At 57.5% G+C, this 57,146-nt stretch carries 54 protein-coding genes and 2 riboswitches (2 of these 56 cut by a window edge); of the genes, 35 read left to right on the top strand and 19 right to left on the bottom strand.

Annotated elements, in window-relative coordinates; all coding sequences use genetic code 11:
- From ACFWW4_RS14245 to ACFWW4_RS14225, 5 genes are all read left to right on the top strand, one after another.
- Positions 1-99, top strand: partial view of a TIGR01459 family HAD-type hydrolase gene (locus tag ACFWW4_RS14245; protein WP_411891473.1) — the final stretch only. It extends 777 nt beyond the left edge of the window; only the last 99 of its 876 coding nucleotides appear in the window; its start codon lies beyond the left edge, outside the window; it ends in the stop codon at positions 97-99.
- A 90-nt stretch (positions 100-189) separates the two neighbouring features.
- Positions 190-633 (top strand): MaoC family dehydratase, encoded by a 444-nt coding sequence (locus tag ACFWW4_RS14240; RefSeq protein ID WP_411891472.1) that lies wholly within the window; start codon positions 190-192, stop codon positions 631-633.
- A 36-nt stretch (positions 634-669) separates the two neighbouring features.
- Entirely contained in the window at positions 670-1,611 is a 942-nt protein-coding gene (locus ACFWW4_RS14235) for a bifunctional riboflavin kinase/FAD synthetase (RefSeq protein ID WP_411891471.1), read from the top strand.
- Positions 1,601-2,068, top strand: coding sequence for a YcgN family cysteine cluster protein (locus tag ACFWW4_RS14230; protein WP_411891470.1), 468 nt, complete (start codon positions 1,601-1,603; stop codon positions 2,066-2,068). Before ACFWW4_RS14235 ends, ACFWW4_RS14230 begins: the two co-directional genes overlap by 11 nt.
- Positions 2,069-3,115 (top strand): threonine aldolase family protein, encoded by a 1,047-nt coding sequence (locus ACFWW4_RS14225; protein ID WP_411891469.1) that lies wholly within the window; start codon positions 2,069-2,071, stop codon positions 3,113-3,115. It abuts the gene before it with no gap.
- Here ACFWW4_RS14225 and ACFWW4_RS14220 read toward each other — a convergent pair.
- Both ACFWW4_RS14220 and ACFWW4_RS14215 read right to left on the bottom strand, forming a co-directional pair.
- Complete coding sequence (locus ACFWW4_RS14220) at positions 3,084-3,869, bottom strand: alpha/beta fold hydrolase (protein WP_411891468.1); 786 nt, start codon at positions 3,867-3,869, stop codon at positions 3,084-3,086. The two genes, ACFWW4_RS14225 and ACFWW4_RS14220, sit on opposite strands and share 32 nt — an antisense overlap.
- Complete coding sequence (locus ACFWW4_RS14215; RefSeq protein WP_411891467.1) at positions 3,869-4,465, bottom strand: 2-hydroxychromene-2-carboxylate isomerase; 597 nt, start codon at positions 4,463-4,465, stop codon at positions 3,869-3,871. The genes ACFWW4_RS14220 and ACFWW4_RS14215 overlap by 1 nt, the downstream gene beginning before the upstream one ends.
- Before the next feature lie 113 nt (positions 4,466-4,578).
- Here ACFWW4_RS14215 and ACFWW4_RS14210 point away from each other — a divergent pair, with 113 nt between their 5' ends.
- Positions 4,579-5,598: a ribose-phosphate pyrophosphokinase gene (locus ACFWW4_RS14210; protein ID WP_411891466.1), complete on the top strand. Its 1,020-nt coding sequence runs from the start codon at positions 4,579-4,581 to the stop codon at positions 5,596-5,598.
- A gap of 25 nt (positions 5,599-5,623) precedes the next feature.
- On the opposite strand, the gene ACFWW4_RS14205 is transcribed toward ACFWW4_RS14210, so the two are convergent.
- Positions 5,624-5,974, bottom strand: coding sequence for an H-type lectin domain-containing protein (locus ACFWW4_RS14205; protein ID WP_393933737.1), 351 nt, complete (start codon positions 5,972-5,974; stop codon positions 5,624-5,626).
- A gap of 190 nt (positions 5,975-6,164) precedes the next feature.
- Between ACFWW4_RS14205 and ACFWW4_RS14200 the strand changes: the two genes are divergently transcribed.
- Complete coding sequence (locus ACFWW4_RS14200) at positions 6,165-6,872, top strand: hypothetical protein (protein WP_411891465.1); 708 nt, start codon at positions 6,165-6,167, stop codon at positions 6,870-6,872.
- 59 nt (positions 6,873-6,931) lie between these two features.
- Here ACFWW4_RS14200 and ACFWW4_RS14195 read toward each other — a convergent pair whose 3' ends face one another.
- From ACFWW4_RS14195 to ACFWW4_RS14170, 6 genes are all read right to left on the bottom strand, one after another.
- Positions 6,932-7,357, bottom strand: a complete 426-nt coding sequence (locus tag ACFWW4_RS14195) for a F0F1 ATP synthase subunit epsilon (RefSeq protein ID WP_393933731.1) — start codon at positions 7,355-7,357, stop codon at positions 6,932-6,934.
- A gap of 9 nt (positions 7,358-7,366) precedes the next feature.
- The gene (atpD, locus tag ACFWW4_RS14190) at positions 7,367-8,791 is read right to left on the bottom strand and encodes a F0F1 ATP synthase subunit beta (protein ID WP_411891464.1); all 1,425 of its coding nucleotides are present in this window, start codon (positions 8,789-8,791) and stop codon (positions 7,367-7,369) included.
- 20 nt (positions 8,792-8,811) lie between these two features.
- Positions 8,812-9,684 carry a F0F1 ATP synthase subunit gamma gene (locus ACFWW4_RS14185; RefSeq protein WP_411891463.1) on the bottom strand — a complete coding sequence of 291 codons (873 nt, stop codon included), beginning with the start codon at positions 9,682-9,684 and terminating at the stop codon, positions 8,812-8,814.
- 22 nt (positions 9,685-9,706) lie between these two features.
- A complete protein-coding gene (atpA, locus tag ACFWW4_RS14180) occupies positions 9,707-11,245 on the bottom strand; it encodes a F0F1 ATP synthase subunit alpha (RefSeq protein WP_411891462.1) in 1,539 nt (512 codons plus the stop codon).
- Entirely contained in the window at positions 11,245-11,805 is a 561-nt protein-coding gene (locus ACFWW4_RS14175) for a F0F1 ATP synthase subunit delta (protein WP_393933723.1), read from the bottom strand. Before ACFWW4_RS14175 ends, atpA begins: the two co-directional genes overlap by 1 nt.
- Positions 11,806-12,117: 312 nt before the next feature.
- Positions 12,118-12,882 (bottom strand): DUF2793 domain-containing protein, encoded by a 765-nt coding sequence (locus tag ACFWW4_RS14170; RefSeq protein ID WP_411891461.1) that lies wholly within the window; start codon positions 12,880-12,882, stop codon positions 12,118-12,120.
- Positions 12,883-13,049: 167 nt separating this feature from the next.
- On the opposite strand from ACFWW4_RS14170, the gene gmd reads away from it, so the two are divergent.
- The 4 genes from gmd to galE are packed head-to-tail and all read left to right on the top strand — an operon-like array spanning position 13,050 to position 17,636.
- Positions 13,050-14,168, top strand: coding sequence for a GDP-mannose 4,6-dehydratase (gmd, locus tag ACFWW4_RS14165; protein WP_411891460.1), 1,119 nt, complete (start codon positions 13,050-13,052; stop codon positions 14,166-14,168).
- Positions 14,134-15,141, top strand: coding sequence for a GDP-L-fucose synthase family protein (locus ACFWW4_RS14160; protein WP_411891459.1), 1,008 nt, complete (start codon positions 14,134-14,136; stop codon positions 15,139-15,141). The genes gmd and ACFWW4_RS14160 overlap by 35 nt, the downstream gene beginning before the upstream one ends.
- Before the next feature lie 13 nt (positions 15,142-15,154).
- Complete coding sequence (locus tag ACFWW4_RS14155) at positions 15,155-16,567, top strand: mannose-1-phosphate guanylyltransferase/mannose-6-phosphate isomerase (RefSeq protein WP_411891458.1); 1,413 nt, start codon at positions 15,155-15,157, stop codon at positions 16,565-16,567.
- Positions 16,568-16,622: 55 nt separating this feature from the next.
- Positions 16,623-17,636: a UDP-glucose 4-epimerase GalE gene (gene galE / locus ACFWW4_RS14150; RefSeq protein ID WP_411891457.1), complete on the top strand. Its 1,014-nt coding sequence runs from the start codon at positions 16,623-16,625 to the stop codon at positions 17,634-17,636.
- 1 nt (position 17,637) lies between these two features.
- Here galE and ACFWW4_RS14145 read toward each other — a convergent pair whose 3' ends face one another.
- Positions 17,638-19,020 carry a phosphomannomutase gene (locus tag ACFWW4_RS14145; RefSeq protein ID WP_411891456.1) on the bottom strand — a complete coding sequence of 461 codons (1,383 nt, stop codon included), beginning with the start codon at positions 19,018-19,020 and terminating at the stop codon, positions 17,638-17,640.
- 217 nt (positions 19,021-19,237) lie between these two features.
- On the opposite strand from ACFWW4_RS14145, the gene ACFWW4_RS14140 reads away from it, so the two are divergent.
- A complete protein-coding gene (locus ACFWW4_RS14140; protein ID WP_411891455.1) occupies positions 19,238-21,424 on the top strand; it encodes a M10 family metallopeptidase C-terminal domain-containing protein in 2,187 nt (728 codons plus the stop codon).
- Positions 21,425-21,428: 4 nt separating this feature from the next.
- Here ACFWW4_RS14140 and ACFWW4_RS14135 read toward each other — a convergent pair whose 3' ends face one another.
- Entirely contained in the window at positions 21,429-22,547 is a 1,119-nt protein-coding gene (locus tag ACFWW4_RS14135; protein WP_411891454.1) for a polysaccharide biosynthesis/export family protein, read from the bottom strand.
- A gap of 111 nt (positions 22,548-22,658) precedes the next feature.
- A complete protein-coding gene (gene aroC, locus ACFWW4_RS14130; RefSeq protein ID WP_411891453.1) occupies positions 22,659-23,765 on the bottom strand; it encodes a chorismate synthase in 1,107 nt (368 codons plus the stop codon).
- Positions 23,766-23,858: 93 nt separating this feature from the next.
- Positions 23,859-23,957, top strand: a riboswitch (TPP riboswitch).
- A gap of 37 nt (positions 23,958-23,994) precedes the next feature.
- Between aroC and thiB the strand changes: the two genes are divergently transcribed.
- From thiB to ACFWW4_RS14115, 3 genes are read left to right on the top strand one after another with little or no spacing between them, the layout of a single operon-like run.
- Positions 23,995-24,984: a thiamine ABC transporter substrate binding subunit gene (gene thiB / locus ACFWW4_RS14125; RefSeq protein WP_411891452.1), complete on the top strand. Its 990-nt coding sequence runs from the start codon at positions 23,995-23,997 to the stop codon at positions 24,982-24,984.
- Positions 24,960-26,489, top strand: coding sequence for a thiamine/thiamine pyrophosphate ABC transporter permease ThiP (locus ACFWW4_RS14120; RefSeq protein WP_411891451.1), 1,530 nt, complete (start codon positions 24,960-24,962; stop codon positions 26,487-26,489). Before thiB ends, ACFWW4_RS14120 begins: the two co-directional genes overlap by 25 nt.
- Entirely contained in the window at positions 26,476-27,177 is a 702-nt protein-coding gene (locus ACFWW4_RS14115) for an ATP-binding cassette domain-containing protein (RefSeq protein ID WP_411891450.1), read from the top strand. Before ACFWW4_RS14120 ends, ACFWW4_RS14115 begins: the two co-directional genes overlap by 14 nt.
- Before the next feature lie 59 nt (positions 27,178-27,236).
- On the opposite strand, the gene ACFWW4_RS14110 is transcribed toward ACFWW4_RS14115, so the two are convergent.
- The 3 genes from ACFWW4_RS14110 to petA are packed head-to-tail and all read right to left on the bottom strand — an operon-like array spanning position 27,237 to position 30,025.
- Positions 27,237-28,094 (bottom strand): cytochrome c1, encoded by an 858-nt coding sequence (locus ACFWW4_RS14110; protein WP_411891449.1) that lies wholly within the window; start codon positions 28,092-28,094, stop codon positions 27,237-27,239.
- A gap of 17 nt (positions 28,095-28,111) precedes the next feature.
- Complete coding sequence (locus ACFWW4_RS14105; RefSeq protein WP_411891448.1) at positions 28,112-29,455, bottom strand: cytochrome b; 1,344 nt, start codon at positions 29,453-29,455, stop codon at positions 28,112-28,114.
- A gap of 12 nt (positions 29,456-29,467) precedes the next feature.
- Positions 29,468-30,025, bottom strand: coding sequence for a ubiquinol-cytochrome c reductase iron-sulfur subunit (gene petA / locus ACFWW4_RS14100; RefSeq protein WP_393933693.1), 558 nt, complete (start codon positions 30,023-30,025; stop codon positions 29,468-29,470).
- A gap of 425 nt (positions 30,026-30,450) precedes the next feature.
- On the opposite strand from petA, the gene ACFWW4_RS14095 reads away from it, so the two are divergent.
- From ACFWW4_RS14095 to ACFWW4_RS14040, 12 genes are all read left to right on the top strand, one after another.
- On the top strand, positions 30,451-31,098 hold the full coding sequence (locus ACFWW4_RS14095; RefSeq protein ID WP_411891447.1) for an outer membrane protein: 648 nt from the start codon (positions 30,451-30,453) through the stop codon (positions 31,096-31,098).
- A 445-nt stretch (positions 31,099-31,543) separates the two neighbouring features.
- Positions 31,544-32,206 (top strand): CerR family C-terminal domain-containing protein, encoded by a 663-nt coding sequence (locus ACFWW4_RS14090; RefSeq protein ID WP_411891446.1) that lies wholly within the window; start codon positions 31,544-31,546, stop codon positions 32,204-32,206.
- A complete protein-coding gene (locus tag ACFWW4_RS14085) occupies positions 32,203-33,558 on the top strand; it encodes an efflux RND transporter periplasmic adaptor subunit (protein ID WP_411891445.1) in 1,356 nt (451 codons plus the stop codon). Before ACFWW4_RS14090 ends, ACFWW4_RS14085 begins: the two co-directional genes overlap by 4 nt.
- On the top strand, positions 33,555-36,668 hold the full coding sequence (locus ACFWW4_RS14080; protein WP_411891444.1) for an efflux RND transporter permease subunit: 3,114 nt from the start codon (positions 33,555-33,557) through the stop codon (positions 36,666-36,668). The genes ACFWW4_RS14085 and ACFWW4_RS14080 overlap by 4 nt, the downstream gene beginning before the upstream one ends.
- A 140-nt stretch (positions 36,669-36,808) precedes the next feature.
- Positions 36,809-37,624: an alpha/beta hydrolase gene (locus tag ACFWW4_RS14075; protein WP_411891443.1), complete on the top strand. Its 816-nt coding sequence runs from the start codon at positions 36,809-36,811 to the stop codon at positions 37,622-37,624.
- 12 nt (positions 37,625-37,636) lie between these two features.
- Positions 37,637-38,971 (top strand): dicarboxylate/amino acid:cation symporter, encoded by a 1,335-nt coding sequence (locus tag ACFWW4_RS14070; RefSeq protein ID WP_411891442.1) that lies wholly within the window; start codon positions 37,637-37,639, stop codon positions 38,969-38,971.
- A gap of 65 nt (positions 38,972-39,036) precedes the next feature.
- A riboswitch (TPP riboswitch) is annotated at positions 39,037-39,150 on the top strand.
- On the top strand, positions 39,144-39,752 hold the full coding sequence (locus ACFWW4_RS14065) for a YkoF family thiamine/hydroxymethylpyrimidine-binding protein (protein ID WP_411891441.1): 609 nt from the start codon (positions 39,144-39,146) through the stop codon (positions 39,750-39,752). Its footprint overlaps the riboswitch before it by 7 nt.
- A gap of 4 nt (positions 39,753-39,756) precedes the next feature.
- The gene (locus ACFWW4_RS14060; RefSeq protein WP_411891440.1) at positions 39,757-40,545 is read left to right on the top strand and encodes an ABC transporter permease; all 789 of its coding nucleotides are present in this window, start codon (positions 39,757-39,759) and stop codon (positions 40,543-40,545) included.
- Positions 40,542-41,294, top strand: a complete 753-nt coding sequence (locus ACFWW4_RS14055; protein ID WP_411891439.1) for an ABC transporter ATP-binding protein — start codon at positions 40,542-40,544, stop codon at positions 41,292-41,294. The genes ACFWW4_RS14060 and ACFWW4_RS14055 overlap by 4 nt, the downstream gene beginning before the upstream one ends.
- Complete coding sequence (locus ACFWW4_RS14050; protein WP_411891438.1) at positions 41,294-42,277, top strand: ABC transporter substrate-binding protein; 984 nt, start codon at positions 41,294-41,296, stop codon at positions 42,275-42,277. Before ACFWW4_RS14055 ends, ACFWW4_RS14050 begins: the two co-directional genes overlap by 1 nt.
- A 288-nt stretch (positions 42,278-42,565) precedes the next feature.
- Entirely contained in the window at positions 42,566-45,883 is a 3,318-nt protein-coding gene (locus tag ACFWW4_RS14045; RefSeq protein WP_411891437.1) for an adenylate/guanylate cyclase domain-containing protein, read from the top strand.
- Positions 45,876-46,991 (top strand): hypothetical protein, encoded by a 1,116-nt coding sequence (locus ACFWW4_RS14040; protein ID WP_411891436.1) that lies wholly within the window; start codon positions 45,876-45,878, stop codon positions 46,989-46,991. The genes ACFWW4_RS14045 and ACFWW4_RS14040 overlap by 8 nt, the downstream gene beginning before the upstream one ends.
- Before the next feature lie 47 nt (positions 46,992-47,038).
- Here the strand turns inward: ACFWW4_RS14040 and ACFWW4_RS14035 are convergent, their stop codons facing one another.
- Positions 47,039-47,338 (bottom strand): hypothetical protein, encoded by a 300-nt coding sequence (locus ACFWW4_RS14035; protein WP_393933094.1) that lies wholly within the window; start codon positions 47,336-47,338, stop codon positions 47,039-47,041.
- 159 nt (positions 47,339-47,497) lie between these two features.
- On the opposite strand from ACFWW4_RS14035, the gene ACFWW4_RS14030 reads away from it, so the two are divergent.
- From ACFWW4_RS14030 to ACFWW4_RS13995, 8 genes are all read left to right on the top strand, one after another.
- Positions 47,498-47,878, top strand: a complete 381-nt coding sequence (locus ACFWW4_RS14030; protein WP_411891435.1) for a YkgJ family cysteine cluster protein — start codon at positions 47,498-47,500, stop codon at positions 47,876-47,878.
- A 107-nt stretch (positions 47,879-47,985) separates the two neighbouring features.
- Positions 47,986-48,705 (top strand): DUF4129 domain-containing protein, encoded by a 720-nt coding sequence (locus tag ACFWW4_RS14025; RefSeq protein WP_411891434.1) that lies wholly within the window; start codon positions 47,986-47,988, stop codon positions 48,703-48,705.
- Positions 48,702-50,009 carry a hypothetical protein gene (locus ACFWW4_RS14020; RefSeq protein WP_411891433.1) on the top strand — a complete coding sequence of 436 codons (1,308 nt, stop codon included), beginning with the start codon at positions 48,702-48,704 and terminating at the stop codon, positions 50,007-50,009. The genes ACFWW4_RS14025 and ACFWW4_RS14020 overlap by 4 nt, the downstream gene beginning before the upstream one ends.
- The gene (locus ACFWW4_RS14015) at positions 49,999-50,955 is read left to right on the top strand and encodes an AAA family ATPase (protein ID WP_411891432.1); all 957 of its coding nucleotides are present in this window, start codon (positions 49,999-50,001) and stop codon (positions 50,953-50,955) included. Before ACFWW4_RS14020 ends, ACFWW4_RS14015 begins: the two co-directional genes overlap by 11 nt.
- A gap of 47 nt (positions 50,956-51,002) precedes the next feature.
- On the top strand, positions 51,003-52,250 hold the full coding sequence (locus ACFWW4_RS14010; RefSeq protein WP_411891431.1) for a DUF58 domain-containing protein: 1,248 nt from the start codon (positions 51,003-51,005) through the stop codon (positions 52,248-52,250).
- Positions 52,250-53,248 (top strand): stage II sporulation protein M, encoded by a 999-nt coding sequence (locus ACFWW4_RS14005; protein ID WP_411891430.1) that lies wholly within the window; start codon positions 52,250-52,252, stop codon positions 53,246-53,248. Before ACFWW4_RS14010 ends, ACFWW4_RS14005 begins: the two co-directional genes overlap by 1 nt.
- Positions 53,245-54,168: an RDD family protein gene (locus ACFWW4_RS14000; RefSeq protein WP_411891429.1), complete on the top strand. Its 924-nt coding sequence runs from the start codon at positions 53,245-53,247 to the stop codon at positions 54,166-54,168. Before ACFWW4_RS14005 ends, ACFWW4_RS14000 begins: the two co-directional genes overlap by 4 nt.
- A 143-nt stretch (positions 54,169-54,311) precedes the next feature.
- Entirely contained in the window at positions 54,312-55,121 is an 810-nt protein-coding gene (locus tag ACFWW4_RS13995) for a hypothetical protein (RefSeq protein WP_393933078.1), read from the top strand.
- A gap of 63 nt (positions 55,122-55,184) precedes the next feature.
- Here the strand turns inward: ACFWW4_RS13995 and ACFWW4_RS13990 are convergent, their stop codons facing one another.
- The 3 genes in view from ACFWW4_RS13990 to ACFWW4_RS13980 are tightly spaced (at most 16 nt apart) and all read right to left on the bottom strand, a layout consistent with a single transcriptional unit that may run on beyond the window.
- A complete protein-coding gene (locus ACFWW4_RS13990) occupies positions 55,185-55,715 on the bottom strand; it encodes an RNA 2'-phosphotransferase (RefSeq protein ID WP_411891428.1) in 531 nt (176 codons plus the stop codon).
- Between the two features lie 16 nt (positions 55,716-55,731).
- Positions 55,732-57,144, bottom strand: coding sequence for an RtcB family protein (locus ACFWW4_RS13985; protein WP_411891427.1), 1,413 nt, complete (start codon positions 57,142-57,144; stop codon positions 55,732-55,734).
- Positions 57,141-57,146: the end of a hypothetical protein gene (locus ACFWW4_RS13980; RefSeq protein WP_411891426.1), read on the bottom strand. Its footprint extends 501 nt past the window's final position; 6 of the gene's 507 nt are visible here — the last part of the coding sequence; the start codon falls outside the window, past its right edge; it ends in the stop codon at positions 57,141-57,143. Before ACFWW4_RS13980 ends, ACFWW4_RS13985 begins: the two co-directional genes overlap by 4 nt.

Below are 57,146 nucleotides of genomic sequence, written 5' to 3'. Positions count from 1 at the left end.
GAGACGAAAACAGACACGCAACCCGACCCTGATGCGCTGGCCGACTATCTGCAATCGCAGCAGATGAGCGCGACTTATTCAATTGGTCACCTTCGCTAACGGAATCGCTTGATTTTTCTGCGTTTGCAAAGTAATTAAATTTCAATATCGTTATGATACTTGGATTTTTGTTACCTTATGGAGCGTGACATGCTTGATAATGCCCCCCGCGGAACGATCTGCATCGAAGATATTGAGATCGGGATGGTGCGGTCGCTGCGCAAGGTCGTGACCGACCGCGATATCGAGCTGTTCGCCGAAGTATCCACCGACCGGAACCCGGTTCATCTGGACGAGGAATACGCACGAGACACGATATTCGCGGGCCGTATTGCCCACGGCATGCTGACTGCCGGGCTTGTCAGCGCGGTCATTGGTGAGCAACTGCCCGGTCACGGCACGGTCTATCTGGGGCAGAACCTGAAATTCCTCGCGCCCGTACGTCCAGGCGACATGGTGCTGGCCGAGGTTGAGGTGACCGAGATTGATCACTCAAGGCGCCGGGTCAAGATGGACACGCGTTGTCTGGTCAATGACAAGAAGGTGCTTGTCGGGGACGCCACTGTTCTGGCCCCATCGCGGAAATTCGACTGACCTTGCACGCCCGCGCGAGCCACGCTACGCAAGGCCATGCGCATTATCCGAGACACCGTTTACATTGACCCTGCCGACCGCGGTGCAGCAGCGGCCATCGGTAATTTCGACGGTGTTCATATCGGCCATCAGGCCGTGATTGATCTGACGCGGAAGGTCGCGCAGGACGCACAGGTGCCGCTTGGCATCATGACATTCGAACCCCACCCGCGCAGCTATTTTTCCAAGAATTCCAAACCGTTCCGCCTGATGAATGCTGAGGCCAAGGCAAACAGACTTGCCAAGCTGGGTGTCGAAAAGCTGTATGAGGTCCCGTTTAACGACGCACTGGCCGGCCTGACCCCGCGCGCGTTTGCACAAAACATCATCGCCGATCAGTTAGGTCTGACACATGTGGTCGTTGGTGCCGACTTCTGCTTTGGCAAGGGTCGCGCCGGGACAACAACCGACCTGCAAACCTTCGGCGCAGAGATGGGGTTTGGCGTGACCATCGCCCCAATCGTGACCAACGATGCAGGTGCGGTGTCATCGACCGCGATCCGAAAGGCCCTGACGGATGGTCGGCCCCGTGATGCGGCGGCAATGCTGGATCACTGGCACCGGATCGAAGGCGAGGTTATTCGTGGCCATCAGCGCGGTCGTGATCTGGGTTATCCCACGGCCAATATGTCGATCGCCGACCTGCATCCTCCAAAATTCGGTGTCTACGCCGTCAAGGTGGATGTGTTGGGCGGACCGCATGAAGGCACTTATGATGGTGCCGCATCCATCGGGGTGCGTCCGATGTTCGGGGAGAACCTGCCAAATTGCGAAACGTTCATTTTTGATTTCAAGGGCGATCTGTATGGGACCCACCTGTCAGTGGCGCTTGTCGATTTCCTGCGCCCGGAGCTGAAATTCGATGGGGTCGATGAGTTAATCAGCCAGATGGGCACCGATTGTGATCAGGCCCGTGGAATTCTGGCCAATGTCCAGTGAAATCCCCCGGAACGGGCTGGCGCCCCGGTTCTGGCAAACCAAACCAATGAACAAACTGAACCGGGAGGAATGGGAGGCGCTGTGCGATGGCTGCGGCAAATGCTGCCTGAACAAGCTGGAAGATGACGAAGGCACCGTCGCCCTGACCCGGATCGCCTGCCGCCTGCTGGATGACAGCACCTGTCTGTGCGGCAACTATGTCAACCGTCACGATTTTGTCCCTGAATGCATCGTGCTGACCCCCAAGACACTCAAGGACAACATGTACTGGCTGCCGCAGACCTGTGCTTACCGCTTGGTTTATGAAGGTCGGGATCTTTATGATTGGCATCCGCTGATCTCGGGCAATCCGATGTCGGTCCATGACGCGGGCGTGTCGGTGAAGGGTCTGACAATACCGGAATTCAAAGTCGATGAAGATGATTGGGACGACCACATCATCGAGGAGCCGAATTAGATGTATTTTGCCTCTGACAACGCGGGCCCGGCCCACCCCAAGGTGATGGAGGCGCTGGTCGCAGCCAATCAGGGCTATGCCATGGGCTATGGCGCAGACCCGATCATGGATGAGGTGCGCGTGCAGGTTCGCGACATCTTTGAAGCGCCAGAAGCAGCCGTTTATCTGATCATCAATGGCACAGCGGCCAATTCCGTATTGCTGGGCACCATGTCCCAGCCCTGGCAGACGATTTTCTGTTCTGAATGCGCGCATATCCACGAGGATGAATGCAACGCCCCGGAATTCTATACACAGGCCAAGCTGACACTGGTGCCAACAGCCGACGGCAAGATGTCCGCCGATGCGCTGCGCACAAAAATCCTGGCTGAAGAAAACCGTGGCGTGCATGGCCCGCAGCGCGGGCCGCTGTCGATCACGCAGGTGACCGAGAAAGGGACGCTGTATTCGCTGGATCAGATCGCGGCGCTGACAGACGTGGCCCGCGAATACGGCCTCAAAACCCATCTGGACGGCGCGCGCTTTGCCAATGCGCTGACCGCACTCGACTGCTCACCGGCCGAGATGACGTGGAAAGCGGGCATTGATACGGTCAGCTTTGGCGGTACGAAAAACGGGGCACTGGGCGTTGAGGCTTGTGTGATCTTCGACCCCGATCTGGCCTGGGAGTTTGAGTTGCGCCGCAAGCGTGGCGGGCATTTGTTGTCCAAGCATCGTTATCTGTCGGCCCAGATGCAGGCCTATCTGGCTGACGGGTTGTGGCTCGATATGGCCCGGTCGGCCAATGCGCGCTGCGCCCAACTGGCCGAGGGGCTGCGCGCCCATAACGCCGTGCAGATGCTGTATGAACCGCAGGCCAATATCATCTTTTTCCAGATGCGCCGGTCTGAACATAAGCGAATGCTGGACGGCGGCGCGGTCTACTATGTGATGAGCGGCGATCCGGAAATCGGCGACCCTGACGAGATGCTGATTGGTCGACTGGTGACCGACTGGTCGATGACCGAAGAGGGCGTCACGCAGTTTCTGGATCTGCTGCGCGGATAATCCGGGCGACCTCTTCCACATGGGTGAGCGGCACCATGTGACCGGCGCCCGCCACAACATGATCGGTGGCGTTAGGCATACGACTGACAAGGCTGTTATGGATTGCCGCGATTACCGGTACAGAGGCGGCACCCCGGATCAGCGCAACAGGGATCGAAAGCGTCGATAGCTTTTCGGCAGAGGTGATCGCGTCTGCATCTTCTTCGATCGCCGCTGCACCAGCCACGATCAGGTGAATCCGCTCTGTCAGGTAGGCCCGCCGACGCTCTGAAAGATCCGCCCAAGGCGTGTCGCCCCACAGGGCGTTGAATATCTCTGCCGCCTTTGCCTCTTCCCCGGTCAGCATGGCACCGACAAAAGGGCGAAACTTTTTCGCGTGCGCCTGATGGGCCTCGGTTCCCTTGGCGGCGGCAAAATAGACCGGTTCAATCAGCGTCAGGCGATTGACCAGATCGGGTCGTGTGACCGCGAGGCGCAAGGCGGCAGTCGCACCAAAAGAATGACCGATCAGGTGGGTTGGACCGTCGCAGAAGCTGGCGGCAGTGTCGGCCACGAGTGACTGATATTCGGTTGTTCCGTCCCAGTCAGCGCTGCGCCCGTGGCCCGGCATGTCGAACAGCGTGGCGCGACAGCCAAGCGCGTTTGCCAAGGGCAGCAGAACCTTGTACCGCGCCAGCGCACAATGGATCATGACCGCAGGCGCGCCGGACCCGACGGTTTCAAATGCGATCTGATGTCCGGCGATGGTGTGCACTAAAGATCGCCAGCCAGATATGCATCCAGATCATCAAGACGGTCCTGCCCCCAGAACCGTTCATCCGTGTCGGTGATGAAAAACGGGGCACCAAAGGCCCCCTGCATCACGGCATCTTCTAGGTTTTTGGCAAAGGTATCGGCGCTGGTCATCAGACCCTTATCGGCCAGCGCGGGATCAAAGCCAGATTTTTCCAACACGTCCCGCACAACGTCATCCTGTGCGATATCCCGGTCCTCGGCCCAGCAGGCGGCACCGAAATTGTGCACAAGCTGGCCAACATTGCCGCCTTCGTTCTGGGCGGTAATGATGGCATAGGCCGATGGCGCCCCGTTGGTTGGCCAGTGGGCCGGTTTGGGGTTCAGTGGCAGCCCTGCCAGCTTGGACCGGCGACGCAGTTCCTGCAGCCGATATTCCTGCCGATTTGGGTGTCTGTCCTTGGGGGGCGTGCCGCCGGTCCGACCAAACAGCGCCATGATATCAAGTGGTCTATAGGTGATGGTTGCGCCGTGTCTATCCGCAATTTCCTGCGGACGCGTACCCGACAGGTAGGTGAAGGGTGAGAGCGTTGCAAAGAAGTAATCGATATGGGCCATTTCCGTCTCCTGAGGTGCGCTGCATGTTTGCGGGACGGTAACCCTGTGCTACTCGGTGTCAACGCCACGAATCCGTTACATGCCAGTAACCCCTTCTGCCAAAGGACCCCCTGATGCCCACCATGATCGAGCCGAAGCTGATTTCCGGTAACGCGAACCAGCCGCTGGCCACCGCAATTGCCCGCCGCATGTCGATGCACCGGGGCATGGAAGTTGGATTATGTGATGCGCGGGTCGAACGGTTCAACGATGGTGAGATTTTTGTCGAGGTGTTCGAAAATGTGCGCGGCGAGGACATGTTCATCGTCCAACCCACATCAAACCCGGCCAATGACAACCTGATGGAACTCTTGATCATCGCGGACGCCCTGCGTCGGTCCTCTGCCGCCCGTATCACCGCTGTGATCCCCTATTTCGGATACGCACGGCAGGACCGCAGATCCAAGGCCCGTACTCCGATCACGGCCAAGCTGGTGTCGAATATGATCGTAGAAGCCGGTATCGAGCGCGTTTTGACCCTGGATTTGCACGCCACGCAGATTCAGGGTTTTTTCGACATTCCGGTCGATAACCTTTATGCCTCACCCATTTATGCGCTCGATGCGATGCACAATTTCCGCGATCGGTTGGACGATGTGATGATCGTCTCGCCCGACGTGGGCGGCGTGGCTCGGGCGCGTGATCTGGCACAGCGGATCGGCGCACCTTTGTCTATTGTGGACAAACGCCGCGGCAAGCCCGGTGAAGTGGCTGAAATGACGGTGATTGGTGACGTGAAAGACAAGGTCTGCGTAATCGTGGACGATATCGTGGATACCGCAGGCACCCTTTGCAAAGCTGCCGAAGTGCTGATGGAAAACGGCGCGAAAGAGGTTCATTCCTATATCACGCACGGCGTTCTTTCCGGCCCAGCGGTCGAGCGGGTCTCGAAGTCGGTGATGAAAACCCTTGTGATCACCGACACGATTGCACCTACAGCAGCGGTGAAAGGCTGCAAGAATATCCGTATCGTGCCAACCGCGCCTATGTTCGCCCAGGCCATTCTGAACACCTGGAACGGCACATCGGTATCATCGCTCTTTGATCACAAGACGCTGGGCCCGATCTATGAAGGGCTTTATGCTGCGGAGTAGCATGAGCCACGTCCGGGACGATGGTTCAATAAAGATCCCACCCATCATCATTTGGCAACTCGCCAATTGATGTCCATGCCACCCGTGCACGAGCCACTTGCGTATCGGCCCATGTGCGAAACACGATGTCAAAGCCTGAATTGGTGATATTTTCGGCCTGAACATCCACACGGGTGTTCGTCTTGTTCGAGATGTCCCACATCGATATCGACACCTGGACATGCGGTGGGTTCAGATAGGGCGTTGCAAAAACCACCGCTTGCCGATTTTGCCGGGGGCCTTCGCCACGCCACATGTCACCATCATGTTCAAAGTCAGAGAACAGGACCACATCACCATGGTCAATTCCAACCGTACCACTCTGCAACCTACGCATGACTGCCCTTCGCGTTATTCAGCATTGATTGTTCTTTCCGGTCCGACCGAAAAGCCAGGCGCCCTTCAGCACAGCTTTCCCAACAGAGATAATAAATAGTTCATGAATAAGAGATAACTTGATTAGCAATTTAATAGAATAGTCGGGTTTTGCTGTGATGACCACGTGGCTTCGTCTTCTGATACCGTGCATGCTGCTGGCTTGTTTTGCATCCTGCGGTGGAGGTTCCGGGGAAGGCCGCACCAACGGTGATGGGGCCGGTTCAGGCCCGGACGGGGGTGGCAGCGGCTCGTCCGACCCTCCTGTCGTCGGAACGACAGCGTTGAATGTGTTGACAGCAGCCGAACGGGTCAGTTACGAGGCTGACCTTCTCAGCGATTTTGCCATTGTGACAGACGCATCCACCGGGGGTGGTCAAACCGTATTTGGCAGCCAGCCGACAACAGGATCGGTTTCATATGATGGGTATATGCAGTTGATCATGGGGAATGCATCGGTGTCGGCCAATGTCATCGGGAATGCCATGCTGCAACTGGATATCGCAAATGCCACGCTTTCGGGTACCGCATCAGGTTTTCAGGGCATCACCGAAGACGAATTCGATTTTCCACAGGTGGCGCATTATGATGGGGTGGTCACGATTACGGACGCCACGGTTGGTGCAAGTCCCGATGGTCATTACGCCGTGGGGTTTGGCATCAACGGCGTCTTGGACAACGGCCTCAACAGCTTTGCGATTGATGGCAATCTGATCGGTTCCCTTTACGGAGCAGAGGCCGAAGGGCTGTACGCGATCGGCAGCTACACCAACATTCACGGCAGCATGGACATCACGATTGATGGTGTCGACACACCGGAAGATATCGGCATTGCCACGGTTTCCACCCTGAAACAGTGATGTTTCAAACAGAAAGGGCCCCGCGAATGCAGGGCCCTTCTCAAGAGTGATTGCGTGGTTCAGTTTTTCGGGCTGAGTCCAATTGTCCCGCCAATCGCCACCATATCCGCCAGCAATTTGGCGGCGTCATCGACTGGGCCAGGTTCGTTCTTGAACGTCTCTTGCGCCTTGCCGTAAGCCTCTTTGGCATCGGCAACCATCTGGTCGTAGATCTCTTGCGTCACTTCGCCCTTGGGCAGCGCGTTTTCCGCCAGGACTGAAACGCTTTCTGCCGTGATCTCGGCAAAACCGCCAGACACGACATATTCGTCGCTTCCGCCCTTATGGACCACGGTCAGCACACCAGGGCGCAGCGTTGTGATCGTTGGCGCGTGATCGGCCATTGCCGTCATGTCGCCATCGGCACCGGGGATCTGCACCTCGGACGCCTCAACCGAGGCCAAGCGGCGTTCGGGCGAGACCAGATCAAATTGTAGGTTTGCCATGTCGGCTCCTTACGCTGCGTCTGCAGCCATTTTCTCGGCTTTGGCTTTCACTTCGTCGATGCCACCGACCATGTAGAACGCACCTTCTGGCAAATGGTCATATTCACCGGCGACAACGGCCTTGAAGGACGAAATCGTGTCTTCCAGCGGGACCTGTACGCCGGGCGAACCGGTGAACACTTCGGCCACGTCAAATGGCTGCGACAGGAAACGCTGGATTTTCCGGGCGCGGGCCACGGTCAGTTTGTCTTCTTCGGACAGTTCGTCCATGCCGAGGATGGCGATGATGTCCTGCAGTGACTTGTAGCGCTGCAACGTGTTCTGCACATCCATGGCGACGCGATAATGCTCTTCACCCAGAACAGCGGGGTCCATCAGGCGCGACGTTGAATCGAGCGGGTCCACGGCAGGATAGATACCCAGCTCGGAAATCGCACGGTTCAGAACGGTCGTCGCGTCAAGGTGCGCGAACGATGTCGCAGGCGCAGGGTCGGTCAAGTCGTCAGCAGGCACGTAGATCGCCTGCACAGAGGTGATCGAGCCATTCTTGGTCGATGTAATCCGTTCCTGCATCTGACCCATATCGGTCGCCAGTGTTGGCTGATAGCCCACAGCGGATGGGATACGGCCCAACAGCGCTGACACCTCGGAACCGGCTTGGGTAAAGCGGAAGATGTTGTCGACAAAGAACAGAACGTCTGTCCCGGACTGATCGCGGAATTGTTCGGCCATCGTCAGACCGGACAGGGCCACACGCATACGCGCACCGGGAGGTTCGTTCATCTGACCATAAACCAGCGCCACTTTGGACTTGGTCAGGTCATCGGCGTTGATAACGCCGGATTCGATGAATTCGTAGTACAGGTCGTTGCCTTCACGGGTCCGCTCACCCACACCAGCGAAGACCGAATAGCCGGAGTGCACCTTGGCAATGTTGTTGATCAGTTCCTGGATCAGAACCGTTTTGCCCACACCAGCACCCCCGAAGAGGCCGATTTTACCGCCCTTCGCGTAAGGGGCCAGCAGGTCGATAACCTTAATACCGGTCACAAGGATTTCCGAAGAGGTCGACTGCGCCTCAAACGTTGGTGCGTCACCATGGATCGTGCGGCTTTCCTTGGTGTCGATCGGGCCTTTTTCATCAATGGGCTCGCCCACGACGTTCATGATCCGCCCAAGGGTTGCGTCACCCACGGGCACACTGATTGGACCGTCAGTGTCGGTGACTTCCTGACCACGCACCAGACCTTCGGTTGCGTCCATGGCGATGGCGCGCACGGTGTTTTCACCAAGGTGCTGTGCGACCTCAAGGGTCAGCTTGCGGCCGTTGTTGTCGGTTGTCAGGGCGTTCAGAATCTCAGGCAGATGTTCATCGAACTGCACGTCAACGACGGCGCCGATGATCTGCGTGATCTTACCTTTTGCGTTAGCCATAATGGTTTTCTCCGGGGGTACTAGAGCGCTTCCGCGCCCGAAATAATTTCAATCAGCTCGTTGGTGATCACGGCCTGGCGCGAGCGGTTGAACTCGATCGTCAGTTTGTCGATCATTTCACCGGCGTTGCGGGTCGCGTTGTCCATGGCGGACATGCGGGCACCCTGTTCGGACGCGCCATTTTCCAGCAATGCGCTGAAAATTGCGGTCGCGACGCCGCGCGGCAGCAGGTCGGCCAGGATTTCTTCCTCGCCGGGTTCATAGTCGTAAAGCGTGGCTTCCTTGTCGGCCACCTCTTCGAACTTGGCGGGGATGATCTGCTGGGCCGTCGGGTGCTGGGTGACGACATTCTCGAAACGCGCGAAAAAGATCGTTGCGACGTCGAATTCACCCGCATCGAACCGCGCCAAGACATCCTTGGCGATCCCCTGAGCGTCAGCGTAGCTAACCCGCTTCACCTCTGTCAGGTCCACGTGATGGACGAAATGGTCACTCAGGTCACGCTTAAGCGCATCACGGCCCTTCTTGCCGACCGTTACGATTTTCACGGTCTTGCCTTCGGCGATCAGCTTTTGCGCATGTGTACGCGCCAGTTTGGCGATATTGCCGTTGAAACCGCCGCACAGACCACGTTCCGCAGTCATGACGATCAGCAGCTGCACCTGATCGCTGCCCGTTCCGGATAGCAATTTGGGTGCAGAGTCAGAGCCACCGACAGATGCAGCAAGCCCCGCCATCACGGCGTTGAACCGTTCTGTGTAGGGGCGAGACGCCTCGGCAGCATCTTGGGCGCGGCGCAGTTTGGCTGCCGCGACCATTTGCATGGCCTTGGTAATCTTGCGGGTCGATTTGACCGACTCGATCCTGTTTTTCAGGTCCTTAAGACTGGGCATAAGGCTCTCCTATGTCCAAGTATCAGGCGAAATCTTTGGCGAAGGCTTCGACGGCTGCCTTGATCTTGTCCTCGGCCTCGCCTTTGATCTTTGGATCTTCCTTGGTGATGTAGTCCAGCACGTCAGACGCATTCGTGCGCAGGTGCTTCAACAGGCCTGCTTCGAACCGGCCAACATCCTTGACGGCGATCTTATCGAGGTAACCCTTTGTACCCGCATAGATCACACAGACGATTTCTGCGTTGGTCAGTGGCGAATACTGGGGTTGCTTCATCAGTTCCGTCAGACGCGCACCACGGTTCAATAGCTGCTGCGTGGATGCATCCAGGTCAGAACCGAACTGCGCAAAGGCCGCCATTTCGCGGTACTGCGCCAGTTCCAGTTTCACCGGACCGGCGACGGATTTCATCGCGTTGGTCTGGGCCGACGAACCCACGCGAGACACCGACAGACCGGTGTTCACGGCAGGGCGGATACCCTGATAGAACAGTTCGGTTTCAAGGAATATCTGACCGTCGGTGATCGAAATCACGTTCGTCGGAATAAAGGCCGACACGTCACCACCCTGGGTTTCGATGATCGGCAGCGCGGTCAGCGATCCGGCACCGTTGTCTTCGTTCAGCTTCGCCGACCGCTCCAACAGGCGGGAGTGGAGGTAGAAAACGTCACCGGGGTACGCTTCACGCCCGGGTGGGCGGCGCAGCAGCAGCGACATCTGACGATAGGACACGGCCTGCTTGGACAGGTCATCATAGATGATCAGCGCGTGGCGTCCATTGTCGCGGAAATGCTCGGCCATCGCCGTGGCGGAATATGGGGCGAGGTACTGCATAGGCGCAGGCTCTGACGCGGTCGCGGCCACGACGATGGAATATTCGATCGCGCCGGATTCTTCGAGGCGCTTCACCAGCTGTGCAACGGTGGAACGCTTCTGACCGACAGCAACGTAGATGCAGTAAAGCTTCTTCGATTCATCATCGCCAGCGGCATCGTTATAGGATTTCTGGTTCAGGATTGTATCCAGCGCCACCGCGGTCTTGCCGGTCTGACGGTCACCAATGATCAGTTCGCGCTGGCCACGGCCAATTGGGATCATGGCGTCAACGGATTTCAGGCCGGTCGCCATTGGCTCGTGTACGGATTTGCGGGGGATGATGCCGGGGGCTTTGACGTCAGCAACAAGACGCTTGGAGGCGTTGATCGGGCCTTTGCCATCCAGCGGGTTACCAAGCGCGTCAACAACGCGGCCCAGCAGCTCGTCACCCGCAGGCACGTCCACGATGGATTTGGTGCGCTTGACGGTGTCGCCTTCTTTGATGTCACGGTCGGAACCGAAGATCACAACACCGACGTTGTCAGATTCAAGGTTCAGGGCCATCCCGCGAATACCGCCCGGGAATTCGACCATTTCACCGGCCTGCACGTTGTCGAGGCCATACACACGGGCGATACCATCACCCACGCTCAGTACCCGGCCAACCTCGGCCACTTCGGCTTCTTGACCGAAGTTCTTGATCTGGTCCTTCAGGATCGCAGAGATTTCAGACGCTTGGATCGCCATTATCCGACCTCTTTCATAGTGTTCTGGAGTGCGTTGAGCTTGGAGGCGATCGACGTGTCGATCATCTTGGAGCCCACTTTAACGATAAGACCGCCAATGATGCTTTCATCGACGGTTTCTTTGATGGTGACAGATTTACCCACTTGGGCCTTGAGTGTTTTCGCCAGCTTGTCGGACTGTGCCTTGGTCAGGGCCTTGGCTGTGGTGACTTCGGCTGTGACTTCGCCACGCTCTTCGGCCAGACGGTCCTGCAGGACGCGGACAAGGTGCGGCAGAATGAACAGACGGCGTTTCGCGGCCAAAAGACCGAGCACATTGCCCGTGGTGTCGGAGAGTTCCATTTTCTTGGCGATGGCAGCAACCGCGGCTGACTGTTCTTCCCGGCTGTAAAGCGGCGAGGTCAGCAAGGTGCGCAGATCGGCGCTTTCGTTCATTGCAGCTTCCAAAGCTGCGACATCTGATTCGAGAGCCTTGATCGCCTTGCCTTCTTTGGCCAAGTCAAACACGGCAGTTGCATAGCGGTTTGCGATGCCTGTCGAAATACCAGCAGTTTCGGACACGTGTAGCCTTCCGATGTGTTAGGCCCGGCTTTATCAGACCCAGCGATGTGGGCAGCAAAGGGGCAGCTTGTTTGGCCCCCGTTTTCACGAAAGCAGCAAAATCCTGCGCGATGTAGCAGAGGTCCTATGGTGTCGCAAGCACCCTGCGACAAGAATCCGCTTCTGTTCTGCCCATACGGGTAAAGGGGTCGGTATGACCAGAAGAATTATGATGTCGCGGCTGGTTTTCCGTGTGCTGAAACGAAAAAACGCGCGAGACCTTTCGGCTTCGCGCGCTGTTTTCTGCATTTTGACTGATAGTGCGAGTCGGTCCTAGAACAGGTCCTGCCAGATCGTTCCATCGAAACATCGCAGCTTTGCGCTTGTCGCGTCAAAATAGATATCGCCAGCGGCGGCACTGGCGGGCGCGGCCCCGGGATTCAATCGCAGCACCTCACCGATCTGAACGTGACCGGTCGCCGCCGTGATCGTAATTGCGGTCGCCCAGGACGCGCCATCATCCGTCACCTTGATACTGAAATCGTCGTTTCCGGCGAGGCCCATCTCGGCCCGCCCCGAAAAACCGGTCTGATAAAGCAGTGACGCCGTGTCGCCAGCGCTGGCCTTATTGATCTTGACCTGATGCCCAGCGCCGTCGTTGTTCAACAATGTCGCGTCGCTGGATACGCTTAAACGATTTGTCGTGTCAGCCGTTGCGTTGATGCCCACGCCAGACAGATTGTCCAGTTCCGGTGAACCGCCTTTGGTGATCCATACGCCGCCAGAGAAAGCCTGCAACTCACCGATCCCGCGAACCCAAGCCAGCCAACCATCGCGCGGGGTCACGAATAACCAGCCGCCGCCGCGCCACGTGGCAATCATATTGCCCTGCCCTGTCCATGCGCCTGTCGGTGCGGTACCCAGCGCCCAGGCCTGTCCTTCATCTGCCAAACCCGGCGGCGTCGTGGCCCCGGTCTCTTCCAGTGTCAGTTGGACGATCATATCAAGCAACTCAATCGCTTCGTTATGCGTCACATGCTTTTGCGCTTGTGCAGGCAGAATGAATGGCAAGGACAGGTTTGGTGTTTGATCTGGCATGGAAAATTGCGCCTTCCGGGACTGAATGAAATCGCGCGCAGTATCAGCGTGGCAAGGTAAACGATCTCTTTCACGTCCGCCCGCCGTTAAGGCATTGCTTATCTAAACCATTTGTTAAGACCTGTCGGACACCAATGACCCGGGGCGGCAGTTTGGGACTATTCACCATGAAACGCGCGTTGATAACCGGAATTACGGGCCAGGATGGTTCATATCTGGCAGAGCTTTTGCTTGAAAAAGGATATGAGGTGCATGGAATCAAAAGGCGCGCCTCACAGCTGAATACTGACCGGATTGATCACATTTATCAGGATCCGCAGACCGATGATGCACGCTTCATCCTGCATTATGGCGATTTGACTGACAGTTCGAACCTGACACGGATCATAGCCGAGGTACGGCCAGATGAGGTCTATAATCTGGGCGCGCAATCCCATGTCGCCGTCAGTTTCGAGGCCCCGGAATACACCGCTGATGTGGACGCAATGGGCACTCTGCGGTTGCTCGAGGCGATCAGGTTTCTGAAACTGGAGAACAAGACGCGGTTCTATCAGGCCTCAACGTCAGAGCTTTACGGTCTGGTCCAGCAGATCCCCCAGACCGAAACGACCCCCTTTCATCCGCGTAGCCCGTATGCTGTTGCCAAGCTTTACGCCTATTGGACCTGCGTGAACTATCGTGAGGCTTACGGCATGTATGCCTGCAATGGGATCCTTTTTAACCACGAAAGCCCGCGCAGGGGCGAAACCTTTGTCACACGCAAAATAACAAGGGGCTTGGCGAATATCGCGATGGGACTTTCTGACTGCCTTTACATGGGAAACATAGATGCCTTGCGCGATTGGGGGCACGCGAAGGACTATGTGCGGATGCAGTGGATGATGCTGCAACAGGATACGCCGCAGGACTATGTCATTGCGACGGGCGAACAGCATTCCGTGCGTGATTTCATCGTCTGGACGGCGGGAGAGCTTGGTTTGAAACTGGCATTCTCCGGCCACGGCGTTGATGAGATTGCCACCGTCAGCGCCGTAACCAGCGATATGGCCGCGCATGTGAGTGTTGGCGATGTCGTGATGCGTATTGATCCCCGATATTTCCGTCCCGCCGAGGTGGAGACACTGTTGGGTGATCCGTCCAAGGCAAAGGCACAGCTTGGTTGGACACCGACAATTACAGCACGACAGATGTGTGCTGAAATGGTCGCCGAGGATTTGCTGACCGCACAGCGCCACGCGTTGCTGCGCCATCATGGGTTTGACATGCCTTTGTCCGTCGTTGCCTGACCAGATGCGCATCTACATCGCCGGTCACAATGGGATGGTGGGGAGCGCAATACTCCGTCGCTTGCAGGCGGAAGGCCAGGATGACCTGATCGTCGCAGATCGTGATGCTCTTGATCTGACCAATCAGATCGCAGTGCGCCGCTTTTTTGCAAGAGAGCGTCCGGAATTGGTCATTCTGGCTGCAGCAAAAGTAGGCGGCATCATGGCCAACGACACTTATCCCGCCCAGTTCATCTATGAGAATCTGATGATCCAGGCGAACGTCATTCATCAGGCCTTTGCCGCCGGGGTATCGCGTTTGTTGCAATTGGGATCATCTTGCATCTACCCCCGCGATGCAGCTCAGCCCATGACGGAAAACAGTCTGCTGCAAGGCCCCCTTGAACCAACCAACGAACCCTATGCGATTGCCAAGATTGCCGGGATCAAACTGTGTGAAAGCTATAACAGGCAATATGGCACCGATTACCGGTCGATCATGCCAACGAACCTGTACGGACCGGGGGATAATTTTCACCCCAAGAACTCTCATGTTCTGCCCGGGATGATCGCCCGATTTCACGAAGCTGCCCAACAGGGCGCTGAGGAGGTGCAAATCTGGGGCAGCGGTATGCCCCGCCGCGAGTTCTTGCACGTGGACGACATGGCGGCAGCCGCGTTGTTTGTGCTGAACCTTGATCGGGATACCTATGAAGCCGAAACTCAACCAATGCTTAGCCACATCAATGTTGGAACAGGCACCGATATCTCTGTTCGGGACCTTGCAGAAATGGTGGCGGAAATTACAGGTTCTAAGGGCCAGATCATCTGCGACACGACCAAGCCGGACGGCACGCCACGCAAGCTGATGGATACCACACGGCTGACCCGATTGGGTTGGACTGCCGCAATCCCGTTGCGCGAAGGGATCGTTTCAACCTATGACTGGTACCGAAGCCAGCTTATTTCTGGCCAAGATCTGCGGCATAGGTAAGGAAATCTTTGTTATGATTACGCCCGTTTTGTTGTGTGGCGGCTCTGGCACGCGGCTCTGGCCGCTGTCACGCAAGAGCTATCCCAAGCAGTTTTCGCCGCTCACCGGCGAGGAAAGCCTGTTTCAGGCAAGCGCCCGGCGGCTCCAGGGCAGCCTTTACCGCGATCCCGTCGTGGTCACCGCCGACCCATTCCGTTTCATTGTCGTTCAGCAACTTGCTGCGACCGGAATCGCACCGCAGGCTGTTCTGATCGAACCGGAGGGGCGCGACACGGCCCCTGCAATTCTCGCCGCCGCCCTGCATGTTGCCAGTACTGATCCAGCCGCGCTGATCCTCGTCGCGCCATCTGACCATGTGATCCCGGACCGTGACGCATTTGATCAAAGCGTCGCCGCTGCGATCCCCGCTGCCGAAGCCGGACAGTTGGTAACCTTTGGTATCGCCCCCGATCGACCGGAAACCGGTTATGGTTATCTGGAACTTGACGATGCTCCTGCGGAAGACATCGTTCCAAAGCCACTGCGATCTTTTGTGGAAAAGCCGGATGCAGCCACGGCTGCCACGATGCTGGCTGACGGTCGGTTTTTGTGGAATGCGGGCATTTTCCTGTTCAAGGCCGAAACGATCCTGAATGCATTTCGGGACAATGTGCCGGATATGGTCACGGCCGTGCAGGCGGCGACAAAGGGCGCAAAGGCGGACCTTGGTTTTTTGCGGCTGGCGCCCGATCCTTGGGCGCAGGCCGAAGCGATTTCCATTGACTACGCGGTGATGGAAAAGGCCAATAATCTTAGCGTGGTGCCCTACCGGGGAACCTGGTCAGATCTGGGTGACTGGGCGGCAGTCTGGCGCGAAACCGAACGCGAAGGGCTTTCACTGTCCGACACCGCCACGGCAATCGATTGCCAGAATACCCTTTTGCGGTCCGAGGTCGCCGAACAGGCAATCGTTGGCATTGGTCTGGAAGACATCGTTGCCGTCGCCATGCCTGATGCCGTTTTGATCAGCCATAAAGATCGGACACAGGACGTCAAACAGGCGGTCGCCGCGCTGAAAACCAAGAATGCCCCTCAGGCTGAAGCATTTCCGAAGGATCACAGGCCATGGGGTTGGTTCGAAAGCCTTGTCGTCGGCAATCGTTTTCAGGTTAAGCGGATTGTCGTGCATCCCGGCGCAGCCCTTTCGCTGCAGTCACATCACCACCGGGCCGAACACTGGATCGTGGTCGAGGGCACCGCAAAAGTTACCGTTGATGATGAGGTTCGCCTGGTCAGCGAAAATCAGTCAATCTATGTCCCGCTTGGCGCGGTGCACCGTATGGAAAACCCCGGCAAAGTGCCCATGGTGCTGATCGAAGTGCAAACGGGCAGCTATCTCGGCGAGGATGATATCATTCGTTACGAAGACGTTTATTCGCGGAACTAGTTGCCGCTGGCCTTATCCAAACCTACTAAAGCGCAATGCAAGAGGGGTTTGACACATGCGGGTCTTAGTCACTGGTGGTGCGGGCTATATCGGAAGCCACACGTTGCTTGAACTCATGGCCCAAGGGCATGAGGTTTGCGTGGTCGACAATTACTGCAATGCATCGCCAGAGGTTCTCGTGCGCATCCGCAGCCTGTCCAATGGCACATTGGTCGATCACATCGGTGATGTGCGCGACAGCGTCAAGCTCGATGATATCATGGATGGGTTTCAGCCGGAGGCGGTGATCCATTTTGCAGGGCTCAAGGCCGTTGGCGAAAGTCAGGAACGCCCGCTGCACTATTACGATATCAACGTCTCGGGCACACTTTGCCTGCTGCGGGCGATGGATCGGATCGGTTGCCGGAAGATTGTATTCTCATCATCTGCGACGGTTTACGGGGTCCCGAAATACCTGCCCTATGACGAGGCACATCCAACCAACCCCACCTCCGTCTATGGCCGGTCGAAGCTGATGGTCGAACAGATATTAACCGATTGGACAGCTGCGCAGGACGATACCACTGCGGTACTCTTGCGGTACTTCAACCCGGTGGGCGCGCATGCCTCTGGCCAGATTGGCGAGGATCCCAGCGACATTCCCAACAACCTGATGCCCTATATCGCGCAGGTCGCCATCGGCAAGCGTGACGCACTGACTGTCTTTGGCGATGATTATGATACCGCTGACGGGACGGGACTGCGGGATTACATCCATGTTGTCGACCTAGCACGCGCCCATGTGGCCGCGCTTGGCTATGCTGATAAGGCGACCGGCGCGCGGGCCTTTAATGTCGGAACCGGCCAGAGCTATAGCGTGCTGGATATGGTTGCCGCCTTTGAACGGACCAGCGGCAAGACGATACCCACTAAAGTCGCGGCGCGTCGGGATGGTGACATTGCCGCCATGCAGGCCGATGCCACACGCGCAAAGCATGAACTGAAATGGGTCACGGAACACAATCTGGATGACATGACATCCAGCACCTGGGTCTGGCAATCAGGCAACCCGAATGGGTACAAATCCTGAATTAGAGGACATCCGCAGTGGCCGTTCGCAACAGTGCCAACCCGTCGTTCAGTGTCTTGGCGGCACGCTCGGTTGTGTCCGCCTCTACATAAAGACGCAGTTCAGGCGCATTCCCGGAAGGTCGAAGATGCACGATGCGCCCATCATTCAGTGTCATCCGCAACCCGTCCAAGGTTGAATGATCTGCCTCGCTCCCCGAAATCTTTTTCAAAAAATCGGCGCGATTCTCTGCATCATTCGCCAGCGCATTCACCAGCGCAGCGGAACGTTCGGTAGGGATGTCCTGTAACCGGTCCGCTGCCGTAAACCGCGGTGGTTCTTGCGAAACGACTGCTGTCACGCCTTTCCCACGCGCGGCGCCAAGACAGCACAGCATCGGCAATATCGCATCGCGGGTGATTAATTTGGGTAGCGGGCCCCACGGACCCATTGCATCATAACCAAGCAGAAATCCCCCGTTCGCTTCATAGCCGACGACACGTGACGTGGTCTTGGCCATCTCGGCAATGACATAAGGCGATCCAATCTTGGTGCGGATCACTTTTTCAAACTTGCCACCAGCCTCGACGCCTGTGTTGGACGAAATCGGTGTGACCACAACCTCTGCCTTTAGCATCGCGGCCGCGATCTGGCCCAGCACGTCACCTGGCACGATCTGGCCACGCGCATCCGTCACAAGCGGGCGGTCACCATCGGCATCGGTCGAGACAATTGCGTCAAACTCCGCAGAGCTGGCCCAGTCTTTGAGTTGCTGGCGCACATCTGGCGCGACAGCTTCGGTGTCAACGGGAATGAAAACATCCGAAGAGCCAAGCACGCTCACCTCGGCGCCCAATCTCGTCAGCAACTCTGCCATCATGTCCCGACCGACGGCGCTATGAGCGTACAGACCGATTTTCATACCGTCGAGGGCGGCACCAAATGCGGTCAAATATCTGTTCGTGTAGGCATCGGCGACTGTATCATTTGCGACAACCGCCGGACCATCAACAGCAGTACTTTCTGCACCCAGATGGGCAAGTATGGCGCTTTCGTCGGCCTTCGTGATTTCGCCGTCCGGCGTATAGAATTTCAACCCGTTACGATCAGCCGGTATATGGCTGCCGGTGACCATGACAGCCCCGGCACCAGCGCTCATGGCCGCAAGGGCCAGTGCCGGCGTGGGCACTGCGCCGCACTTGGTCACGGCGACGCCTTGCTGTCGGGCCGCAGTGGCAACCATTCCGGCAATATCAGGGGACGAATCGCGCAGATCATGACCAAGATACAGACCTGTCCCGAGATCACATGATGCAATGAAGGCCGCTATGTGATCGTTCACGCATTGCGCCGTCAGCTCTGTCACGAGGCCCCGCAATCCACTGGTTCCGAATTTCGGCGGCATCGCACGCTCCTGTCTCTTGGATGCATGTCGTTCTAGCCTGCACGATGACACAGCTTCAACGTCGAAACCTCTACTATCGACTAAAATACACGATGTTATTGAGCCAATTGCCGGTCAAGGTTCACGCCTGCGCCCCAATTCGGACATCGGCAGGTCGCCCCCAAAAGACATCCTGACATCAAGCCATATTGGTTGTCGGTCCTGGGGGGGACCATCCATGTCATCATTCTATCTTGTAAACTATACGACCGCCGAGATTGATCTGGAAAGATCCCGGATTACCGATCTTGAAATAGTCGATAACAACGGTAATCCGGTTCTTCTGAGCACCACACGCTATGATGGGGTCCTGCAAAGCTGGCAAATGGATACCAGTTCTATCGCGCTGATCGACACGTTGAACTTTGACGGCGGCGACAGACCGGGCGGGACCAGCACGCTGACAGCGTTTGGCCCGGGCGGCGCAACCGGGTTGGTGACCGGTGGCGGAACCGGGGGGGTTCTGCAGACGATCACTCTACAATCTGATGGTACATTCGCGGTCGATAATACATTGGACACGTTGCCTGCCATTTTTGGCGGATTTCAGTACGGCGTAACGATCAATTTGGCGAGCGGTGATCAGGCCGTTTTTGGAGCATTGGCCGGCAATGCAGGTATCGCGCAACTCTCCTTCAACAGTACTGGGGCGCTGACTGATCACGCCATCATCCTGACCCCCGATACTGGGCATACCGGCAATATCGCCGCAGTGGCAAAAGCCGATATTGGTGGCACAAACTACCTGTTTACGGCCAACCCGCTCCAAAACGCAGTGACCAGCTGGGCTGTGGCACCCGACGGTTCGGTCAGCACCAGCGACCATATCAATCCTGATGAGGGGCTGTGGATCAGTGCGCCGAGCGTGATGCAAACCGCAATGGTTGGCGGTAGCACCTATCTGTTGCTGGGTGCTGCGGGTAGCAGCACCATCAGCGTCATGCAGGTCGGAATTGATGGCAGTCTGACCATGCGGGATCATCTGCTCGACAACCTGAATTCCCGGTTTGCCGGAATCACAGCGCTGGAGGTCGTCAACCATAACGGCCAGACTTACGTCATCGCCGCCGGGGCAGATGACGGTGTTTCCATCTTTGTCCTGCTGGAGGGGGGATACCTGTTGTCCCGCGCCCATATTGAGGACACGGTCGATATGGGATTGGATAATATCAGCGCCATTGCCGCGCGCAGTCGCGATGACGGTTTGGACATCTTTGTCGCCAGCAGCAGCGAAACCGGGATAACGCAACTGCGTTATGACAGCGGACCAACGGGCGTGACAACAACAGCGGTTCTGGCTGGCGGGCTGTTATCTGGAACGACCGGCAATGACATCCTACAGGGCCACGATGCCGATGATCTGATTGAAGCCGATCAGGGCGATGACATTCTGCGCGATGGTAATGGCAGTGACACCCTGACAGGCGGCGCGGGGGCGGATGTTTTTACACTGTCCCGTGATGGCGTGGCCGACACAATTACAGATTTCACCTTGGGTGAAGACAAGCTCGATCTGTCTCAGTGGTCGTTGCTGCGCGATATCAGTCAACTGACCTTCACAATTCAATCCTATGGAATGAATATCGCCTATGGGGATGAATTGCTTATCGTGCGCAGCGCTGGCGGGTCTTTCATCGACTACAGAGAACTGACAACTGCCGATGTGATCGGGGATGGCATGCGGTTCTCGACAACCATCGCGCCGGGATATCCCGGCCCGGCAACACCACCCCCCGATACCAATCCGACAGGCCCTGACGGTCCTGCCAACGAACCGGGTGGTTCAATGGATGACGGGGGTGTGATCGCCGTGGTCAAGGCAACCAGTTTTTCGGGCTTGCGGGATGCATTGACGGGTGGTTCGGGTTTGGCGTCCTTCAATGCGGCGCTGATTGAAGGAAGCGCTGGCAACGACAATCTGATCGGCGGTGACGGCATGGATATCATCATTGCGGGCGCCGGTGATGATAATGCTGCCGGTGGTGGCGGTGCCGACGTTCTGCTGGGTCGTGCCGGATCGGATCTGCTACGGGGCGGGGCTGGGGATGACCGGCTTTACGGTGGTGCGGGCGATGACCGACTAGAGGGTGATGCGGGCGACGACTTGCTTGCGGGCGGCGCGGGTGCAGACACGTTTGTATTCAACGGGGGAACCGATACGATCACTGATTTCACACAAGGGCTGGATCAGATCACACTTGATGCATCGTTATGGACCGGGTTGACCTCTGCGCAGGATGTGCTGGCGGTCTATGGCTCTTTCGACGGTACTCGTGCCACGATTGATCTAAACGATGGCAATGTACTGCATATCGATGGTATCACGAATTACAGCACACTCGCGCTGGATATCGATCTGTTCTAATGACCTAGTTCGATATCGTTGTTATCGTCCGGAACACGTTCACCAGCGTAAACGCAGGGCCGAGCGCACTTTCGGTACCATAGACAAGATCATTGGGCTGGATTGCAAATTGCGCTGCCGAAAACAACCCATCAGCGGATGTCAGATCAAGGGTAAAAACAACACGCTCCTGCGGTGGTCCGGCCCCGTCAGTGCGCACATCGCTGACATCATATTCACGTAGAACCAAAATGCCCTGCGGGTTAGCGCGGCCCGGGTTCACGCCGCCAACAATGGCCAATGCATCAAGAGCCGTCACATGATCCTTGGGAAACGGGTGAATGGCCTGCGTGCCTGTGGCACCCAATGACAGGAAACTGCGATCCTCTTGTTCGACATATACACGGTCGCCACCGCGAATGGTCGTATCAAGGCGTGGATCCTCCAGCAGCCGTTCATAGGCGATTCCATAGACGGTATAGCCCCGCGCAAGGCGAACCTGCGGGTTGATCGTATCAGGTGGAACGCCACCAGCCAGTGAAAGAAGGTCCAGTAGGCGGGTATTGCGATACTCCAGCGGATAGATACCCGGGGCACCGACACCGCTGACAACATTTGCCGTATTGGTGCGTCCCGGGGTCACGATCAGCTGAACCTGCGCGGATGGAATGGTCTGCGTCAGCTGTTCTTCGATCCGTGCACGGGCGGTCGTGGGCGACATGCCTGACACCTTCAATTCGCCGATATATGGCACAAAGATCTGACCACTTGAACTGACTTCAATATCCTGCAGCGGGGTCACGCGCTGCCCGGTTCCGGACAGTAAAGAGTTTTCCGATGCATCCCAGACAGTCAACTGCATCTTGTCGCCCGGTGCGATGATCAGGGACGTCGCCGACTGATTGTCCGGTACCCAACGATAACGCCGCGCATCTTTGTCCGGCCATGACTGCAGGGTTGGTAACGTTTCGCGGGTAACTTCGAAAACGGCAAAGTCGCGAACCTGCTCCACGCCAGTCTCAGTTTGCTGGACAGACGACGCCGCCAATACCTCTGACTGGAAACCTGCGCCGCGCGGGATGCCGCAACCAGCAAGGCTGAAACAAAGCAAGGCGGTCAGGACATATCGAGAAGTTTGCAGCATGATTCCCCCGTTATCGTCGAAAAACCATATCAGGTGGTTACAACGCACAACACCGATATTCCTAGTGTGCGGTCCGCTGGCTAGGCAAGAGGATTTGAATCGCGCACCCGATTAACCAATGATCCCGCGCACCCCACCCGTCTGGCCACGATCCAGCAGCAGATGATCAAGAATGACACAGGCCATCATCGCCTCGCCCACCGGCACCGCCCGAATGCCGACACACGGATCATGACGGCCCTTGGTCACAACCTCGGTGGGCGATCCGTCCATACGAATGGATTTGCGTGGCGAAAGAATGGAAGAGGTCGGCTTGACCGCAAAGCGCACGACGATGTCCTGCCCGGTGCTGATGCCGCCCAATATACCGCCCGCATGATTGGACGCATAGGCAGGCTGACCGTCATTCCCCATATAGATCTCATCAGCATTGTCGCGACCTGTCAGGGCGGCGGCAGCCATACCTTCGCCAATCTCCACACCTTTGACGGCGTTGATCGACATCATTGCTGCTGCGAGATCGGTGTCCAGCTTAGCATAGATCGGAGCGCCGATGCCTGCGGGCACCCCACGCGCGACAACCTCGATGATGGCACCGACCGAATTATGGTCATCCTTGCGCAGCCAGGCCAGATAATCGTTCCACTCAGCCGCCGCCGCAGCGTCTGGGCAAAAGAAATCATTCTGGTCGATCTGGTCCCAGTCCATGCGATCGCGATCGATCTGCTTGGTGCCCATCTGCGTCATGTACCCCTTGATCTGAACCTCAGAAGTAATTGATTTAATGGCTTCGCGGGCCACGCCGCCCGCTGCCACGCGTGATGCGGTCTCGCGCGCACTTGATCGGCCACCGCCCCGATAATCGCGCAATCCGTATTTCTGGTGATAGGTGATATCCGCATGGCCGGGGCGGAACGTATTGGCGATATCGCCATAGTCCTTCGACCGCTGATCAGTATTGCGGATCATCAACTGGATGGGTGTGCCGGTTGTACGTCCCTCAAACACACCGGACAGGATTTCAACCGCATCGGGTTCATTTCGCTGGGTCGTGTTCTTGTTCAGGCCGGGGCGGCGCTTGTCCAACCATTGCTGGATCATCGCGGGTTCCAGCGGCACGCCGGGCGGGCATCCATCAACGGTCGCCCCCAATGCCGGTCCATGGCTTTCACCCCAGGTAGTGAACCGGAACAGATGACCGAAACTGTTGATCGACATCGGATACCCCTTTGCTGTCCGCATGGGTCTAGCGGGCGTGACAATCAGGCTCAAGAGGTTTCCCTTGTCACCGACGCTGATCCAGCCTAGCTAGGGCACACCTCGGGGGGCCAGAGATGGCTGAGATGCGTAAGCGGACCCGTTGAACCTGAACCGGTTAAGACCGGCGGAGGGAAGGTATGGCACTCTCGCTTACCCCCAAATCCGCCCGTCGCATTTGGAGGATAAGATGCACAAGACCACCTATCTGCCAGCTGTTGCGGGACTCGTCCTTTGTGCTTCTGGCGCATTGGCAGAGACCCCGGTGCTGCAGGTCCTGACCTATGACAGTTTTACCAGCGAATGGGGACCGGGTCCGGCGATTGAAACCGCGTTTGAAGAGGTATGCAGTTGCGACCTGCAATTTGTGGGCGCCGGCGACGGTGCCGCGCTGCTCGCCCGGCTGCAATTGGAAGGGCTGCGGACCGACGCCGATATCATTCTGGGCCTCGATACCAACCTGACTGCTGCTGCGCGGGACACAGGGCTTTTCGCGCCACATGGCGTCGAGGCGGAACTGAGCCTGCCGATTGCATGGGAAGACCCAGACTTTCTACCATTTGACTGGGGCTATTTCGCATTTGTCGGTAATGCGGGCGAACCCGCACCGACATCACTGCGAGCATTGGCGGATAGCGACATCAGCATCGTCATTCAGGACCCGCGTTCATCGACGCCCGGCCTTGGGCTGCTGATGTGGGTCAAAACTGCCTATGGTGATGAGGCCCAGAGCATTTGGGCCGATCTGGCCGACAATATCGTGACAGTGACACCGGGCTGGTCTGAAGCCTACGGTCTGTTTCTGGATGATGAGGCGGACGCCGTACTATCCTATACCACATCACCCGCCTATCATCTGATCGCCGAAGAAGACGCCAGCAAGGTCGCTTGGGGCTTTGACGAAGGGCACTATCTGCAAGTGGAGGTTGCGGGAAAGCTGGCGAGTACTGACCAGCCCGAATTGGCGGACCAGTTTATGGCCTTCATGGTCACGGATGCATTCCAAAGCGTGATTCCGACCACAAACTGGATGTATCCAGCAGCGACCCCGGCTGATGGACTGCCTGATGGTTTTGATACGCTGCTCACCCCGACGAAAGCACTGCTGCTGCCACCGGAAGAAGCGGCAGCCACCCGCGATGCGGCATTGGATGAATGGCGCTCCGCCCTTTCTCAATAGCACCGCGGTGGCCCGGGGTTACTGCGTCAGCGATCGTCATCGTGCTGACGCTTGGCACTCTGGCCGCCGTGGCGTGGCGGGCAGAGTGGGACGATGGGATATCGGTCGCTGATTGGGCTGCAATCCGCTTCACCGTGTTGCAGGCGTTGGCGTCGGCCGCGTTCAGCACGGTTCTGGCCATCCCGGTTGCTCGTGCGCTGGCCAGGCGACAATTTGCTGGGCGCGGTTTGCTGATCACGCTTCTGGGCGCACCATTCCTGCTGCCAGTGATCGTGGCGGTCATGGCGCTGCTGACCATCTTTGGGCGGAGTGGCGTGCTGAATACCGCGCTGGGCGTGATCGGGCTGCCCACATTCTCGATCTACGGCTTCCACGGCGTCGTGTTGGCGCATGTCTTTTTCAATCTGCCGCTTGCCACACGTCTGATCCTACAGGGCTGGCTGGCGGTACCGGCAGAGCGGTTCCGGCTGGCGGCCACATTGAATGCTCCGGTCTGGCAGTTGCTTGAGCGGCCCATGCTACGATCGGTCGTACCGGGTACGTTTCTGGTCATATTCCTGATTTGCCTGACTAGCTTTGCCGTCGCACTGACGCTGGGCGGCGGTCCAAGGGCCACAACGGTCGAACTCGCGATCTATCAGGCATTGCGATTCGACTTTGACCTCGGGCGTGCGGCCCTTCTGGCAAGTGTGCAGTTTGCCCTGTGTACTGCCGCTGCATTGCTCGTCTGGCAGGTCAGCCAACACGATCAGCTGAGTGGCGGGCTGGATCGGACTGTGCAACGCTGGAACCTGCCCGCCCCGTTTGCCGACGGCATTGTGATCGCTCTGGCGGCCCTATTTCTGTTGCTACCGCTTGGAATGATCATCGTCCGCGGGATCCCCGGCCTATTCGATATGCCAATATCAATCTGGTGGGCTGCCTTGCGATCAATAGCAGTGGCGAGCCTGTCCGCAATTCTTTGCACCGCAATGGCTATTGCGCTTGGGCTATCGACCGATCGGACCGTCGCAATAATTGGCGCTTTGCCACTTGCAGCTTCTGGACTTGTGGTCGGCACAGGTGCGTTTCTGTTGGTCTATCCGTATGTCAACCCGGCCAAGGTCGCCTTGATCGCGACGGCGTTGGCCAATGCAACACTCGCGCTGCCTTTTGCATTGCGGTCAATTGCGCCTGCGATTGCCAGTGTGAGGCAGGATTTCGAACGGCTTGGTGCCACACTTGGTCTGGGGCCTTGGGCGTGGCTTTGGATTGTGGTTTTGCCGCGCATTCGCCGCCCACTGGGTTTTGGGGCGGGTATTGCGGCGGCGCTCTCAATGGGTGATCTCGGCGTCATCGCTCTGTTCGCCAACGAAACGCAAGAGACATTGCCACTGGCCATGTACCGGCTGATGGGCGCCTACCGGATGGAGGCTGCGGCGAGCGCGGGGCTTCTCTTGCTGGCGCTCAGCCTGCTGGCGTTCTGGCTGTGTGATCGAGGGGGCCGCGCAAATGCTCAGCTGTGAAAACGTCCAGATCAGACAGGGGGACTTTGTACTGCGCGCAGACCTTGCATTCACCAAGGAAACGATCACCGCGCTAATCGGTCCATCCGGTGCGGGAAAGTCAACATTGCTGTCTGTGCTTGCCGGATTTCTTGCGCCCTCGGCAGGGCGCATATTGTATGAGGGCACCGACATCACTGATTTGTCACCAGGCGAGCGGCCAATCAGCATTCTCTTTCAGGACAACAATCTGTTCCCGCATCTGACTGTTGCGCAAAATGCTAGTCTTGCCTTGCAACCGCGCCTCAAGCTGTCGGCGAAAGAGCAGACCAAGGTCATGCAGGTTCTTGATCAGGTCGGTCTGAATGGGATGGCCGACCGCCGGCCGGGGGCACTTTCAGGTGGCCAGCAAAGCCGGGCCGCCCTCGCGCGTGTTTTGCTGGCTGATCGCTCTGTCGTTCTTCTGGACGAACCTTTTGCGGCGCTTGGCCCTGGCTTGAAAGACGAAATGCTCGACCTGGTGCAGCAGACGCTGCTGAAGGCAGGCCGGACTGTCATCATGGTGACGCATGATCCGGCAGACGCTAAACAGGTGGCTGGCGAAACGGTGCTTGTCGCTGATGGCATTGCCGCCGCGCCAGTCCCAACGACAGAACTGTTTGCATCGCCGCCGCCCGCCTTGGCCAGCTACTTGGGGCAATCAGGTTGACCCCGCAACGAAAAAGGCCCGCCAATTGGCGGGCCTTTGCATTCCTAAGCAAATACAGCTCAGTCTTTTTTCTTATGCGGTGCCCAAAGACGCTTGTTCGTCAGATAAAGCAGCACTGAAAGGACAGTAAGGAAAATCACACCGGTCAGACCAGCCTGCTTGCGCGCCATCATCTTCGGCTCGGCCGTCCACATGAGGAATGCCGATACATCCTCGGCGACGTGGTGCAGGTCAGTCGCATGGCCGTCGGCATATACAACATCGTCACCATAAAGCGGCGGTGCCATGGCAATCCAGCTGCCCGGAACTTTGTGCTTGCCGTTCTCATCCTTGCAACTGTCAGGGAAACCACCGGCGGCAAAGGCAACGTTATAATAGCCGTCCATCGGATCGCCTTCCAGCGCGCATTCAGGTTCGTCCTCATAGCCCGTCAGCAGCGACGCAATATATTCAGCGCCACCCATACCCTTAACAAGTTGGTTGATCCCCGTGCCTGCGGGACCGTGGAAACCTGCCCGCGCCTTGGCCATCAGGCTAAGGTCCGGGGCGTTGGACAAGCTGGAAGAGGGGAACTTGTCAGCTGGTGTTGCCGGGCGGAAGTCACCTTCGCCATCAAACAGGCTCTGGTCAAAGATCTCGTAGAATTCGGCATAAGCCCGCATCTGATCTTCGGGCAAGCCAGGGCCACCTTCGTCAGACAGGTTGCGGAATGCGACGTATTCCAGCCCATGGCAGGCCGCGCAGATCTCGGTATAGACCTGCAGACCGCGCTGAAGCTGCATCTGATCAAAGCTGCCAAACGGACCTTCGAACGAAAAGTCAAAGTCTTCGATATGCGTTTCGACTTCTGCTGCCATGACCTGCCCTGACATCAGGGCAAGGGCCGTTGCAGCTGTCATTGTGAGTTTGCGGAACATCAGTCTTGGATCCTTTCTCACTCGGCCGGCTTGACCAGGGTTGTTGTGCCCCCGGTTTTCGGCGCGTAGTGCGCGTTGAAGTCGTCTTCGATAGTTGCTGGCGGCGTCAGCGGCTTTTCAATCACACCAAGCAGCGGCAGGATGATCAGGAAGTAAGCGAACCAGTAGGTGGACGCGATCAGCGAGATCCAGTCATACGGGAACTCTGCCGGGCGGGCACCAACCCACATCAGCACGATGAAGTCGACAACCAGCAGCCAGAACCACCATTTGAACATCGGGCGATACCGACCAGAACGGACGGTTGATGTATCCAGCCATGGGGCCAGTGCCATCACGGCGATGGCGCCGAACATGGCCAGCACCCCAAAGAATTTGGCGTCGATGATGCCAAAACTCAGGAACTGGACAATCTGCACGACCCACACATCGGCCGTAAACGCGCGCAGAATGGCGTAGAAGGGCAGAAAATACCATTCAGGCACAATATGTGCCGGGGTGGCCAGCGGGTTGGCAGGGATATAGTTGTCCGGGTGGCCAAGATAGTTGGGCATGAACCCGACGACCGCCATGAAGATGGCCAGAATAACCGCCAAGGCAAACAGATCCTTGATTACGAAATAGGGCCAGAACGGCAGCGTGTCTTTCTGCGCATCTTCCTTGCTGGTGCGACGCACCTCGACACCTGTCGGGTTGTTGTTACCTGTGGTGTGGAAGGCCCAGACATGAACAATCGTCAGACCCAGCAGAACGAATGGCAGAAGATAGTGCAGCGAAAAGAAGCGGTTCAGCGCCGGCTGACCAACAGCTGATGCGCCCAGCAACCAAGTCTGAACCGATTCACCAACAAACGGGATCGCCCCGAAAAGACCGGTGATCACGGCAGTCCCGTGGAACGACATCTGACCCCAGGGCAGCACATAACCCATGAACGCCGTGCCCATCATCAGCAGATACATCAGCATCCCAATGATCCACGTCACTTCGCGGGGTGCCTTGTAGGACCCGTAATAAAGCGACCGGAACATGTGGGCATACACAGCGACAAAGAACAGCGATGCGCCGTTCTGGTGGAAATAGCGGATCATATGGCCGCCATTTACGTCACGCATGATATGTTCGACCGATGCGAACGCCATATCGACATGCGGCACGTAATGCATGACCAGAACAACGCCGGTAGCGATCTGCAAGACAAGGGTGAAAACAAGAACAATACCCCAGATCCACATCCAGTTCAGGTTCTTGGGCGTGGGGATCATCAGTGTATCATACAGCAATCCGACAATCGGCAGACGCGAGTGAAGCCACTTTTCACCCTTTGATGTTGGTTCGTAATGGTCGTGAGGAATACCAGCCATGGCGCTCTCTCCTTAACCGAGTTGAATTGTTGTTTCGTCCACGAAGGACGCTACAGGAATGGGAAGATTGCGGGGCGCCGGGCCTCTGCGGATACGACCGGACGTATCATAATGCGATCCATGACAAGGGCAGAACCAACCGCCGAAATCGCCATCTTCGCCCAATGGCACACAGCCCAGATGCGTACAAACACCCATCTGAACCAGCCACACGCCATCTTCAGACAATGCACGGTTTTCGTCCGTTGCCGGCACTTCCCCCAGATTCTCATTGTAAGCATCGGGATCAGGAAGCGAGTCGACATCGACGGCCCGCGCCTCGGCAATCTCATCTTCCGTGCGCGCCCGAATGAAAACCGGCTTGCCCTGCCACAGCACCGTGATCTGCGTGCCGGGCTGAACAGCGCTGATATCAACACGGATTGAGGCCAGTGCCAGCACGTCCGCAGACGGGTTCATCTGGTTGACAAGGGGCCAAACCGCAGCACCCGCAACAACTGTCACGGCACCTGCAGTTGCATAGTATAGGAAATCCCGGCGTGTGCCCGAGTGTTCATCTGTATGTGACACGGGGTGATTCTCCGATATTTTTAGGGCGATTGCCCCCACAAGACAAAAGACCGACACAGCAGGCGGCCCATTCCGGCGCTGTTTAGCCATCAAAACATGATCAGTCCAGCGGACATTAGCGCGCATCCGTGGATGGTCCATACCAATGACCGAAATCCACGAAGACATCGTAAAGAAATGCCATCAATCCAAATCGGCGATTCTGATCTGTTGCGAAAGAATCATGCGCAAGCGATTGGCGCATAAGTCGTGTGTATGAGCCAATTTTTGCCGGTTTGGTGCCGAATTTCGTGTTTTGGGGCTGGATTCGTGTCAGGGCTGACACAAGCTGTTCGTAAAGCTTAGCGATCACTTAATGTTTTGTTGTCAGACTAGGCACTCGGACCTAACTCTTATTTCAAGACCACTCACGTCGGGAAACGTTGATGATCCGCGCAATTGCTGCCAGCATATGCCTAATCGCCGCACCAGCCGCTGCTACCGCAGAGGTTGAGTTAAGCTTTTATGGCGGAATCCAGTCTGCACCCTCATCTGACATTGCGATTCGCGGCGACGACGTGATTGCCGACGACGATTTCTCTCAAGACTGGGAGGGACGGTCGTCAAGTGCACCACCATATTACGGTATCCGCGCCACGCGCTGGCAGTCCGATACATTTGGCTATGGTTTGGACTTTACGCATAACAAGGTCTATCCCAAGAATGACGAGTTGCCGGCTGGCTACGAGGTATTGGAATTCACCGACGGTCTGAACACCCTCACGGTTAACGCCTACCGGCGCTGGTCTGGTGCGTTTGGTGAGGTAACCCCTTACGTCGGTGGTGGGCTGGGTGTTTCGCTGCCCCATGTGGAGGTGACAAGTGCCACGTCCGAAACATTTGGATACCAGTTAACTGGCCCCGCGGCGACCTGGATCGCCGGTGCCACCTACCCGATTAACGATCAATGGTCGGTCTTTGGTGAGTACAAGGGTACTTTTTCATCAAATACAGCCGATCTTGATACCGGCGGCACGTTAGAAACCGACATCGTTACCAACGCCGTCAACCTGGGTGTCAGCTTTAACTTCTGAACTCGCTTTTCGTTGAAATGGCGTTGTAAGAATTCCTGACCTCACTTTGGCTGCTATTTTCCTAAGCGACCTTGCCGGGAAACTTACCAGAACGGTTGCATTTTCATGCCACCGCAAGTGTTGGTTTAGTGCGAATTCCGACAAAAAAGAATCAGTGTTTGACTTCAAGACAGGTGTAACCGTTGGGCTTGCGTCACCTCCGTGAAGACCTGCGTTTCACATTCTCCAGCGATGCTCTAACTAGCGAAACATGCTCAGTTAAATGATGCTGCGATGTGCAGCATGGTATTTATCTAAGCCATACAAAGACCTCTCTGAGCGTAAGGAGCAACGCAGAGAATAGCACTCTTCTGGAACTGATCAGCAGTATCCAAATTCAAACGCTTGATTGATTTCTTGCAATACGGTATCCGAAATCAAACACTTGTTTGAATCGGATTGGCAAATGCGCGCCTCTCAGCTAACAAAAACGAACCCGGACGACAGCACGACCAAGGCCGAGCTGATCCACGCAGCCCTCAGACACTTCGGGGAGGATGGATACGATACGGCGTCTCTACGTTCCATTGTAAGCGACGCGGGGCAGAACATTTCATCAATCAAATACCACTTCGGCTCCAAAGAGGGCCTGTACGACGCCTGTGTGGTAACGGTTGCGCGGCGCATTAGCTTCGAGGGCCCAGGCGCAATGCTCGATTCTATTGCAGACGACCCACACAGCTTGACGCCGGAAAATGCGCGTAGCGCAATCCGGGTGATTATTGGCGCCGTTATCCGGGACGCACACCAACCGGAATCGCGGTCCGACACGAAATTCATGCGTCGGGAAATCCTGCTGGGCGGGCGCGGGGCCGACCTGTTTCTGCGCGAAGTACTTGGCGTACATATTGATCTTATGGCCGCGCTCTTGTGTCGCGCGGAAGATCTGCCCCCAGAAAGTCCAGCAGCACGCCTGCGCGCGCTTGGGATTATCGGGCAGACGACTTTCTTTCTGACCGCTGACATCCTGACAAAAAAGGCGATGGGATGGGATCGCCTCAGCAACCGCGTTCCCGAACTGATTGATGCGATCTATCCGATGCAACGCAACCCGAAAGCACTGGCATGAATTGGCGTGTACTATTGTTTATCCCCGCCATCGCGCTTGGGATCGGCGCATTTCTCGTGATCAACAACCGTGCACCCGCGCCAGCAAGCATAAATGACGAACGTCTGCTCGTCCCAGTTCGCGTAACCGAGGTGACCCTGAAACCTGTGCCGGTCTCGGTCACGGGATACGGTCGGGTCGAACCGGTGCGGACATGGGAAGGCATAAGCCAGGTTGATGGTCGCATAACTGAAACGACAGACGGGCTTGCCGTCGGTGGCTTTGTCTCTGAAGGTGAAGTGATCTTGCGTGTTGACCCACGTGACTACGAGATTGCGCGCGACCGCGCCATCGCCAATCTGGCGATTGCCGAAGCACAATTGGCCGAATTGGATGCACAAGAAGAAAACACAGCCGAGCAGCTTGAGCTAGAGAGCCAGATTGAAGAGGTCGTGCAGGCGGACGTGGATCGTCGATCAACGCTGGTAGAAAGAGGCTCCACAGCAATCGCATCGCTGGAACAGGCGCAGCGCGATCTGATTTCTCAGAAACGTCGCGTCCTCGATCTTGAAAATGCACTCGCGCTGTTCCCGGTGCAACGCAGCAGCGCTGAAGCAACGCTCGCCTCTCGCCGCGTCGACCTCGAAGAGGCCGAGCGACAACTGGCAAACACACAGATCATCGCGCCTTTCAACGGTCGTATCCTTGAAGAGAACGCATCGGAAGGTGTCTACATTCGCCCCGGCGACCGGTTGCTAACCATCGCAGCCATAGAAGCGGTCGAAGTGATTGCAGAAATCCAGCCCGCCGCAATGTCCGAGGCATTGATGCTTTTACTTCCAGACGCCGCGGACGTTATTGAACGATTTAACCCGTTTGAAGGGGACGCAGCCATAAGCGCTCTGAATGCGGCCGGCATTGAGGCTACCGTCATTCTTTCCCAAGGAGGAGAGCATCGCTATCCTGCAAAGGTCGTGCGTCTCGACGGGTCGGTTGACAACGCAACCGGAACGCTTGGCATCGTTGTGCAGGTGCACAATGCTGGCACGCCCGATGCCGCAACCAGGCGCCCGCCACTCACGAACGGCACCTTTGTATCCGTCCTTTTCCACGGAACAACCAATGAACCCCTTGCCCGTGTGCCCCGGTCGACTTTGATCGAAGAGCAGGATGGTGCGTATGTCTACGTGGTTGATATTGACACCCGGCTTGCCCGGCAAGACGTCACCGTCGCAGGGCGCAGCGCGGGGGATATTGTTCTTTCCAGCGGATTGGAGAACGGGGATATGCTTGTGCTGAGCCCGCCGGAACCTGCGATCCTGGGGGCGTTCCTCGCGCCAGTTGCGAATGATGAAGAGGCCGCGCATCAATGATCCGGTACTTCGTCTATCACCCGGTTGCCGCGAATATCCTGATGATTGCAGCCTGCATATTGGGGCTTTCAGTCTTACCTGATATCGAACGCGAAAGCTTTCCGGAGTTTACGCCCTCACGTGTGACCGTTGGTGTCACTTATCCTGGGGCCTCGGCCATCGACGTGGATGAGCAGATCTGTGCGGAACTTGACAGCGCCTTGAACGGCTTATCCCAACTGGACGATATCGAATGTCAATCAACCGAAGGCCGCGCGACGCTAACGCTTACCATGGTCGAAGACGGCGATATCTCGCAATTCTTCAACGATGCCCTGTCAGAGGTACAGGCAGTCCAAAACCTTCCCACTGACGCAGGGGAGCCCACCGTCACGATTGCGGGCCAAGAGGAGCAGATTGTGCTTTTGGCGGTGTCAGGGATCGACGGTCCGGGCGGGCTTCTACGATATGCCGACGAGTTGGCTGAGCGTCTGTCCGCGCTGCCCCTCGTCGCCGATGCCGCAGTGGGCGGGATCAGCGCGCAGGAATTTCGTGTGGCGCTCGATCAGGCAGCGTTGCGGCGCTATGGAATGTCGGCACGCGATGTGATCGACGCAATCAATGCGCGATCATTCAACGAACCACTTGGAACCGCGCAAACCGATGCGCTCGATGTCACCTTACGCTATGAAGGGGTGCGCCGGACCGCCGCGAGCCTGGAAGAGATTGTCATCCGCGAAACCAGCGCTGGCGGTTTCGTGCGGGTGTCGGATGTGGCTGAGGTCCGTTTGACCGCCGCCCAGCCAGAGCTGCAATCGTTCATCAATGGCTCAGAGGCCGCAACTGTCCGGGTTCTGAAAACTGGTACAGCAGATGCAATCGACGCATTTGCGCAAGTGCACGAGGTGATCGCGGCCGAAGAGGCCCGACTGCAAGACCCGTTTGAAATTACCATCGTCAACAACGAAACTGAAAACATTCAGGATAGAATTCGCGTCGTCGCTGAAAACACGATGATCGGCCTCTTGCTGGTTCTGTTTGTTATGTCGCTGGTGTTCAGCCTCAAAGAGGCGTTCTGGATTTCCGCAACACTGCCTATCAGTTTTCTCGGGGCGTTTTTCATCATGAGTGTTCTTGGTGTCACCATCAATATGATCTCGCTCATTGCAATGCTGATGGCGGTGGGCCTGATCATGGATGACAGTATCGTCATTGCTGACAATATCGACAAATGGCGGACCAAAGGCGGATTGCGACAAGCGTCTCATCGCGGCTCTGCTGAGGTTGCACCAGGTGTCTTTTCATCGTTTTTGACAACCGCGTGCGTGTTCACCCCCCTGATGTTTCTCTCCGGCGAGTTGGGCTCGATCCTCGAGGTCGTCCCCGTTGTGCTGCTGGTTGTTCTGGCGGTCAGTCTGGCAGAGGCCTTCCTCGTCCTGCCCAATCACCTCAGTCACGTCACAGCAGATCGCAACAAGCAAAGCCAACGGCTGGTTCCGCGCATGATCAAGACATTGACCGAGAGGGTCGTGTTGCCAATTACGCGCATCTGTGTGGAATGGCGCTATGCCACGCTTGGTCTGACATTTGGTGTGCTGATCGCCAGTGTCGGTTTTGTGACCTCCGGCATTGTAAAGGTTGTGGGCTTCCCCACCACAGAGGGCGACACAGTTGAAGCACGCATCGCACTCACCCCGGGATCACCGCTAGAGCGCACCGAAGCCGTTGTTGCGCGCCTGCTATCGGGTATCGAAACGGTGAATGATGATCAGAGCCCTCTGACGGACGGTGCCCAGCCACTTGTTGAACGGCTGTTGGTCCGTCATGCAACCAATCAGGACGTGCGCAGCAATGGACCTCATACCGTAACCGTCACCGTTGATCTACTGGAGAGCGCGCAGCGAAACATTTCAGCCGATGAGGTCGCGCAGCGCTGGGAGAACGAAACGGGTCATCTCACGGATATCTCACAATCAAGCTTCATCCAAACCTCCGGCACGCCGGGTGGGTCAGACCTTGATGTGCAGTTAGCTTCGCGCGATCTGGATCAGCTTGAACGCGCGACCGCGGATCTCTACGCCCGGCTGATCGCCCGGCCCGATGTCACCGGGGCGTACAATGATTTTTCGACCGGCCAAGCGCAGATTGAACTTAGTCTGAATGACTTCGGTGCCGCCACAGGATTGACGCCGCAAAATCTGACTGGCCAACTCCGCGCAGCCTTCTCCGGCTCTGAGACAGATGAATTCTCGCAAGGTTTTTCCGATATCGCGGTGCGGGTGGAGATTGCTGACACAGTACCCACAATAGCCGAACTTGAGCAGTTCCCCATTGTTCTGCCAGGCGGTGCAAGCACGCCACTTGCGCAAGTAGCTGACATCCAGTCGGTCAAAGGATACACGCAAATTACGCGCCAGAATGGTCAGGCAGTCGCGCGGATCATCGGGCAGATCGACCGAGATGTGACAACATCGACCGCAATCTCAAACGAAATCACCAGCGTCTACGCACCCCAGATCGCAGAACTTTATCCAGATGTCAGTGTCGGCATAGGGGGTGCGACCGAAGCGCAGCAAGAGACCCAAAGCTCGATCATCACCGCGCTGCTGATAGGGCTTGTGGGCGTGTATCTGATCCTTGCCTATCAGTTCCATTCTTACACACTGCCCCTTGTCGTGATGCTGTCGATCCCGTTTGCGATCATCGGTGTAATCATGGGGCATATGGTCGTCGGGATCGATCTGTCGATGCCGAGTTTCATCGGCTTTGCCTCTCTCGCCGGCATTGTCGTGAACAACGCAATCCTGTTCCTGACATTTTTTGAAATGGAAAGCGAAGAGAGTGCAGCAGAAGGTGCGATTGAAGCTGTGCGGCACAGGTTCCGCCCTGTGCTTCTAAGCTTCACAACGACTTTTGTGGGTCTCCTGCCTATCATCTTTGAAACGTCACCTCAGGCCCAAACGATGGTGCCGCTCGTGACAGCCGTGGCCTTTGGTCTGCTGTCCTCAACAATTCTCACAATCTTCGTTCTCCCTTCGGCACTCACGATCTACTTTGACTGGGCAAACCTCCAGAAATGGCGCGACAGCCGCAGTTACGCTGACGATCTTGATTTGGTGCCAGCCGAATGATCGGTGATCGCCGTACTTTTCTTGCCGGAGCGGCAGCAATATGCATCAGCGGATGCACAGAGCGTGGGGCTTTGGCCGCTTTGTCGACAACACCGGCACATCAACGGCAACGGATCATATCGGCCACCAACAGGGCGTCCTTGGACAGCGCGACCCGCTCGGATCTTCTGTCGTTCTCCGCAATTGATGTTGCGGTACCGTCGGATCGTGACATCGGTACGGTGCCTGTCAGCGGTGCGAATGCGTTTTCGGTTCTTGCGCAGCAAAACCTGCCCGATGAACAGGCGCTAAGGAATGCACTGCAAGCCGCACCGCGCAATGCGCCTCTCACATTGTGGATCCACGGCTACAACAACACCGCGGCAGAGGCGATTTATCGACAGGCGCAGCTTGTGATTGATGCCCGGATGGAGGGTGCGCAAATGACCTTTGTCTGGCCGTCCGCCGCCACCGCACGAGGTTACATCCACGACCGGGACAGCGTTCTGCACGCACGTCAGCCGCTATCGGACCTAATCGACATACTTCACCGCGTCTGGCCAGGTGAGATCGTGCTGGTGGCACATTCACTCGGCGCCTTCCTTGCGATGGAAACCCTGTCCTGGCGCGCAAAAGACGGGCGTCGCGCCGGCGAGGATCTCCTCGGGCTAGTCCTGTTGCAGCCAGATATCGCAACCGATGTATTCCGCGCGCAAGTTGCGACAACGGGCGCGCTGCCACGGGTGTCCATCATCGTCGCCTCCTCAGCAGATCCAGCCTTGCGTGTATCCGCCAGGGTATCTCAATCAGAGCAACGGGTCGGTTCGCATACTGACCCGGCCTTCTACACGCAACTTGGGTTTCAATTGCTGGATGTCTCCCACTTTGATGACGCCCGCCAACCCCATCTGGTGGCTTTCAGTTCACCAGCTTTTCTGACTTATCTCGGCCGCCTCCAACGGCCCAATCTAGGCTAAAGCAGAGACACTATGAATTTGGCGCGATCCGCACCGGATACACCTGACGCACGCAGCGGATTTCAGTCGGTCCGTTTGCTGATCCGCACCCAGCTTTGGGCGCAGATCCTGCTGGCTCTCGTTCTCGGCGTTGGGATTGGTCTTTTGCTCTCACCCGAAACCGACACGATCCTGACCGTGCCTGTCGACCGGGTCGGCAATCTCGGGGCCTGGCTGAAGTTGCCGGGTGGCATTTTTCTGAACATGATCCAGATGATCGTGATCCCGCTGATTATCTCGTCGATCGCGCTTGGCCTGACTTCAGCGGGCGATCCGGCCTTCTTACGCAAGGCCAGCACGCGGATTGTACCGTATTTCGTCGGTACAACGACCATAGCCGTGCTGATTGGGGCGGCCCTGGCGAGCGGGCTAGAGCCAGGATCATACGTAACACTGTCCGATCCGGTTGACCTGCCAGCCACGGCACCGCCCGTTACAACCGAAGATATACCATTTGCAGCAAGAATACCCTCGCTCATACCAACCGGCCTGACCGCCGCCAGCCTCTCGCGCGACATGTTGCAGATCGTGCTCATCGCGGTCTTTCTTGGCGTCGCGCTGGTCGCATTGCCGACAAAAACTGCCCAACCGATGATTGATCTTCTTGGGGCTTTGCAGGCCGTCGCGCTCAAAATCGTGTCCTGGGCGATGCTGCTGGCCCCAATTGCCGTCTTCGGATTAATCTGCGAGTTCGTGATGCGCGCAGGGCTCGACGCCCTACTAGGCATGTCCGCCTACATCTTCAGCGTAATTGCAGGGCTGGCGCTGCTTTTGCTGATCTATTTGTGTATCGTGACCCTGCTCGCCCGCCGCAATCCATTGCAGTTTGCCCGCTCCATCCTCGACGCGCAATTGCTGGCCTTCGCGACGTCCAGTTCCGCCGCAACCATGCCTTTATCCATGCGGGTGGCGCTGGACCGGCTCAACGTCCGCCCTGCCATCGCCCGCTTCATCATCCCCCTCGGCGCGACTGTGAACATGGACGGCACCGCGCTTTATCAGGTGGTGGCGACCCTGTTCATGGCGCAGATCTACGGGGTCGCATTGGATCCAGCGTCCTTCGCGCTCATCATCGTCACAGTCGTCGGCGCCTCAATCGGCAGCCCCAGCACACCCGGCGTTGGTATCGTGATCCTTTCAGGTATTTTGTCCTCCATCGGGATCTCTCCGGAAGGTGTGGCCATATTGCTTGGTGTGGATCGACTGCTGGATATGTGCCGCACCGCGGTCAACGTATCCGGCGATCTGACCGCCTGCGTGGTCATGGACCGGTGGCTTTCAGAACCGGAACGGGACACTTCCGCTTAGGGCACAACGCAATGCCACTACACCCACACTTTCCGCTTGCCTTTCCGCACGGATCGATTGAAGTTCGCGGTACTCAGGGGTGCCGCGTATTGCCGTGGCTGAGATGCGGGTGCCAAACCTGCGGACCCTCAAAGCTGATCTGGATAATGCCAGCGTAGCAAGGAGGACAGAAATGTTTGCAGGCGCGCAAGTCTCTCTTTACCCGATGACCGATGGGTTCATCGACACCATCCTCTCTTCACTCGATGCACTTGATCCCTGGCGCGACAGGCTGCGCATCGAAACCGATGATATCTCGACCTTGATGGTCGGCCCGCCAGAGGTTCTTTTTCCCGCCCTGCGCGATCTTTATGTCGCTGCGGCCCGGTCCGGCCATCATATCGTGTTGCGGACGACCCTGTCGCGCGGGTGTCCTGGCGAACCCGATGATCCGATCTGCCGGACCGACGCGATGGCCAACCCGTCAGAACCCTTGGCATCACGTCAGAAGACTGCCCTTTCTGCCCTGTCTGGCGCCGCCAAAACGGATCAGACCGCCGATGCGCAGTTTTCGCTTTATGTCTTGGGCGCGGGTGATCACATGGCAGAGATCAGGGGCTGCATTGATTTCCTCAAACAAAGCGGCACGTTTGACCGGTCCAAGAATTTCTGCACCCGGCTGACCGGGGATGCAGGTCCGGTCTTTGCCACGCTTGAGCAGGCATTCTGCCAGTTCGGGCCGCCCAATGGACATGTCACGATTGACCTGACGGTATCCGCAAACAGCCCAAGCAAGCGCTGATCCCATGGTGCAACCCCTGCCCCGCCATCCCGGCGGAGGGCTGGCCCGCGGCATTCCTGCCGCCCTCAGCCTGCTTAGCGCCTTTCTGATCTGGGAACTTTATGTCCGCCTGTCGGGGATTTCGCCCCTGATGCTGCCTGCACCGTCGCGAGTGTTGAGCCAGATCGTGCTGAACCGGACGATGCTGTGGGACAATACGATCCCCACCCTGCGGGCGACTTTTGCGGGGTTCGCGCTGTCCCTCACCGTAGCCTTCGGGCTGTCGATCATGCTGGATTTCATGCCACGGGTGCGGCGGGCCTTGTTCCCGATCTTTGTTGTCAGTCAGACATTGCCCCTCGTCGCCATCGCACCTTTGGTGGTGCTCTGGTTCGGCTTCGATCTGACGCCGAAGGTCCTGCTGATCGCGCTGGTGACGTTCTTTCCGATGCTGGTCGCCCTGGTGGATGGTTATGCCGCAACCGATCCGGAGATTGAAAACCTGCTGCGGTCCATGGGGGCCACACGCCGCGTCATTTTCCGACGCGCGCGATTGCCTTCGGCGATGCCCTATTTCTTTGCCGGGCTGCGGATCTCGATCACCTATGCGGTCGTGGCCGCGATCTTTGCGGAATATGTGGGGGCGCGGGCCGGTCTGGGGATCGTCATCCTGAACGCGAAAAACAGTTTTCGGCCCGATCTTGTGCTGGCGGCTGTTGTGATCAGCTCTTTGCTCACCCTGATTTTTTTTGCCTGCACCGCGCTGATACAGCGCTCGGTCCTGCGCTGGCGCGACCACGGGGACGGCGCATGACAGTGCTGAGCATGCAGAACATCCGCCTGTCGCTGGGTGAGACCCCGGTGCTGGACGATATCAGCCTGCACCTGAACAACGGCGAGTTTGTCACGCTTCTGGGGCCATCAGGTGCAGGCAAATCGACGATCTTTCGGCTGCTCACCGGGGCCCTGACCCAGGATGCGGGTCGCGTGACATATGACGGCAATCCCCTTGCCGAAAACCCGCAGCGCTTTGCCTTCATGCCCCAGCGCGACGCACTGCTGCCATGGTGCCGGGTTCTGGATAATCTAACCTTGGGGCTAGAAGTGCGGGGCTTAGCCCGCAAGGCAGCGCGCGAACGGGTTTTGTCGCTCTTGGATGATTTCGGGTTGGCGGGTTTCGAACGGCACTACCCGGCCCAGCTATCAGGTGGCATGCGCCAGCGTGCGGCGCTGTTGCGCACCGTGGTGCAAGGCCAGCCCGTGCAGCTTCTTGATGAACCCTTTGGCGCGCTTGATGCGCTGACCCGGACCCAGATGCAGACATGGTTCGAAGAACGCTGGCGCACTGCACGCTGGACGACGCTCCTGATCACCCATGACGTGCGCGAGGCCGTGGCGCTGTCCGACAGGATCTACGTCCTGTCACCCCGTCCTGCCCGCATCCGCGCCGAAATCGCGGTCCCCGCACAGCGCCCACGCCTTGGGCAGCCGATCACGACAGAGGCACATGCGCTCGAGGCGCATCTGCTGGACATATTACTTAACCAAACCGGAGAAACCTGATGAAACACCTGATCACAGCCGCATTTTTCTGTGCCGCCCTTCCCGCCACGGCGCAGGAAAAGCTCAGCGTCGCGCTCGACTGGACACCCAATACCAACCATGTGGGACTATATGTGGCACAGGCGAAAGGTTGGTTCGACGATGCCGGTCTTGATGTCGATATCCTGCCCTATACCGATACCTCATCCGGGGCACTGGTTGCGACCGGCATCGCGGAATTCGGCATTCTGAGCGCCGTTGGTTTTCACACCCAGCGCGCCGCCGGCGCGGATATGACCGCCGTGATGGCGATTGTGCAGCACGAGACCGGGCGATTGGTCTTCAATGGTGAGCGCGACAATATACAACGCCCGGCTGATCTGGACGGCATGATCTACGCAGGCTTCGGCAGCGCGTGGGAGGAAGCGCTGATTTCAACCATTATCCGCAATGACGGGGGCGAAGGCGTATTTGATACGGTAACGCTTGGGACCTCGGCCTATGAAGCGCTGGCCAATGGCCGTGTTGATTTCACGCTTGAGATCAGCACCTGGGAAGGCGTGAACTCGGTTCTGCTGGACAGGCCGCAACGCGCCTTTCGCTATGCTGATTACGGTGTGCCCGATCAGCACACAACGCTGCTTGGCGGCAATAATACGTGGTTGGCCGCAAACCCGGATGCCGCGCGCGTATTTGTTCAGGCAACACAGCGTGGATATGAATTTGCCCAAAACAACCCGGCGCAAGCCGCCGATATCCTGATCGCTGAAACTGCCGGTATGCTGCCGAACCCGGCGCTCGTTCACGCCTCAATGGAGGCACTGGTCGCGGGCGGATATCTCCAAGAGCCGGGCGAACCCGTTGGTGTCATCGACGACGAGAAGATGGAGAGCATCAATCGCTTCCTGTTCGATGAAAATATCCTGCGCGACGAAAGCGGCATGCCGCTATCTACAATACCCGATGTGTCCAACTGGTTCACCAACAAATATCTGGCGCGCTGATTTCTGAACACCCCTCAGCCAGTCGACGGCAATATGCCCAGAGTTGATCCGCATTACTTACCAAGACCAAAAGGTAAGGAGAAGCTGACTTGTCAAACAAGGCCGGACAGCGCTTAATCGGTTAAGCGGCTGCTGGATTCATGTCTGGCGGATTGCTGTTGTAACCGCAGGGCGCCGTCAGGTGATCCGCGAACGCGGCAGTAAGAACAAGTCAGCTGTTTTGCAGGGGGTCAGGGGTGGCTCGCTTGAGCCGGAGTTCGGATCAAGAGTGCCTCAAAAAAACGATAAATGTCGGAAATCGCAAAATGGCTCAGTGAGGCCAATCTGGAAAAATACGCCGAGACGTTTCGCGCCGCCGCCATTGAGATGGATGTGGTCGGAGAGTTGAGCGAGGCGGACCTGATTGAACTGGGTCTGCCGCTGGGCGACCGGCGTCGTCTGCGCCGATTACTGAAAATGCGTCCTCCGACAGGCGTCGGCAGCACAACTGCCACCGACATAGCAACAATGACCGCTGAACATCGTCAGATCACGGTGCTGTTTTGCGATCTCGTCGGTTGGACCGCCCTGTCCAGACGGCATAATCCTGAGGATCTGAGCGATGCCTTGAATGAGTGCCGCGCGCTTTGGACCGCAGCGATCGAGCGTTACGATGGCTTTGTCGCGCAGCATCTGGGCGATGGGCTGATGGCCTATTTCGGACACCCGCAGGCCCATGAGGACGACGCGGAACGCGCCATTCTTGCCGGCCTTGATATCGTTGCCGCGATGGAGCAACTGCAGCAGTCAAAGGCACGCTCAATCAACCAGAGCCTCGCCATCAGGGTCGGCATCGCCACTGGCAAGGTGCTGGTTAACAAAACCACCACCGGCGCCCTGAAAGAAGTGGACGTTCTGGGCTATACGCCCAATTTCGCCGCCCGCCTGCAGGCGCTTGCCGGCGCAAACTCCGTCCTGGTCAGCGCAACAACAGCATCGCTCGCCCGGCACCGCTTTCACTTTGCCGAACGCGCCGATGTGGAAATCAAAGGGGTTGAAGGCAAGGTCAGCATCTTCGAGGTGATCCGCCGGGTCCGCAGTGATGAGGTACTGGCCAGCTATGTTGACAGCCTGCATTTGCCGGTCGTCGGGCGGATGCACGAGATCGGGCTGCTGGAAGATCGCTGGCATGCATCACAGCAGGGCGAAGGGCAGGTTGTGATCCTGTCTGGTGAGGCTGGCATTGGCAAATCGCGCACTGCTGACACGTTGTTTGAAAAGGTGAATGGGTTTGGAACCATCCGCATCCGACTGAACTGTTCGTCGTACTATTCCAACAGTTCGCTGCATCCGATCGTCGACTATGTTCTGACCCGCGCCTCCATCGCCGATAACGATCCGCCGACCGAAAAGTCAAAGAAGCTGAACAGCTTTCTTCTGACGCGCAACATCTCTGATGAGCAGGATCATTTGCTGTTCGCCGACTTGCTGTCGATCCCGGGTGAAATCGAACGCCTGCCGACCATGTCGTCAGAGCGGCAGAAAAAGGAAACCTTCAAAAGCATTGCAAAGCTTTTGCTGCACGCGGCTGATATTCGCCCGACCGTGATCATCTTCGAAGACGCCCATTGGGCCGATCCCACATCGCTTGAACTGCTTGAGGCGCTGTCGGTGCAGGTCCAGTCCCGCAGCGCATTGCTGATCGTCACCACCCGGGATGATCAGGCTATGCCCTTCAAAAAATTGCCCAACGTCACCAGCCTGCAACTCAGCCGTCTGACCCGGTCACAGGCCAGTGAAATCATCCGCAATATCTCTCCTCAGGTGCCGTTGGCCGACATGCTTGTCGATCAGATCCTTGAAAAATCAGACGGTATTCCACTGTTCCTTGAGGAAATCACAAAGACCGTCTGCGCCAATGTCAGTACCGACGACAATGCCGACCCGGCGGACACGTTCGGACAGATGTCCATTCCGGCGAGCTTGTATGATTCCCTGATGTCGCGTTTGGACAGCTTTCCCGAAATGCGGAACACGGTCGGTTGTGCTGCAACCATCGGCCGGGAATTTTCCGGTGCGCTTCTGGCCGATGTCCTGAAGATTGGACAGCAAGAGGCCCAACGCAGATGTACCATCCTGATCGAAGCCGGCCTTGTCTTTCAACATCGGCGCCGGTCAGAGGCGAGCTATATCTTCAAGCATGCGCTGGTTCAGGATGCCGTCTACGAAAGCATGACGCGCAGCGACCGCAAGGCATTACACGGCAAAATCGCCGCCAGCCTACAAGGCGCATTTCCGAACGTGGTCGAACAGGCGCCCGAAATCCTGGCACAGCACTACGACCGGGCTGGCGACGCTGAAAACGCGGCCACTTACTGGGAAAAGGCCGGCCGTTTCGCGATGGAGCATTCGGCCACCAAGGAAGCAACCGCACATCTCAAGCGGGCGATCGACATCCTTGACACACAGCCCGACGAACCGGCCCGCATCCGTCGCAAGATGTCTATGCTGACGGCCTACGGGGCCGCCCTGACCAGTGTGAAAGGCTACACCGCGTCCGAAACGGTAGACGCCTACCAGCGGGCCTGGGCGCTTTCAGAAGCATTTGATGATCCATCCTATTTCCACGAAATCATCTATGGGATGTGGAATTCCGCGCAGGTCGGGTCCGACTATGACTATGCGCAGTCGCTGGCAGACATGTGTCTGAAATACGCCAACAAGAACGGCGATGATGTATCCTGCCTTGTGGCCTATAACCTTTGCGGTGTGACTGCAGTTCTGCGCGGACAGCATGAAAGTGCAGGCAAGTATCTAGAAAAATCTGTCGAGATTTATGATCCCGTCCGCTTCCAGTCTCTTGCGCTAAGCACCGGCGAAGATCCGGGCGTGGAAAGCATGTCGTACCTGGCATTGAACCGTTGGTTCGTTGGCGATGCTAAGGCGGCCCTCGGTTGTGCAGATCGCTCAATCACAATGGCCCGGGAACTGGCCTATCAGCATTCGCTGATCTACGCGCTGTCGATGACGGGTGCGTTGCTGCACTTTGTCTCCATGCCCGATGACCTGATCCGCCGGGCCGATGAGATCATCAGCCTCGCCAAGAAGCAGGATTATCCGTTCTTTGTCGAATGGGCGCAGAACCTGAAGGGCTGGGCGCTGGTCGAAAACGGCCAGCATGATGAAGGCGCGGCCCTTATGGCCAACAAATGGGATCAGGGATTTTCAAAACTGCTGTTGTCCAAGGTCTGCCTGCGCACCGGGCAGATTAACGAAGGGCTGGATGGGATCGACAGATTGATCGCAAGCCAACCCTGCTATGCCCCCGAGGCGCAGCGGGTCAAGGGCGAGTTACTGCTGCTGGGGTCGGATGAAGACCGTCAACGGGCACGGCAGTGTTTTCTGGACGCTCTGCGTATTGCCAAAGGCCAAGGCGCTGCATCATTGGCATTGAGGGCCGCGATTAGTCTTGCCAGATCAGAGACAATAGTGGGAATGTCAGACGAGACGACCGATACGCTCAGGCAGTCATTGACGGCTGTGAAAGACAATTTGGTTACTCGCGACCTATTACAGGCAAATGAATTATTGAACGCACGCATGAAAAGGATTTCCACGGATGCATAATGCTGAAGTCGATGACCGCTTCGCTGCCGAAGCTGAGGCATTGCAGACATTTACAAAACTGGCCCGTAACGACCAGACGCTTCGGATGCACAACGTGTCCGCCGATCAGCTTTTCGCAAAGCAGCTGACGCCGACATCGTATGATCGCCAGACCTTGTTTCATAAAATGGCGCGCCAGGAACCAGCGCTTTTCGACGATTTCCCTGACCCACTGCAACCCACCACCATGGGCGTATTTCAGAACGGTGCCGACGGGGTGGTCAAACGGCTTTTGCGCAGTGAAAGCACCGACAGCTATCCGGTCCGGTTCGGGCGCGGCGACAGTCAGCAACACCTCACAATCTCGGAGATAATGCGCCGCTGGCGTGCGTCTGGCACTGTGCTCGGGATTACCGATCTGCCGGTCAGGACCAGCGATCTGGGCGACATCTTTGATCAGGATTTTCTGGCCCCTTGGAACATGATGCCGCTGGCGAGCGCTGCGATCAAAGAATTGGAGATGCTGACCTCGGTGATCAGTACGGCCGGTAAACTGACCGATTCACATTCCGACGACATGGCAGTTTGCAACCACTGCTTTGTCGGCAAGAAGCTATGGTTTGCGTGGGACACATATGAAGGGCTGGAAGCCGGGATCGAGGATGTGGAGCGAGTCGAGGTGCAGGGCCGGGCGGCATTCTCACTCGAACAGTTTTTGACCCTGGATGAAGCATTCTGGTTCTTTGTCGAACCGGGCGAAACGATCTTTCTGCCAGGCAAGTACACGCATCGCGTCTATACGCTGGAAGACTACATTGGCGTGGGCAGTTTCTACGTCAGCTTGCTGAATGTGCTTCACACCGCATCACGCTGGCACATCAACGGCTCGCTTTGGGACAAGGACACCAGCGACCAGAAGGGCCAGCTTGTCGATGACCTGTTCATGATCGCAACAGAATGCCTTGCCGCACTTGATGATGCCGATCCAGAGCTGCGACAGGCTTGGGGCTGCGATGCCATACCCGATGCGATCCGGCATTGGGAAAACGCCTACGCGCCGCGCATTACGGGACGTCCATCAATGAAGGCATTTGTCGGCGCCATGAAAGACGCCGCACAAAGGTCGTGAAAATGCGTTTGGGGCCAGCATCGCTGTCGGGCCCCAAAATCATCCTCTTACTTATGAGGGTTCTTCCGCGTTGGCGCTTCTTCATCCGGCTGTGGCGGTGCCTCTTCCGGGGTCTCCTTACCGGGTGTTTTCTTGGTGGGATTCTTTTTCTTCTTCGTCGGCGTCTTCTTGGTGCCGCCGCCACCCGCACGCAGGTCATGCAGGCATTTCAATGCCGCTGTGATATCCTCGATCTGGGCAACTGCAGAGTTCTGGGATCGAAGCAAAATTTCTTCGATTTTTCCAAGATGCTCCGGTGACAATTCGCTCAGGTCTGTTTCAAGTACAAATAATGTAAGATCGCTCAAAGCCATTCTCCTTTTAACTACATAAGAGCATGCTTCGCTCGTGACGCCCGGTCAAGTGAATAGAACAACGATCATTTGCTGGAACGGCCAGCAAAATACTTTAACCTCAACAATGCGGGGTGCGGCTGGGCATCGTCTGCACCATAGATGGAGATCCGCTTGCGACCTGACGGCTTTGATTGCACAAATTGCCCCGGCTATTGCTGCACCTATGACGAAATTCCGTTAACCGACGCGGATCTGGCCCGGCTGTCCGATCACCTTGGTGCAGCGCCGGACGATGTCATCACCCGGCACACAAAATATGGCCAGTTTCACGGCAAAAGCCGGTATCCCCTTCTTCTCAAACACAAACCAGACCGGCATTTCGGGACAATCTGCACGTTCTTTGACGAAGAGCAGCGACGATGCACAGTGTATGAGGGCCGCCCGGATACTTGCCGCAATTACCCCCATGCACCGAATTGCGGGTACTACGATTTTCTGGTCTTCGAACGTCAGTTGCAGGGCGACGATGATCATGTGGCCGTCACCCGCTAGATGTCACGGGGCTGAACTGACGTATTGATGTCACATCCGCGCCATTGTCAGCACATGATCCAACATCACGTTTGCGGCGCAGTTTCCATCAAGGGTATCACCGCCAAATGCATCGCTTCGGTTGTTTGATCCTTACCGGTTTTCTATTGCTGGGCGGTTTCCCCGCAACGCCGCAGGAGGCGGTGCAATCCCCCGCTGAAATCGGACCGTCAGGCGACGCCTATCTGAACGCCATCAATCGGAGCGGCATTGATCCCAATGTCGCCTATTACGATCCCACCGCGGCGGTCCCCCCACTGGAAACGGCACAACAACCCGAACCGGAACCTGATCGCTCGGACCCAAGCGGTATCAATGGCTACAACATCAGATGGCCGTCGGCTATTGTCGCTGCGCTTATCATCGCTGGCATCATCTATCTTTTCGCGCGCTTTGGCGGCGGGTTCCTGGTGGCATTGAACCCCGATGCCGACAATCCGGACCTAAACATCCGTCAGGGCCGCAGAAACGCCAAAAAACCGTCAGATGCGCCACCGCGCAGCCTGAAGGAAATTCTCAGCATGGCAGACCGGCGCGATGCGCTGGTTGCATTGGCACAGAATGCGCTGCGTGTCGCTGTCACCGCCAACGGGCTTTTGCTGCAGCAAAGCTGGACAAGCCGTGATGCCCTGCGCCGTCTTCCCGCCGACCAAAGCCATTTGGCGGCCCTGCGCAATCTGGTTCGCGCCAGTGAACGGGTCCAATTCGGCGGACGCGATGTGACAGAACCCGAATTCAAGGGTCACGTCGAACAGATCAGCCCGCTGTTTCGGGAGTTGTCGCGATGAGTGACAGCACAAACCAGCCCAAGGCCACGCCATTACGCCCCGAAATGCTGTTCATCGGCGTTTTTGCTGTGCTTTGCCTTGCCGTGCTGTGGTTTTTCTCAAGCCAGCAACAACAGCAATTGCGCGGGTCGGCCACCGGTTTTGACGGATTGCAGGTGTGGCTGTCGAGCGAGGGCCACGACGCCAACAGCTTTGCTGGTGGCTGGACGATTGATGCGGATACGATCGGCCTTCTGGTGATGCCGCTTTACGATACGGATCTTGGCGAAGACCGGGTTGCCCCGCAAACCAAGGAAGAGCTGATTTTCCAGCAAGATGAATATGATCTGGACCGGTTTGGCATCGGACGCAGGGCTGATCTTGTGCAAACCATGGCGGTTCTGCCCAAATGGCGGACCGGCCTGCGCCTGACCGGGCTGGGCCATCCCGCGCTTTTGGTTGACAGAACCGCCGCACAAAACACGCTACAGGATGTGGCCGGCGTATCGGTCGGCAAACTGCGGCACATACCGCGCCCCTTCAATGACTTCGCCTATACCGCAATCGATGGAACCCGCCTGACGGCACGGCTTTATGTGGCACAGGTCTTTGACGGCAACGGTTGCGCTCCGATCATCGGCGATGTCGGTGAAATGGTTCTGGGCTGGTGCACGAGCGGCGGTGGCGCCGATGTCCTCGTCCTGTCCGATCCGGATCTTTTGAGCAATCACGGCCTGCGTCTTGGCGACAATGCCCTGATCGCGGCGGACCTGCTGCCCAGCCTGGCGCAAGACGGCAAGATCCTGATCGATTACAGCCGTAGCGTCTGGATCACCGAAGACAGCCAGGTTGTCGCCCGTGACAGGACATGGGCCGATCTGAAGCGGTTTTTCGAATTTCCATTCTCGGTCCTTTGGTTGGGTGGCGCGATCCTCATGCTGATTGTGCTGTGGCGGGCCGGGTTGCGTTATGGCCCCATCGGTATGCCACAATCGAAACTGGGCGCCAGCAAGCTGCAGGCGATTGCGGCCCGCGCCCGCCTGATGCGGCTGACCGGTCAGGATGGGGCACTGCTGTCTGACTATGTGACGGCAAGGATCACAGCCGTCAGTTCAGCCATCTTTGGTGCAGCCTATCCGGGGGCTGCCGCAAAGGAAGCGGCATATCTCAAATACATCGCCCGCTCTGACCCGGCGCAAGCCGAACACCTGAGCAACCTTCTGGCCGAAATACGATCTCTGCCACCACAGATTTCATCCACACAAGCCATCACCTACGTCAACGCCTTTGAACGAACATTGGAGCAACTCGCCCATGACACTTGAAACACTCAGCACCCGCGCCGATGCCCTGCGGGACGAGATCGCCAAAACCGTCCGCGGTCAGGAAGAGATCGTCGATATGCTTTTGGTCGCGCTTTTCGCGCGCGGTCACGTCCTGCTCGAAGGGCCGCCCGGCACTGCCAAGACCCTGCTGGCGCGCAGCTTTGCCGCCGCCTTTGATCTGGATTTCGGACGCATCCAGTTCACGCCCGATCTGATGCCGGGCGACGTGCTCGGCACCTCGATCTTCAACTTCCAGACCAATGATTTCACCCTGACCAAAGGGCCGGTCTTCAGCCAGGTCCTGCTGGCCGACGAAATCAACCGCGCCCCGCCCAAAACCCAGGCGGCCCTGCTGCAGGCGATGAACGAACGCATGGTCAGTATCGACGGCACCGACCATTCGCTGGGCGACGAATTCATCGTCGTCGCAACCCAGAACCCGATTGAACAGCAAGGCACCTATCCTTTGCCCGAGGCGCAGCTGGATCGTTTCCTGTTCAAGCTGGTTGTCGATTTCCCGCCCGAAGCGGTTGAGATGGAAATCCTGCAGGCGCATGCCGCTGAACCGATCGAATCCCGCGCCTCGATGGACGGCAAAAACAAGGTCATGGGTGCCGAAACCCTGGCGGAAAGCCGTGCGGTAATCGACAGCATCATCCTGAAAGACGACATTCTGGCCTACATCCTGCGACTGGTTCGGGCAACGCGCGAGAATGCTGAAATCTCCTACGGTGCCTCCACCCGTGCGGCAGATGCCATCGCCACCGCTGCCCGCGCCGCTGCCGCGCTGGCTGGCCGGGACTTTGCCATCCCTGACGACGTGAAACGCCTGTTCGTCCCGGCGCTGCGCCACCGGATCGTGCTTGGCCCGACAGCGGAAATCGAAGGTCGTAACGCCGTGCAGGTCCTTGAAAACATTCTTGACCAGATCGAGGCCCCCCGCTGATCCGTCCATCCCGCAGATTGCTGATCTTCGGCGGGGGTGCCCTGCTGATGTCACTGCTGGCGACCTTCGTCGGCGACGCGCCCATGAGCGCGGCAATTGGGCTGTGGGTCATCCTTGGGGCCGCAGTCATCATCGATCTTGCTCTGTCCCTGTCGCGGGGAAAGGCCGTCGCGGTTGACTATCCACCAGAAGTCTTTGTGGGTGAAAATGTCGATCTGACCCTGACGGCCCAGAATGCGCCCAAAGGCTTGAAAGGGCAGATCGAATGGCCCGACGGCCTGTCAGGCGAACTGGACATCACATTCGCCCCGGCCGCCAAAGGCACCGCTAAGGCAAAGGTCACCTGCCGCGCCGTACGGCGGGGCACATGGCGCTGCGATCATCTTTGGCTCCTCTGGTCGTCCCGCTTTGGCCTGTTCGAGTTTGTGCCAAAGGTCCCTCTTGGACTGGAACTGAAGGTCGTACCGAACATTCGGCTGATCGAATCGGGCCAGATCACCACGTCGGTCAACTCAGCACTGTTCGGGATCAAGGAAAACCGCGCCATCGGCGAAGGGTCGGAATTTCACCAGTTGCAGGATTTCGTGCATGGCATGGACGTCAAATCCATCGACTGGAAACGCTCCGCCCGCCGCCGGTCACTGGTGGCCAAGGAACTCAGGGCCGAACGCAACCACCACGTCATCATCGCGCTCGATAACGGGTATCTGATGCGCGAAGAAATCGGCGGCATGCCCAAGATCGACCATGCGATCACCGCCGCCTTGGCGACGGCATGGGCCGCAACCATTGGCGGTGATCTGGTGGGCTTCTATTCCTATGATGTGCGCCCACGTGTCTTTTCTGCCCCAGCACCCGGACGGCTGGCCTTTGCGCAGATGCGCACGCGCACCGCCGATTTGTCCTATGTCAGCCGTGAAACAAACCACACACTGGCCATGACAGAGTTGAACGCGCGAACACCCAAGCGCAGCCTGATTATCGTCTTCACGGATTTCGTCGATACGACCTCGGCCGAACTGCTCATCGAAAATATCGGCATCCTGGCCCGCAGGCATCTGGTGATTTTCGTCACCATGCGCGACCCCCAGCTTGAGGCGCTCACCGGCGAACCACCCGCTGACATGGCCGGGGTCGCGCAACTGGTTTCCGCCGATCAGTCGATCAATGAACGCCGCATCGTGCTGGAACGTCTGACCCGGCTTGGGGTGACGGTGATCGACACGGAACCGGGCAAGGTCACCGCGCAACTCATCTCGCACTACCTCGAAATCAAAGCCAAAGAGTTGATCTGATGGAAAAACCTGATCTCATCCGCTCGGCCCGGTTTCGCAAGGAACGCGAAGAGGACTGGGCGCGGCTGGAAAAACTGGTGGCCAAAGCCGAAAGCCAGGGTCTGCACCGGATGAGCTTTGACGAGGCGCGCGATCTCGCCGCCCTCTACCGCGAGGGGACGACATCGCTGGCCATCGCCCGCGAAATCTCGCTCGACAAGGCGCTGCTGCATTACCTCGAGGCGCTGACAGCGCGCGCGTATCTAAGCGTCTACGCCCCACAGGAAAGCGTGCGTGGAGTCTTCAGCCGGTTCCTGCGCCGCGGCGCACCGCAAGCGATGCGACGGTCATGGCTGTTCATCGCGCTTGGGTTCCTTTGCATGGGGCTGGGTGCGCTGGCGGGCTATCTGCTCTATTTCGAAGACCCGGCCTGGTACTATGTCATGATGCCGCCTGAACTGGCGGGCGGACGGGGACCGGACGCATCAACGTCCTACCTGCGGTCCGTCATCTATGACGAGGATCCTGATGCCTCCGGGCTTGGGGCCTTCGCGACCTTCCTGTTCTCGCACAACACGCGGATCGCGATTTTTGTCTTTGGGCTGGGTGTCTTCCTTTGTGCGCCAGCCATCGCGCTGACATTCTACAACGGGCTGATCTTCGGGTCTTTCATCGCCCTTCACGTCGATCGGGGGCTGGGCTGGGATATCGCCGGTTGGCTATCGATTCATGGGGTCACTGAACTATCCGCCATTTGCATCGCCTGCGGCGGCGGGCTGCAATTGGGGGCCGCAATCCTGTTTCCTGGCCAACTCAGCCGGATTGAATCGCTCAGGCAAGCCGGGCGAGATGCCGCAAAACTCGCCATCGTGGCCGCCGTCATGCTGGTCGCCGCAGCACTACTGGAAGGGTTCGGGCGGCAATTGATCCAGGATATGAACACACGTCTGGCCATCGGCTGGGGGATCGGGCTGCTTTGGCTGCTCTGGTTCGCACTCGGCGGGAGGGCGCGGTCATGAAGTGGCGGCGGCGGGAAAAGAAGAAGCCAGCGCTTTACAACAGGGACGAGCTGATGCCGCCCGAAGGCGTGCCGCTGCACCTTGAGGTCGCAGGCGTCGGCGCTCGCATGGCAGCCCAGATCACTGACATCCTGATCACCGGGATCGGCGCCATCGCCATCATCATTCTTTTGGTGATGATCAATCTGACCTCACCACAGACATTAGGCGCGGTGGGTATGATGCTCTTTTTCATCATCCGCATCCCCTATTATGTCCTGACTGAACTTGCGTGGAACGGGCAGACGCTCGGCAAGAAGCTCATGAAAATCAAGGTCGTGTCACATGACGGTCTGTCGCTCAGCGCGCATTCCCTTGTCGTGCGCAACCTGATGAAAGAAGCCGAGATCTTTTTACCCGGCACCCTTGTCCTGACACTTGATGCGGCTTCTCCGATCTCATCTTTGATCGCATTTGCCTGGATCATCGGCACCCTGCTCGTCCCGGTGCTGAACAAGCGTCGGCAGCGGTTGGGCGATATGATCGCAGGCACCTATGTGATCCACCTGCCGATGCCGGTCCTGCTCAAGGATCTGGCGCAATCCGTACCGCAGCCGCAGTTGAAAAAGGGCAAATTCACCTTCCTGTCACACCAGTTGGACCATTACGGGGCGTTCGAATTGCAAACGCTTGAGGATTTGCTGCGCGCGCAGGAAAACCGGACCAGTGCCCAGATGAACGCCCACCAGAACGCCACGATTGAATCCGTCATCGAAAAGATCAGGCGCAAGATCAGCTATGCCGATCCGGTCAGCGCGCCCGACAGAGTCGCCTTCCTGCGCGCCTTCTACAACGCCCAGCGCGCGCATCTGGAACAGAAGCAATTGTTCGGCGAACGTCGCAAAAACAAATTTCACGCAGAACAAGACGATGAGAAGTGATGCAGTTTTGCTGCAACCCTGACCCATCGTCATTTTCATGCCTTTTTTCGGCATGATTATTCGCCGATGTAGCAACGGAAATATTCAAACGCCGTCCAAATGTCCCTGATCCGGGCGGACCTATCAACGAAAAAGGACCCTTTATGACAAGCAACCCTTCCCTTTCCGCAAATGCCGCACTTGGTGTCGGTCGCATCGTATCGGAAAGCTTCTCGATCCTGTTCCGCAACATCTTGGCGGTCATGATCCTTGGCTTCATCCCGTCTCTGATCGGGCTTCTGATCTCGGTCTTTATGAATGGGGCCGAATTGACGCTCGGCATCGGATCCGCAGACCCATTTGCTGCCGGTGACCCGTTTGCAGGTCCATCAATATCCGGCATCGTCATCTCAACTGTGCTGCAGTTGGCCATTCAGGGGATCACAATCGCCCTCTTGGTACAGATGGCCTATGACGCCAAGCTGGGTAACCCGGTTACGCCAGGCAAGTACATCTCGCCTGCGATCAAAGCTGTTGTTCCCATCGCCGTATTGTCGCTGGTTATCGGTATCCTCGCCGGTATCGGCTTTCTGCTGCTGATTATCCCAGGCTTGATCATCTATGCGATGTATTCGGTCACTACCCCCGCCATCATGATCGAAGGGGTCGGCTTTGGTGGCATGAGCCGTTCGGCACAACTGACCAAGGAATACCGCTGGCCAATCATCGGTGCGCTGGTCCTTTTGGGCATCTGCACAATCATAATCGGCATGATTGTCGGATTTGTCGTTGGTATCATCGTTCCGATTTTCGGCACAGGTACCGTTGGCATTGCCATTGGCATTCTGCTTTTTGCAGCCCTGAATGCGTTTATCTACGGTCTGTCCGGCATCGGTTCGGCCCTGATCTATGCCCGCTTGCGCGAGATAAAAGAAGGCATCGGCATCGACAAACTGGCAGCCGTCTTCGACTGATCAGCAGCTTTAGATAGTTGAATTCGGGCCACCATCCTCTGCTGGATGGCGGCCCGTTTCGTTTCAGTCGAGGGACAGATAAGTAGCTGGAACCTGATCAGTCAGCCAGACACCATTGTCCGCCTGAAAGAATAAATGACCATCCTTTGACATCTGGCCTGCTTTGATCTGCAGGATCACAGGCTTACCATGGCGCATACCAACTTTGATTGCGGTGTCGGTATCCGCCGACAGATGTACCTGCTGGCGGCCCCCGGGCAGCAACCCATTAGCCATGATCGATGCGACTGATGTGGTGGCAGTACCGTGATACAAGACATCGGGCGGTGTCACAGGCACCAGTCCCAGATCAACCTGCACGGAATGACCCTGCGCCGCACGAATACGCTTTTCGTCATCGGACAGGCTGAACCGCTTCTTGTCGGATGTGGCGACGATCTCGAACAAAGTCTCGCGCGTCATGGCGTTGTCCGTGCCTGCCAGCGCCGCCAGCAGATTGTCAACATCCACCCATCCCTGGGGGTCAAGAACCAGCCCGATCCTTCCCGGGTCATGGCGGAGCACGAGGCTCAGAAATTTGCTTGCCTGTTTCATCGTTCATGAGGGCGGCCTATCGCCGCCCTTTCCTTTTCTTCTTGTCCATCCAGAACGGCGGGATATCCCCGGCCATTATGCAGCCATAAGGATCAATGTAATCGTCGATCTCGGCCAGCCCGAACTGGTCGATCTGGCGCACGACCGACGCCGCGTTCTTGTAGGACGACGGCAATTCCGACGCATCCACGGCACCCGCGGGAAAGCGGATATCAAGGCCCGCCGTTTCTGCGGCAAGCGCCTGTTCCGGTGTCACCTCACCCAGCCGCCGCTTGTGTTCAGAGCGCGAAAAGTTGCGCCCCGCCCCATGCGGCGAAAAGCCCAGCGCATGATCCGCATCCTTGCCTTTCACGACCAGCACAGGCTCGGCCATGTTCAGCGGGATCAGCGTCAGACCCGTCGCATCATGGGCATAATCGCCCCAGGCCGGGGTGGCACCCTTGCCGTGGTAGTACAAATCACCCCGCCTGAAGACGAAATTATGTTCGTTCCAGAACCGATCACCCGGCTGGGCCTTGGATCCTTCCACGGTCGCTTGATGGATCGCGTTATGGTTCGCCTTGGTCCATTTGCGGATCAGTTGCAGGGCGGCCCAGTATTCGCGACCATCCTCACTATCCGCCGGGATCCACGCGTTCTGCTTCAGCGTCGCGGGCGACAGGCGCTTGCGGTATTTCTCCGCCACTTCCATCCCCAGCTTGTAAAGCACCGCCCCCGGCCCGCGAGAGCCGTGGTGGGTCACAATCGCCGTCCGCCCGGTCTTGCGCGACCGGCCGACGAACAGGAAATGGTTGCCATCGCCTTGGGTCCCCAGATGCTCGACCGCCATGCGCAACACTTTTGGATTGTTCAAGAAACGGTTTTCCCTGAATTCATCCATCAGATTTTGCGACATAGTGAACCGCTTGCCATTGGGTCGCCCGCCGGGCCCGAAATGCGTGACCTTCTCGGCGGCGTCCAGCACCGCTTTGGGGTCAATCTCGCCCATATCGGTCATCATGACGGAACAACAGATATCCGCCGAATGCATGCCGGGATGGATCGCATTGCGGGCCGCCACGACACCGCCCACCGGGATCGTCCCGACAGGACCGGCAGGGCAGGCATCAGGCATCACTGCGGCAGCCGCGACCGTGGGGGTGCGGATGACAGCCGTCATCGTTTCGCGCACCTGTTCCAGGTTCTTGACCTCGTCAGCATCGTCCGACGCTTCGATATTGAAATGAAACGGCACATCGCCCGCCTTCTGCAAAGGCAGCGTAGGCGGAGGAGGCGGCGGCTTCATCGTATCAAGCTTCGCCCTGATCTGATCCAACTCATACCCAGCAGCGGCCGCAGCCTGCGCAATTTCCAGCGCACGGCCAAATTCCTTGCCGGGTGTATGTCCCCATTCCTTGAGGGTTTCACCTGTGATTTCTACTTGTGTCATTT

This window comes from Yoonia sp. SDW83-1 (assembly GCF_046762885.1).
Classification (GTDB): Bacteria; Pseudomonadota; Alphaproteobacteria; order Rhodobacterales; family Rhodobacteraceae; genus Yoonia.
This window is presented reverse-complemented; position numbering and strand designations above follow the sequence as displayed.

What these genes read in the sequence shown, in the direction of transcription:
- ACFWW4_RS14205 (WP_393933737.1), bottom strand. Translation starts at nt 5,974, where the DNA reads ATGCGTAGGTTGCAGAGTGGTACGGTTGGAATTGACCATGGTGATGTG.
- ACFWW4_RS14060 (WP_411891440.1), top strand. Translation starts at nt 39,757, where the DNA reads ATGGTGCAACCCCTGCCCCGCCATCCCGGCGGAGGGCTGGCCCGCGGC.
- ACFWW4_RS14230 (WP_411891470.1), top strand. Translation starts at nt 1,601, where the DNA reads ATGTCCAGTGAAATCCCCCGGAACGGGCTGGCGCCCCGGTTCTGGCAA.
- ACFWW4_RS14185 (WP_411891463.1), bottom strand. Translation starts at nt 9,684, where the DNA reads ATGCCCAGTCTTAAGGACCTGAAAAACAGGATCGAGTCGGTCAAATCG.
- ACFWW4_RS14195 (WP_393933731.1), bottom strand. Translation starts at nt 7,357, where the DNA reads ATGGCAAACCTACAATTTGATCTGGTCTCGCCCGAACGCCGCTTGGCC.
- ACFWW4_RS14240 (WP_411891472.1), top strand. Translation starts at nt 190, where the DNA reads ATGCTTGATAATGCCCCCCGCGGAACGATCTGCATCGAAGATATTGAG.
- ACFWW4_RS14070 (WP_411891442.1), top strand. Translation starts at nt 37,637, where the DNA reads ATGAATTTGGCGCGATCCGCACCGGATACACCTGACGCACGCAGCGGA.
- ACFWW4_RS14140 (WP_411891455.1), top strand. Translation starts at nt 19,238, where the DNA reads ATGTCATCATTCTATCTTGTAAACTATACGACCGCCGAGATTGATCTG.
- ACFWW4_RS14145 (WP_411891456.1), bottom strand. Translation starts at nt 19,020, where the DNA reads ATGCCGCCGAAATTCGGAACCAGTGGATTGCGGGGCCTCGTGACAGAG.
- ACFWW4_RS14155 (WP_411891458.1), top strand. Translation starts at nt 15,155, where the DNA reads ATGATTACGCCCGTTTTGTTGTGTGGCGGCTCTGGCACGCGGCTCTGG.
- ACFWW4_RS14210 (WP_411891466.1), top strand. Translation starts at nt 4,579, where the DNA reads ATGCCCACCATGATCGAGCCGAAGCTGATTTCCGGTAACGCGAACCAG.
- ACFWW4_RS13990 (WP_411891428.1), bottom strand. Translation starts at nt 55,715, where the DNA reads ATGAAACAGGCAAGCAAATTTCTGAGCCTCGTGCTCCGCCATGACCCG.
- ACFWW4_RS14025 (WP_411891434.1), top strand. Translation starts at nt 47,986, where the DNA reads ATGCATCGCTTCGGTTGTTTGATCCTTACCGGTTTTCTATTGCTGGGC.
- ACFWW4_RS14225 (WP_411891469.1), top strand. Translation starts at nt 2,069, where the DNA reads ATGTATTTTGCCTCTGACAACGCGGGCCCGGCCCACCCCAAGGTGATG.
- ACFWW4_RS14160 (WP_411891459.1), top strand. Translation starts at nt 14,134, where the DNA reads ATGGGTTTGACATGCCTTTGTCCGTCGTTGCCTGACCAGATGCGCATC.
- atpD (WP_411891464.1), bottom strand. Translation starts at nt 8,791, where the DNA reads ATGGCTAACGCAAAAGGTAAGATCACGCAGATCATCGGCGCCGTCGTT.
- ACFWW4_RS14015 (WP_411891432.1), top strand. Translation starts at nt 49,999, where the DNA reads ATGACACTTGAAACACTCAGCACCCGCGCCGATGCCCTGCGGGACGAG.
- galE (WP_411891457.1), top strand. Translation starts at nt 16,623, where the DNA reads ATGCGGGTCTTAGTCACTGGTGGTGCGGGCTATATCGGAAGCCACACG.
- ACFWW4_RS14020 (WP_411891433.1), top strand. Translation starts at nt 48,702, where the DNA reads ATGAGTGACAGCACAAACCAGCCCAAGGCCACGCCATTACGCCCCGAA.
- thiB (WP_411891452.1), top strand. Translation starts at nt 23,995, where the DNA reads ATGCACAAGACCACCTATCTGCCAGCTGTTGCGGGACTCGTCCTTTGT.
- ACFWW4_RS14085 (WP_411891445.1), top strand. Translation starts at nt 32,203, where the DNA reads ATGAATTGGCGTGTACTATTGTTTATCCCCGCCATCGCGCTTGGGATC.
- ACFWW4_RS14215 (WP_411891467.1), bottom strand. Translation starts at nt 4,465, where the DNA reads ATGGCCCATATCGATTACTTCTTTGCAACGCTCTCACCCTTCACCTAC.
- ACFWW4_RS14095 (WP_411891447.1), top strand. Translation starts at nt 30,451, where the DNA reads ATGATCCGCGCAATTGCTGCCAGCATATGCCTAATCGCCGCACCAGCC.
- ACFWW4_RS14080 (WP_411891444.1), top strand. Translation starts at nt 33,555, where the DNA reads ATGATCCGGTACTTCGTCTATCACCCGGTTGCCGCGAATATCCTGATG.
- ACFWW4_RS14010 (WP_411891431.1), top strand. Translation starts at nt 51,003, where the DNA reads ATGTCACTGCTGGCGACCTTCGTCGGCGACGCGCCCATGAGCGCGGCA.
- ACFWW4_RS14005 (WP_411891430.1), top strand. Translation starts at nt 52,250, where the DNA reads ATGGAAAAACCTGATCTCATCCGCTCGGCCCGGTTTCGCAAGGAACGC.
- ACFWW4_RS14135 (WP_411891454.1), bottom strand. Translation starts at nt 22,547, where the DNA reads ATGCTGCAAACTTCTCGATATGTCCTGACCGCCTTGCTTTGTTTCAGC.
- ACFWW4_RS14200 (WP_411891465.1), top strand. Translation starts at nt 6,165, where the DNA reads ATGCTGCTGGCTTGTTTTGCATCCTGCGGTGGAGGTTCCGGGGAAGGC.
- ACFWW4_RS13995 (WP_393933078.1), top strand. Translation starts at nt 54,312, where the DNA reads ATGACAAGCAACCCTTCCCTTTCCGCAAATGCCGCACTTGGTGTCGGT.
- ACFWW4_RS14235 (WP_411891471.1), top strand. Translation starts at nt 670, where the DNA reads ATGCGCATTATCCGAGACACCGTTTACATTGACCCTGCCGACCGCGGT.
- ACFWW4_RS14055 (WP_411891439.1), top strand. Translation starts at nt 40,542, where the DNA reads ATGACAGTGCTGAGCATGCAGAACATCCGCCTGTCGCTGGGTGAGACC.
- aroC (WP_411891453.1), bottom strand. Translation starts at nt 23,765, where the DNA reads ATGTCGATCAACAGTTTCGGTCATCTGTTCCGGTTCACTACCTGGGGT.
- ACFWW4_RS13985 (WP_411891427.1), bottom strand. Translation starts at nt 57,144, where the DNA reads ATGACACAAGTAGAAATCACAGGTGAAACCCTCAAGGAATGGGGACAT.
- ACFWW4_RS14170 (WP_411891461.1), bottom strand. Translation starts at nt 12,882, where the DNA reads ATGCCAGATCAAACACCAAACCTGTCCTTGCCATTCATTCTGCCTGCA.
- ACFWW4_RS14105 (WP_411891448.1), bottom strand. Translation starts at nt 29,455, where the DNA reads ATGGCTGGTATTCCTCACGACCATTACGAACCAACATCAAAGGGTGAA.
- ACFWW4_RS14065 (WP_411891441.1), top strand. Translation starts at nt 39,144, where the DNA reads ATGTTTGCAGGCGCGCAAGTCTCTCTTTACCCGATGACCGATGGGTTC.
- ACFWW4_RS14000 (WP_411891429.1), top strand. Translation starts at nt 53,245, where the DNA reads ATGAAGTGGCGGCGGCGGGAAAAGAAGAAGCCAGCGCTTTACAACAGG.
- ACFWW4_RS14090 (WP_411891446.1), top strand. Translation starts at nt 31,544, where the DNA reads ATGCGCGCCTCTCAGCTAACAAAAACGAACCCGGACGACAGCACGACC.
- atpA (WP_411891462.1), bottom strand. Translation starts at nt 11,245, where the DNA reads ATGGCGATCCAAGCGTCTGAAATCTCTGCGATCCTGAAGGACCAGATC.
- ACFWW4_RS14050 (WP_411891438.1), top strand. Translation starts at nt 41,294, where the DNA reads ATGAAACACCTGATCACAGCCGCATTTTTCTGTGCCGCCCTTCCCGCC.
- ACFWW4_RS14110 (WP_411891449.1), bottom strand. Translation starts at nt 28,094, where the DNA reads ATGTTCCGCAAACTCACAATGACAGCTGCAACGGCCCTTGCCCTGATG.
- ACFWW4_RS14045 (WP_411891437.1), top strand. Translation starts at nt 42,566, where the DNA reads ATGTCGGAAATCGCAAAATGGCTCAGTGAGGCCAATCTGGAAAAATAC.
- ACFWW4_RS14120 (WP_411891451.1), top strand. Translation starts at nt 24,960, where the DNA reads ATGGCGCTCCGCCCTTTCTCAATAGCACCGCGGTGGCCCGGGGTTACT.
- gmd (WP_411891460.1), top strand. Translation starts at nt 13,050, where the DNA reads ATGAAACGCGCGTTGATAACCGGAATTACGGGCCAGGATGGTTCATAT.
- ACFWW4_RS14115 (WP_411891450.1), top strand. Translation starts at nt 26,476, where the DNA reads ATGCTCAGCTGTGAAAACGTCCAGATCAGACAGGGGGACTTTGTACTG.
- ACFWW4_RS14040 (WP_411891436.1), top strand. Translation starts at nt 45,876, where the DNA reads ATGCATAATGCTGAAGTCGATGACCGCTTCGCTGCCGAAGCTGAGGCA.